Annotated in this window: 62 protein-coding genes, 1 other RNA gene and 1 riboswitch; of the genes, 27 read left to right on the forward strand and 36 right to left on the reverse strand. The window is 34.8% G+C overall.

What is annotated here, in order from left to right; genetic code table 11:
* Positions 1–848 precede the first annotated feature (848 nt).
* Positions 849–1,718 (reverse strand): DMT family transporter, encoded by an 870-nt coding sequence (locus CRO45_RS14615; RefSeq protein ID WP_097150370.1) that lies wholly within the window; start codon positions 1,716–1,718, stop codon positions 849–851.
* A gap of 207 nt (positions 1,719–1,925) precedes the next feature.
* On the opposite strand from CRO45_RS14615, the gene CRO45_RS14620 reads away from it, so the two are divergent.
* Positions 1,926–2,156: a MerR family transcriptional regulator gene (locus CRO45_RS14620; RefSeq protein WP_097150371.1), complete on the forward strand. Its 231-nt coding sequence runs from the start codon at positions 1,926–1,928 to the stop codon at positions 2,154–2,156.
* Between the two features lie 107 nt (positions 2,157–2,263).
* Here the strand turns inward: CRO45_RS14620 and CRO45_RS14625 are convergent, their stop codons facing one another.
* Together CRO45_RS14625 and CRO45_RS14630 are read right to left on the reverse strand one after the other, a co-directional pair.
* On the reverse strand, positions 2,264–3,250 hold the full coding sequence (locus CRO45_RS14625) for a homoserine dehydrogenase (protein ID WP_097150372.1): 987 nt from the start codon (positions 3,248–3,250) through the stop codon (positions 2,264–2,266).
* Between the two features lie 415 nt (positions 3,251–3,665).
* Positions 3,666–4,967 carry an O-acetylhomoserine aminocarboxypropyltransferase/cysteine synthase family protein gene (locus tag CRO45_RS14630; RefSeq protein WP_097150373.1) on the reverse strand — a complete coding sequence of 434 codons (1,302 nt, stop codon included), beginning with the start codon at positions 4,965–4,967 and terminating at the stop codon, positions 3,666–3,668.
* Between the two features lie 176 nt (positions 4,968–5,143).
* Positions 5,144–5,252: riboswitch (SAM riboswitch) on the reverse strand.
* A gap of 170 nt (positions 5,253–5,422) precedes the next feature.
* Here CRO45_RS14630 and CRO45_RS14635 point away from each other — a divergent pair.
* The 6 genes from CRO45_RS14635 (at position 5,423) to CRO45_RS14660 (ending at position 10,585) form a co-directional block, all read left to right on the forward strand.
* A complete protein-coding gene (locus tag CRO45_RS14635) occupies positions 5,423–6,046 on the forward strand; it encodes a glycerol-3-phosphate acyltransferase (RefSeq protein ID WP_097150374.1) in 624 nt (207 codons plus the stop codon).
* 164 nt (positions 6,047–6,210) lie between these two features.
* On the forward strand, positions 6,211–6,948 hold the full coding sequence (nfsA, locus tag CRO45_RS14640; RefSeq protein WP_097150375.1) for an oxygen-insensitive NADPH nitroreductase: 738 nt from the start codon (positions 6,211–6,213) through the stop codon (positions 6,946–6,948).
* Between the two features lie 139 nt (positions 6,949–7,087).
* Positions 7,088–7,522 (forward strand): hypothetical protein, encoded by a 435-nt coding sequence (locus CRO45_RS14645; RefSeq protein WP_097150376.1) that lies wholly within the window; start codon positions 7,088–7,090, stop codon positions 7,520–7,522.
* Between the two features lie 87 nt (positions 7,523–7,609).
* Positions 7,610–8,248, forward strand: coding sequence for a lysoplasmalogenase (locus CRO45_RS14650; protein ID WP_235864614.1), 639 nt, complete (start codon positions 7,610–7,612; stop codon positions 8,246–8,248).
* Positions 8,249–8,284: 36 nt separating this feature from the next.
* Positions 8,285–9,511 carry a peptidase T gene (pepT, locus tag CRO45_RS14655; protein WP_097150377.1) on the forward strand — a complete coding sequence of 409 codons (1,227 nt, stop codon included), beginning with the start codon at positions 8,285–8,287 and terminating at the stop codon, positions 9,509–9,511.
* Positions 9,512–9,637: 126 nt separating this feature from the next.
* Positions 9,638–10,585: a DMT family transporter gene (locus tag CRO45_RS14660; protein ID WP_097150378.1), complete on the forward strand. Its 948-nt coding sequence runs from the start codon at positions 9,638–9,640 to the stop codon at positions 10,583–10,585.
* An 86-nt stretch (positions 10,586–10,671) separates the two neighbouring features.
* On the opposite strand, the gene CRO45_RS14665 is transcribed toward CRO45_RS14660, so the two are convergent.
* Entirely contained in the window at positions 10,672–10,992 is a 321-nt protein-coding gene (locus tag CRO45_RS14665) for a hypothetical protein (RefSeq protein WP_097150379.1), read from the reverse strand.
* Between the two features lie 292 nt (positions 10,993–11,284).
* On the opposite strand from CRO45_RS14665, the gene CRO45_RS14670 reads away from it, so the two are divergent.
* Complete coding sequence (locus tag CRO45_RS14670) at positions 11,285–12,142, forward strand: cation diffusion facilitator family transporter (RefSeq protein WP_097150380.1); 858 nt, start codon at positions 11,285–11,287, stop codon at positions 12,140–12,142.
* A gap of 49 nt (positions 12,143–12,191) precedes the next feature.
* Here CRO45_RS14670 and CRO45_RS14675 read toward each other — a convergent pair whose 3' ends face one another.
* The gene (locus tag CRO45_RS14675; protein WP_097150381.1) at positions 12,192–12,617 is read right to left on the reverse strand and encodes a DUF4395 domain-containing protein; all 426 of its coding nucleotides are present in this window, start codon (positions 12,615–12,617) and stop codon (positions 12,192–12,194) included.
* 120 nt (positions 12,618–12,737) lie between these two features.
* On the opposite strand from CRO45_RS14675, the gene CRO45_RS14680 reads away from it, so the two are divergent.
* Positions 12,738–13,445: a Fe-S oxidoreductase gene (locus CRO45_RS14680; RefSeq protein WP_097150382.1), complete on the forward strand. Its 708-nt coding sequence runs from the start codon at positions 12,738–12,740 to the stop codon at positions 13,443–13,445.
* A 47-nt stretch (positions 13,446–13,492) separates the two neighbouring features.
* Here the strand turns inward: CRO45_RS14680 and CRO45_RS14685 are convergent, their stop codons facing one another.
* The 9 genes from CRO45_RS14685 to CRO45_RS14725 all read right to left on the reverse strand — a co-directional run bounded on the left by CRO45_RS14685 (position 13,493) and on the right by CRO45_RS14725 (position 23,034).
* A complete protein-coding gene (locus tag CRO45_RS14685; protein WP_097150383.1) occupies positions 13,493–14,245 on the reverse strand; it encodes an alpha/beta fold hydrolase in 753 nt (250 codons plus the stop codon).
* A gap of 124 nt (positions 14,246–14,369) precedes the next feature.
* Positions 14,370–15,068, reverse strand: a complete 699-nt coding sequence (locus CRO45_RS14690) for an N-acetyltransferase (RefSeq protein ID WP_097150384.1) — start codon at positions 15,066–15,068, stop codon at positions 14,370–14,372.
* A gap of 9 nt (positions 15,069–15,077) precedes the next feature.
* The gene (locus CRO45_RS14695) at positions 15,078–16,193 is read right to left on the reverse strand and encodes a mandelate racemase/muconate lactonizing enzyme family protein (RefSeq protein WP_097150385.1); all 1,116 of its coding nucleotides are present in this window, start codon (positions 16,191–16,193) and stop codon (positions 15,078–15,080) included.
* A gap of 43 nt (positions 16,194–16,236) precedes the next feature.
* A complete protein-coding gene (locus tag CRO45_RS14700) occupies positions 16,237–17,349 on the reverse strand; it encodes an amidohydrolase (RefSeq protein WP_097150386.1) in 1,113 nt (370 codons plus the stop codon).
* 316 nt (positions 17,350–17,665) lie between these two features.
* Entirely contained in the window at positions 17,666–18,205 is a 540-nt protein-coding gene (locus CRO45_RS14705) for a 5' nucleotidase, NT5C type (RefSeq protein WP_097150387.1), read from the reverse strand.
* A 169-nt stretch (positions 18,206–18,374) separates the two neighbouring features.
* On the reverse strand, positions 18,375–20,399 hold the full coding sequence (locus tag CRO45_RS14710) for a TRAP transporter permease (RefSeq protein WP_097150388.1): 2,025 nt from the start codon (positions 20,397–20,399) through the stop codon (positions 18,375–18,377).
* Positions 20,389–20,913, reverse strand: a complete 525-nt coding sequence (locus CRO45_RS14715; protein ID WP_097150389.1) for a DUF1850 domain-containing protein — start codon at positions 20,911–20,913, stop codon at positions 20,389–20,391. Before CRO45_RS14715 ends, CRO45_RS14710 begins: the two co-directional genes overlap by 11 nt.
* Before the next feature lie 145 nt (positions 20,914–21,058).
* Positions 21,059–22,081, reverse strand: a complete 1,023-nt coding sequence (locus CRO45_RS14720; RefSeq protein ID WP_097150390.1) for a TAXI family TRAP transporter solute-binding subunit — start codon at positions 22,079–22,081, stop codon at positions 21,059–21,061.
* A gap of 389 nt (positions 22,082–22,470) precedes the next feature.
* A complete protein-coding gene (locus CRO45_RS14725) occupies positions 22,471–23,034 on the reverse strand; it encodes a superoxide dismutase family protein (RefSeq protein WP_097150391.1) in 564 nt (187 codons plus the stop codon).
* Positions 23,035–23,175: 141 nt separating this feature from the next.
* Here CRO45_RS14725 and CRO45_RS14730 point away from each other — a divergent pair, with 141 nt between their 5' ends.
* Positions 23,176–23,358 carry a putative motility protein gene (locus CRO45_RS14730; protein ID WP_097150392.1) on the forward strand — a complete coding sequence of 61 codons (183 nt, stop codon included), beginning with the start codon at positions 23,176–23,178 and terminating at the stop codon, positions 23,356–23,358.
* A 51-nt stretch (positions 23,359–23,409) separates the two neighbouring features.
* Here the strand turns inward: CRO45_RS14730 and CRO45_RS14735 are convergent, their stop codons facing one another.
* Positions 23,410–23,853, reverse strand: coding sequence for a hypothetical protein (locus CRO45_RS14735; protein WP_170949502.1), 444 nt, complete (start codon positions 23,851–23,853; stop codon positions 23,410–23,412).
* Positions 23,854–24,077: 224 nt separating this feature from the next.
* Here CRO45_RS14735 and CRO45_RS14740 point away from each other — a divergent pair, with 224 nt between their 5' ends.
* A complete protein-coding gene (locus CRO45_RS14740; protein WP_170949503.1) occupies positions 24,078–24,719 on the forward strand; it encodes a YfbR-like 5'-deoxynucleotidase in 642 nt (213 codons plus the stop codon).
* A gap of 151 nt (positions 24,720–24,870) precedes the next feature.
* Positions 24,871–25,064, forward strand: a non-coding RNA gene (gene ssrS / locus CRO45_RS14745) — 6S RNA.
* Between the two features lie 71 nt (positions 25,065–25,135).
* On the opposite strand, the gene CRO45_RS14750 is transcribed toward ssrS, so the two are convergent.
* From CRO45_RS14750 to CRO45_RS14790, 9 genes are all read right to left on the reverse strand, one after another.
* Positions 25,136–25,786 carry a DUF4825 domain-containing protein gene (locus tag CRO45_RS14750; RefSeq protein ID WP_097150394.1) on the reverse strand — a complete coding sequence of 217 codons (651 nt, stop codon included), beginning with the start codon at positions 25,784–25,786 and terminating at the stop codon, positions 25,136–25,138.
* Positions 25,758–26,288 (reverse strand): sigma-70 family RNA polymerase sigma factor, encoded by a 531-nt coding sequence (locus tag CRO45_RS14755; protein WP_235864612.1) that lies wholly within the window; start codon positions 26,286–26,288, stop codon positions 25,758–25,760. Before CRO45_RS14755 ends, CRO45_RS14750 begins: the two co-directional genes overlap by 29 nt.
* 150 nt (positions 26,289–26,438) lie before the next feature.
* Positions 26,439–27,140 (reverse strand): Bax inhibitor-1 family protein, encoded by a 702-nt coding sequence (locus tag CRO45_RS14760; RefSeq protein ID WP_097150395.1) that lies wholly within the window; start codon positions 27,138–27,140, stop codon positions 26,439–26,441.
* A 267-nt stretch (positions 27,141–27,407) separates the two neighbouring features.
* On the reverse strand, positions 27,408–28,013 hold the full coding sequence (locus CRO45_RS14765; RefSeq protein WP_097150472.1) for an alpha/beta hydrolase: 606 nt from the start codon (positions 28,011–28,013) through the stop codon (positions 27,408–27,410).
* A gap of 22 nt (positions 28,014–28,035) precedes the next feature.
* The gene (locus CRO45_RS14770; protein WP_097150396.1) at positions 28,036–28,644 is read right to left on the reverse strand and encodes a flavin reductase family protein; all 609 of its coding nucleotides are present in this window, start codon (positions 28,642–28,644) and stop codon (positions 28,036–28,038) included.
* 15 nt (positions 28,645–28,659) lie between these two features.
* Positions 28,660–29,598 carry a ring-cleaving dioxygenase gene (locus CRO45_RS14775; RefSeq protein WP_097150397.1) on the reverse strand — a complete coding sequence of 313 codons (939 nt, stop codon included), beginning with the start codon at positions 29,596–29,598 and terminating at the stop codon, positions 28,660–28,662.
* A 31-nt stretch (positions 29,599–29,629) separates the two neighbouring features.
* Positions 29,630–30,613 carry a ring-cleaving dioxygenase gene (locus CRO45_RS14780; protein ID WP_097150398.1) on the reverse strand — a complete coding sequence of 328 codons (984 nt, stop codon included), beginning with the start codon at positions 30,611–30,613 and terminating at the stop codon, positions 29,630–29,632.
* 255 nt (positions 30,614–30,868) lie between these two features.
* A complete protein-coding gene (locus CRO45_RS14785) occupies positions 30,869–31,396 on the reverse strand; it encodes a YceI family protein (protein ID WP_097150399.1) in 528 nt (175 codons plus the stop codon).
* Positions 31,397–31,723: 327 nt separating this feature from the next.
* Positions 31,724–32,725, reverse strand: a complete 1,002-nt coding sequence (locus CRO45_RS14790; RefSeq protein ID WP_408057156.1) for a M23 family metallopeptidase — start codon at positions 32,723–32,725, stop codon at positions 31,724–31,726.
* Positions 32,726–32,921: 196 nt separating this feature from the next.
* On the opposite strand from CRO45_RS14790, the gene CRO45_RS14795 reads away from it, so the two are divergent.
* Positions 32,922–33,239 (forward strand): thioredoxin family protein, encoded by a 318-nt coding sequence (locus CRO45_RS14795; RefSeq protein ID WP_097150400.1) that lies wholly within the window; start codon positions 32,922–32,924, stop codon positions 33,237–33,239.
* Positions 33,240–33,290: 51 nt separating this feature from the next.
* Here the strand turns inward: CRO45_RS14795 and CRO45_RS14800 are convergent, their stop codons facing one another.
* Positions 33,291–34,679: an MATE family efflux transporter gene (locus CRO45_RS14800; protein WP_408057157.1), complete on the reverse strand. Its 1,389-nt coding sequence runs from the start codon at positions 34,677–34,679 to the stop codon at positions 33,291–33,293.
* A gap of 358 nt (positions 34,680–35,037) precedes the next feature.
* Here CRO45_RS14800 and CRO45_RS14805 point away from each other — a divergent pair, with 358 nt between their 5' ends.
* Positions 35,038–35,664 carry a DUF1643 domain-containing protein gene (locus CRO45_RS14805; RefSeq protein WP_097150402.1) on the forward strand — a complete coding sequence of 209 codons (627 nt, stop codon included), beginning with the start codon at positions 35,038–35,040 and terminating at the stop codon, positions 35,662–35,664.
* 75 nt (positions 35,665–35,739) lie between these two features.
* Here CRO45_RS14805 and CRO45_RS14810 read toward each other — a convergent pair whose 3' ends face one another.
* The 4 genes from CRO45_RS14810 to CRO45_RS14825 form a co-directional block, all read right to left on the reverse strand.
* Complete coding sequence (locus tag CRO45_RS14810; RefSeq protein ID WP_097150403.1) at positions 35,740–36,270, reverse strand: DUF2179 domain-containing protein; 531 nt, start codon at positions 36,268–36,270, stop codon at positions 35,740–35,742.
* A gap of 82 nt (positions 36,271–36,352) precedes the next feature.
* A complete protein-coding gene (locus CRO45_RS14815) occupies positions 36,353–37,027 on the reverse strand; it encodes an SOS response-associated peptidase (RefSeq protein WP_097150404.1) in 675 nt (224 codons plus the stop codon).
* 117 nt (positions 37,028–37,144) lie between these two features.
* On the reverse strand, positions 37,145–37,633 hold the full coding sequence (locus CRO45_RS14820; RefSeq protein WP_170949504.1) for a DinB family protein: 489 nt from the start codon (positions 37,631–37,633) through the stop codon (positions 37,145–37,147).
* A gap of 137 nt (positions 37,634–37,770) precedes the next feature.
* Positions 37,771–38,247 (reverse strand): hypothetical protein, encoded by a 477-nt coding sequence (locus CRO45_RS14825; protein WP_212613434.1) that lies wholly within the window; start codon positions 38,245–38,247, stop codon positions 37,771–37,773.
* A 249-nt stretch (positions 38,248–38,496) separates the two neighbouring features.
* Between CRO45_RS14825 and CRO45_RS14830 the strand changes: the two genes are divergently transcribed.
* The 5 genes from CRO45_RS14830 (at position 38,497) to CRO45_RS14850 (ending at position 43,122) form a co-directional block, all read left to right on the forward strand.
* On the forward strand, positions 38,497–39,204 hold the full coding sequence (locus CRO45_RS14830) for a hypothetical protein (protein ID WP_097150406.1): 708 nt from the start codon (positions 38,497–38,499) through the stop codon (positions 39,202–39,204).
* Positions 39,205–39,499: 295 nt separating this feature from the next.
* Entirely contained in the window at positions 39,500–39,676 is a 177-nt protein-coding gene (locus tag CRO45_RS20115; RefSeq protein ID WP_170949505.1) for a hypothetical protein, read from the forward strand.
* Positions 39,677–39,918: 242 nt separating this feature from the next.
* Positions 39,919–40,221 (forward strand): DUF4212 domain-containing protein, encoded by a 303-nt coding sequence (locus tag CRO45_RS14835; RefSeq protein WP_097150407.1) that lies wholly within the window; start codon positions 39,919–39,921, stop codon positions 40,219–40,221.
* A 30-nt stretch (positions 40,222–40,251) separates the two neighbouring features.
* On the forward strand, positions 40,252–41,904 hold the full coding sequence (locus tag CRO45_RS14840) for a sodium:solute symporter family protein (RefSeq protein ID WP_097150408.1): 1,653 nt from the start codon (positions 40,252–40,254) through the stop codon (positions 41,902–41,904).
* A 432-nt stretch (positions 41,905–42,336) separates the two neighbouring features.
* Positions 42,337–43,122, forward strand: coding sequence for a protein kinase domain-containing protein (locus CRO45_RS14850; RefSeq protein ID WP_097150410.1), 786 nt, complete (start codon positions 42,337–42,339; stop codon positions 43,120–43,122).
* Positions 43,123–43,132: 10 nt separating this feature from the next.
* Here CRO45_RS14850 and CRO45_RS14855 read toward each other — a convergent pair whose 3' ends face one another.
* Positions 43,133–43,690: a recombinase family protein gene (locus CRO45_RS14855; RefSeq protein ID WP_097150411.1), complete on the reverse strand. Its 558-nt coding sequence runs from the start codon at positions 43,688–43,690 to the stop codon at positions 43,133–43,135.
* Between the two features lie 142 nt (positions 43,691–43,832).
* Between CRO45_RS14855 and CRO45_RS14860 the strand changes: the two genes are divergently transcribed.
* Both CRO45_RS14860 and CRO45_RS14865 read left to right on the forward strand, forming a co-directional pair.
* Entirely contained in the window at positions 43,833–45,266 is a 1,434-nt protein-coding gene (locus CRO45_RS14860; RefSeq protein WP_097150412.1) for a SulP family inorganic anion transporter, read from the forward strand.
* A 10-nt stretch (positions 45,267–45,276) separates the two neighbouring features.
* Positions 45,277–45,696 carry a universal stress protein gene (locus tag CRO45_RS14865; RefSeq protein WP_097150413.1) on the forward strand — a complete coding sequence of 140 codons (420 nt, stop codon included), beginning with the start codon at positions 45,277–45,279 and terminating at the stop codon, positions 45,694–45,696.
* A gap of 83 nt (positions 45,697–45,779) precedes the next feature.
* Here CRO45_RS14865 and CRO45_RS14870 read toward each other — a convergent pair whose 3' ends face one another.
* The 4 genes from CRO45_RS14870 to menC all read right to left on the reverse strand — a co-directional run bounded on the left by CRO45_RS14870 (position 45,780) and on the right by menC (position 50,004).
* Positions 45,780–46,799: a S66 family peptidase gene (locus CRO45_RS14870; protein WP_097150414.1), complete on the reverse strand. Its 1,020-nt coding sequence runs from the start codon at positions 46,797–46,799 to the stop codon at positions 45,780–45,782.
* Positions 46,800–46,905: 106 nt separating this feature from the next.
* Positions 46,906–47,673: an FG-GAP-like repeat-containing protein gene (locus tag CRO45_RS14875; RefSeq protein WP_235864613.1), complete on the reverse strand. Its 768-nt coding sequence runs from the start codon at positions 47,671–47,673 to the stop codon at positions 46,906–46,908.
* 119 nt (positions 47,674–47,792) lie between these two features.
* Positions 47,793–48,836, reverse strand: coding sequence for a YkvI family membrane protein (locus CRO45_RS14880; protein WP_097150415.1), 1,044 nt, complete (start codon positions 48,834–48,836; stop codon positions 47,793–47,795).
* A 64-nt stretch (positions 48,837–48,900) separates the two neighbouring features.
* Complete coding sequence (gene menC, locus CRO45_RS14885) at positions 48,901–50,004, reverse strand: o-succinylbenzoate synthase (RefSeq protein WP_097150416.1); 1,104 nt, start codon at positions 50,002–50,004, stop codon at positions 48,901–48,903.
* 211 nt (positions 50,005–50,215) lie between these two features.
* Between menC and CRO45_RS14890 the strand changes: the two genes are divergently transcribed.
* From CRO45_RS14890 to CRO45_RS20120, 3 genes are all read left to right on the forward strand, one after another.
* Complete coding sequence (locus CRO45_RS14890) at positions 50,216–51,403, forward strand: YbfB/YjiJ family MFS transporter (RefSeq protein WP_097150417.1); 1,188 nt, start codon at positions 50,216–50,218, stop codon at positions 51,401–51,403.
* 212 nt (positions 51,404–51,615) lie between these two features.
* Positions 51,616–52,611 (forward strand): hypothetical protein, encoded by a 996-nt coding sequence (locus CRO45_RS14895; protein WP_097150418.1) that lies wholly within the window; start codon positions 51,616–51,618, stop codon positions 52,609–52,611.
* 150 nt (positions 52,612–52,761) lie between these two features.
* The gene (locus CRO45_RS20120) at positions 52,762–52,977 is read left to right on the forward strand and encodes a TetR-like C-terminal domain-containing protein (protein ID WP_268878135.1); all 216 of its coding nucleotides are present in this window, start codon (positions 52,762–52,764) and stop codon (positions 52,975–52,977) included.
* Between the two features lie 36 nt (positions 52,978–53,013).
* Here the strand turns inward: CRO45_RS20120 and CRO45_RS14900 are convergent, their stop codons facing one another.
* Together CRO45_RS14900 and CRO45_RS14905 are read right to left on the reverse strand one after the other, a co-directional pair.
* Complete coding sequence (locus CRO45_RS14900; protein ID WP_097150419.1) at positions 53,014–54,033, reverse strand: ABC transporter permease; 1,020 nt, start codon at positions 54,031–54,033, stop codon at positions 53,014–53,016.
* Positions 54,033–54,752, reverse strand: coding sequence for an ABC transporter ATP-binding protein (locus CRO45_RS14905; protein ID WP_097150420.1), 720 nt, complete (start codon positions 54,750–54,752; stop codon positions 54,033–54,035). The genes CRO45_RS14900 and CRO45_RS14905 overlap by 1 nt, the downstream gene beginning before the upstream one ends.
* Before the next feature lie 126 nt (positions 54,753–54,878).
* Here CRO45_RS14905 and CRO45_RS14910 point away from each other — a divergent pair, with 126 nt between their 5' ends.
* The 3 genes from CRO45_RS14910 (at position 54,879) to CRO45_RS14920 (ending at position 57,546) form a co-directional block, all read left to right on the forward strand.
* Positions 54,879–55,496 carry a TetR/AcrR family transcriptional regulator gene (locus CRO45_RS14910; RefSeq protein ID WP_170949507.1) on the forward strand — a complete coding sequence of 206 codons (618 nt, stop codon included), beginning with the start codon at positions 54,879–54,881 and terminating at the stop codon, positions 55,494–55,496.
* A gap of 191 nt (positions 55,497–55,687) precedes the next feature.
* The gene (locus CRO45_RS14915; protein WP_097150422.1) at positions 55,688–56,884 is read left to right on the forward strand and encodes an ornithine--oxo-acid transaminase; all 1,197 of its coding nucleotides are present in this window, start codon (positions 55,688–55,690) and stop codon (positions 56,882–56,884) included.
* Between the two features lie 107 nt (positions 56,885–56,991).
* On the forward strand, positions 56,992–57,546 hold the full coding sequence (locus tag CRO45_RS14920; RefSeq protein ID WP_097150423.1) for a DUF1273 domain-containing protein: 555 nt from the start codon (positions 56,992–56,994) through the stop codon (positions 57,544–57,546).
* Positions 57,547–57,671: the final 125 nt, after the last annotated feature.

Genomic DNA, 57,671 nt, shown 5'->3' on the forward strand with positions numbered 1-57,671 from the left:
AAAGACACTTCTCCTGGATTTCTACCACCTTTTGTCTTTTAGAGCACTTATTAAAGACACTTCTCCTGGATTTCTACCACCTTTTGTCTTTTAGAGCACTTATAAAAGACATTTCACCTGGATTTCTACCTTCTTTTGTAGTTTAGAGCCCTTATAAAAGACACTTCTCCTGGATTTTTATCACCTTTTGTCTTTTAGAGCCCTTATAAAAGACATTTCACCTGGATTTCTACCACCTTTTGTCTTTTAGAGCCCTTATAAAAGACACTTCTCCAGGATTTTTATCACCTTTTGTCTTTTAGAGCACTTATTAAAGACACTTCTCCTGGATCTCTACCACCTTTTGTCTTTTAGAGCACTTATAAAAGACACTTCTCCTGGATTTCTACCACCTTTTGTCTTTTAGAGCCCTTATAAAAGACACTTCTCCTGGATTTCTACCACCTTTTGTCTTTTAGAGCACTTATTAAAGACACTTCTCCTGGATTTCTACCACCTTTTGTCTTTTAGAGCCCTTATAAAAGACATTTCACCTGGATTTCTACCTTCTTTTGTAGTTTAGAACACATATAAAAGACACTTCTCCTGGATTTTTATCACCTTTTGTCTTTTAGAGCCCTTATAAAAGACACTTCGCCTGGATTTCTACCACCTTTTATCTTTTAGAACACTTATTAAAGACACTTCTCCTGGATTTTTATCACCTTTTGTCTTTTATAAGCCTTATAAAAGACACTTCTCCTGGATTTCTACCTTCTTTTGTCTTTTAGTCGCCCCACAAAACAAAAAGGCGCGCCTCCTCCGAAAGCTCACCCTTTCAATCTCATTCTCTATTAACTGTTGGTTCATTAACCTCCAACTGCATTCCTACGTCCTCCCAAAGTCAGCACAACAATCCCTCCAAGTAACATCGCTACGCCGATCCACGATGTTGGGCTTAGGAATTCGCCAACTAAGAAGACTCCTAATAAGGAAGCTGTTAGAGGTTCTGCCAGCGACAGGGTCACAGCGGAAGAAGAGCTTATCTTTTCTAGGCCTCCTAAATAGAATATGTAGGCTAAGCTAGTTGCGGCAAAGCCCATAAATAGCATTGGGAGTAGATTTTGCTCTGTAAATACCCACGTTACACCATCCTGTGAAAATGGAAGTAATAAAATTGCACATAACGTAAAAGTCATGGCAACAGCAGGTAACGTGTCTTCATTTTCCGTTAATTGCTTACTACAATTTGTATAGAGGGCAAACATAATGCCTGCGCATAAAGCTAGTAATATACCAAATGGATCCACCGTTGCTTCGCCCTTATTTACAAATAATAAAATACAGCCAACGATTGCAAGGGATGTTGCAATACCCCACACTTTACTCGGCTTCCTCTTCCAAAAGAGCCATTCTATGATTCCAGAAAAAACAGGTGAACTACCTATTGTTACAACTGTACCAACTGCCACTCCAGTAAATCGGATTGAAGTAAAAAAGAAACATTGGAATAACGCAATCGTTATTGCGGCTAAAATTGTCCACTTCCAACTCCAAGTTTTAAAGCTAATCTTACGCATCGCAAGAACGGCAATTAATAACACCCCTCCCCCTATGAGAGATCGTGTTGCTGCAACTGCGATTGGGGATATTCCCTCTTCCAAAAATGTTTGTATCGTCCCCGTTGTTCCCCATAAAATTGCAGCGAATAAAACAAATGCATATGGTAATAAATTCAACAAAGTTCATCCCCTAAACTTGTAAATTTCTTCTATTAAAGTAATGCTACCACACTAATTTAAGTTAGCAATATCTAAATTTATGATGATGTTCGCTAGTGATAGAAGTGATAATAAAATATAATTAATAAAGATAGGCAACATGCCCAATAAACTGGTAATTTGATGGACAACATATATTCAACACGGAAAAGGAGGTCATCATCGATGTATAAAACTGTAGAGGAAACCGCAAAGGACATTTCAATGCCTGCGGAACAAGTATTACGCTACATTTATGAAGGCCGCATAAAAGCTGTTCACGACGGTGAGCAATTTCTCATAAATAGTACACAATTTGACACCTATCATGAACAATTAGATCGTATAAAAGAGGAAATTGAAATTTGGCGCAACACACCGATTCCCGAAGACCCTGATGTGAAGGATGAAGATTAGAGGGTAGGCAAAGTTCAATCCCAAGTACTTTCACAAAACATCCGCAACGCGCCATTCCTACCATTAAAAAAACTTCTTGAAGCAAGCTAATCTCGCTTCAAGAAGTCTTAAATGGAAACGACAAATCCAGCTCGTTTTCCTATAATTTCTGCGTAATCTTCTACCATTACACTTGCAGTTGGGTACATCCCTGCACCAGGACCGACCAGCGTAAGTGTACCAATATAATTTGTTTCCATTGTTACGGCGTTAAACACATCATCAATTGGGTACAGCGGATGTTCTTTATCAACTAACATAGGTCCAACTTTAGCTAAAATTGTGCCATCAGGGAATTTTTCAACTTCAGCAACATGGCGATAACGAAGGCCTTGCTCCGTTGCTTCCTTCACTTGTTCTGATGAAATTTCATCGATTCCAATCACTTCAACATCTGCCCAATTTGGTTGCTCACCGAATGCCAATGCTGATAAGACCATTAGCTTTTTGAAAGCATCTTGACCTGAAACATCATTAAATGGATCTGCCTCTGCATAACCTAATCTTTGTGCCTCAGTCAATGCTTCTTCGAAAGACCAACCTTCTGCACGCATCTTCGTTAAAATATAATTAGATGTGCCATTTAAAATCCCTTGGATACGGCTTACATCATTAACAAGTAGAATATTTTTCATCGTTTTAATTACCGGTACTCCACCAGCAGTCGTCGCTTCATATCCTACAAAAACGCCATTACGTTTCGCTAGCTCTTGTAACTCAAGACCACGCCTTGCAAACATCACTTTGTTTGCCGTTACAACATGACATTTATGCTCAACCGCACGTTTTAAATATGTAAATGCCGGTTCTTCATTGACGATTGCTTCAAATACAACTTGCAATCCTTTTACCGACAGAACATCATCAATACTATCTGTCAATAAATGCGCCGTACCTGGCACTCTTTCTCTAGAAGTGTCACGTACTAAAATTTTTGCAACTTCTAATTCTAATCCTAATTTGTTTTTAAGTTCTTCGCGTTTTTCATTTAAAATATGGTAAATTCCTTGACCTACTGTGCCAAACCCTAAGATGGCCGCCTTAATTGTTGCCACTATTCAATCGCCTCCATCTTTTTGTAAATTCTATTTATATACGAAATTTCAGAAAGTTCAATATACAAATTTTATCTTACTTATTCGAGGAACTCAAGGGAAATCTTCTCAAGAAGGACATTTGTTTACCTAAGAAGGTCATTAACTATTCAATCCTAGGTATGGAAAAGTGCAAATGCCTATTCTATCATTAAATAAAAAATGTAGCAGCCAAGGGGAGCTGGCCGCTACGATAAAAATATATATACAAAAGTAGAAAAACTAATGAGCCATACGTAAGCTCCATCAAATAAAAAGTTCTAGCCCAATGAATGGCGATCAATAAATTTTGTAATATCCTGGCTCAAACGAAATGATGATTGAAACAAGGTTATTATTTACTTATTGAATACTTTTTATTTATAGATAGAAAAATTTATGCATTTGTTACGCTTTGCTCTGCAACAGCTTTTGTTAAAGCTTGGTCTAAATCTGCAATGATATCATCTACTGATTCTAAACCAACTGATAAACGAATCAACTCTTCGCCAACACCCGCAATTTTTAACTCTTCTGCAGTTAATTGTTGGTGAGTTGTTGAAGCTGGGTGGATAATTAATGATTTCGCATCCCCAACGTTCGCAACGTGAGAGAATAATTGAACGTTGTCAATTAGTTGACTACCTGCTTCGCGTCCACCTTTAATACCGAATGTAAGAATTGAGCCAAAGCCGTTTTTCAAATATTTCTTCGCTAAATCATGTGTTGGGAAATCTTCTTTTCCAGGGTAATTTACATATTCCACGAATGGGTGGTTTTCTAAAAATTCAGCTACTTTTAATGTATTTTCTCCGTGTTTTGTATAACGCAAATGAAGCGTTTCTAAACCTTGTAAGAAATTAAATGCTGCATCGGCACTTAGTGTTGGACCGAAGTCACGTAATAATTGAACTCGGAATTTCGTTGCAAATGCTGCAGCAGCAGTATCAATACCATAACGTAAGCCGTGATAAGTTTCGTCTGGCTCAGTAAATCCAGGGAAACGACCTTGTGTCCAATCAAATTTACCTGCATCAACAATGATTCCACCAATTGTAGTACCATGTCCGCCAATCCATTTAGTTGCTGAATGGATTACTACATCTGCACCAAATTCAATTGGGTTAGAACCGTATGGAGATGGGAATGTGTTATCAATTAGTAAAGGTAGTCCATTTTCATGGGCAATAGTTGCTACTGCTTCAATATCTAATACATTTAAACTTGGATTTCCGATTGTTTCTGCAAAGATCGCTTTTGTATTTTCTGTAATTGCAGCACGGAAGTTTTCTGGATCTCTTTCATCAACAAACACTGTTTTAATACCATATCGAGGTAATGTGTTTGCAAATAGATTATAAGTTCCTCCATATAATGAGCCAGCTGCTACGATTTCGTCGCCTGCTCCTGCAATATTTAAAATAGAGAATGCGATTGCTGCCATACCTGAAGATACTGCAACTGCTGCAGTACCGCCTTCTAGTAGAGCAACGCGTTTTTCAAATACATCAACAGTTGGATTCATAATACGAGAGTAAATATTTCCTGATGCTTGTAATGCGAATAATGAACGAGCGTGATCAGTGTTATCAAATGCATATGCTGTAGTACGGTAAATAGGTACCGCAATGGCATTTGTAACTGGGTCTGGTTTTTGACCACCGTGTAGTAATATTGTTTCCGGACGTAATTCTGACATGTTTCTTCCTCCTAATATGTTTTCGATGGATAATCGGTATTTACGAGGAGGTCTTGGAAAAATTAGTAAGTCACAGTTCGACCCAAAATAGGTCGAGCTGATGTACTTACTTATGCGTTATTCGCCAAAAAACCCTCTTCGTTAAGAAGAGGGTTGCAAATGAGCAATTTTTCCTCCCCTTATCTCTCAGATCCCGATGAATCTGTAGGAATTAGCACCTTTGCGATAAATTCGCCGGTTGCCGGGCATCATAGGGCCTAGTCCCTCCGCCTCTCTGGATAAGAGTATTTGATTCATGTTCCATCGTTGAATTAACTATAAAGCATAGTAAGTCACTATGTCAACTATAAATTTTAAAATATTTTAAATCTTTCAACCATTTATATTTTGAAACTTTCATATTGGATTTTAAGTATAATATATTAGCAAATATATGAACGAAGGGAGATTAGTGTATGGTATTCGCATCATTAACAGTATTAATCGCCGGTTACTTAATTGGATGTTTTCTCGGATCGAATATTGTGCATTTTTTAACTGGCGTCAATTTAAAAAATACAGGCTCTAAGAACGCAGGAGCTACAAATGCTGTCATATCTTTAGGTTGGAAGTATGGGATATTGGTAGTCATTATTGATATTGGAAAAGCGATTTTAGCTATATTATTAGTTAAAAATATTTTTAGTAATTTCTATTTCACACCAGATGAGATTGTGATTTTATCATACATTACAGGTGCAGCAGTTATACTTGGGCATAACTTCCCTTTCCATATGAACTTTAATGGAGGAAAAGGAACAGCTTCACTTGTTGGATTGCTCATTGCTATGGGATGGAAAGTTGGTCTATTAGCAATCATATCATTCTTTGCATTTGCTTTTATATTTAACTACCTAATTGTCGGCGTTTTTCAACTTTATATTATTTTAATCATTCAAGCATTTAATGAATCGACCATTATACCAGCGTTTATTTCTATCATTCTTTTTATAGTTGCTATATTCCTTCATATAGAAAATATTACTCGTATTCGTGAAGGGAAAGAACCTAAAATGTCTTTAATATATAAGCGAACATAAAACTAGTAAACCAATTAAAGAAACCTCGTTTTCTCTTGTTTTAAAGCTTATTGATTATTTTGTAAATAATATAAAAGTATACTAAAATTACCTTAGGAGTTATATTTCCTAAGGTTTTTTATTTATCTATAAATTAATTTAATAAGGTAAGGGGAGAAATTACAATGTCTGAAGTTAGAGATTTGCTACGAAGTCACACTTCCGTAAGAAAATATACAGGGGAACAACTATCAAAAGAAACAGTTATTGACCTAATAGAAACAGCCCAAATGGCAGCTAGCTCACATTTTGTACAAGCGTACAGTGTAATTTGGGTAACAGATGAAGAAAAGAAAAAGAAACTTGGAGAACTATCAAAAAATGAGTTCCAATTTACAACTGCTGGGGCATCATTTTTATTCTGTGTAGATTATAAACGTCTTCAAATTGCAGGGAAGAAACACGGTGTTGACATCGTTGCAGATTCTGCAGAAAACGTTCTTGTTGGAACTGCTGACGTTGCTATATTTGCCCAAAATTTTGTTATTGCTGCTGAATCACTTGGTTACGGCATTTGTTATATCGGTGGCGCTCGTAATAACCCAGCAGAAATTAGCGAATTATTTGGCTTACCAGATTACGTATTCCCACTTTTCGCTATGACTATTGGAACACCAACGAAACGTAATGAAACAAAACCAAGACTTCCAGTAGAAGCTGTTTTACATGAAAACACTTATAATGTCGACAAATATGATGAGCTCTTAGATCAATACGATTCGATTATGGAAGATTACTATGCAAGTCGTAGTTCAAATCAAAAAATGGCAAACTGGACGAAACAAATGGCTGATTTTTTAATTGATCAAAGAAGACCACATATAAAAGAATTCCTTGCAACAAAAGGATTCAACTGGAAATAAACTATTCAATACGTACTTTTCTCCCGTTTTATTATGAACTTCCCTTCAATTGTCCTATTTTTCAATTTAGTGCTAAAGAATAGTCCATCTTTCGTTACAATTAAGGATAGCAGCTACGCAATTGAAGGGATGTATAGTAATGAATACGGAAAAGTATGTAGCCAGATCTATAGAACAATTTCATATTAAACATGTTCGTCATTTATATCGCTCTATTGCTGGTATTAATTTAGCACTTGCTAAAATCCATAAAAGCATAGAACGTAAAATAGATAAACAAAAATATCGAGTTGTCACTGATTATATGAATCAATTCATTTCTTATACTTCCGTTTGGAATGTTAAATTTGTATCTAATTTAGAAAGTCCTGAGGTCGCGATGCTTCAAATTTTCCACTTAGATTATATATTTCAACATGAACAAAATGAAAAATTTATAAGCGAAAGGACTTCTTTGGAGGAACTAAAAGATAAGTTCTATCAACTTAATACCTATAAATTAGACCATATCAAACGAAGAAAACAAAAAATGCTTGAATATATAGCGACACATAAGAACCAGACAGACCATTAATATGGACTCGTCCGGTTCTTTTTTTCTGTTCGAATAGGTCTACCTAAAAATTCATATTTTTATATAGGAGGGGTTTCATTGAGAAATGTGTTGATTATCCTATTTATTATTAGTAGTTTTTACTATGTGTTCTTTTACTCCGTCATTTCAGATCCATTAAAAATGGTTTTTAAATTAATACCTATGCTTCTCATCCTGTTTATAGCGATTTTCTCTAAAGCAAATCAAGTACAATCATATAAACTATTTGTACTCATTGCTCTTATTTTCTGTGCAATTGGTGACTATACGATACAATGGTTCATCATTGGTTTAATTAGCTTTTTAATCGGGCATCTATTTTATATTAGAGCTTTTTTCTCAACGAATGAGCAGAAAGTTCCATCAATAGCTAAGACTCTATTAATTATTTACGGAATTGTCATGGCAGGTATTATACTAAGTGCAGTCATTCAAGCAGGCAATTTCGTTATGGCCATAGCGGTTTTCTGTTATATTACTGTTATATTAACGATGGGTTGGACTTCATTTCGAACAAAGTCCAAACTAGCCATAATCGGGGCTTGCCTATTTATCATTTCAGATTCAGTTCTAGCGATTAATAAATTTGTCGTTCCCGTAGAGTATTCACACCAACTAATTATGTCCACCTACTACTGCGCCCAAATATTTATTGCTTTAAGTATAGATAAATATTCTGCATTGTTTAGTAAAGGTGTACAATAGAACTATTCATAATTCCATTTCAAGGAGGATTTACTAATGAAAGAAAAAGTAATCGAACGTTTAATACGTTATGCAAAAGTTGATACACAATCCAATGCGGAAAGTACAACTATACCTTCTACTCAAAAACAATTTGATTTGTTAAACATATTAAAAGCTGAACTTGAAACAATTGGATTAACAGAAATAACATTAGATGAAAATGGTTATTTATTTGCAACATTACCAGCAAATACAGATAAACAAGTGCCAACATTAGGATTCTTAGCTCATGTCGATACTGCAACTGACTTTTCTGGTACAAATGTAAATCCACAAAGAATAGACAATTATGACGGCGGAGACATCCAACTGAAAAACGGATTAGTTATGTCGCCAAGTTATTTCCCTAATTTAAAAAATTACGTTGGGCAAACATTAATTACAACTGACGGAACTACTCTTTTAGGTGCAGACGATAAAGCAGGAATTGCTGAAATTATGACTGCAATGGAATACTTAGTTCAACACCCTGAAATTAAACACGGAAAAATCCGTGTTGCTTTCACTCCAGACGAAGAAATTGGACGTGGACCACATAAATTTGATGTAGAAAAATTTGGTGCAGACTTTGCCTATACAATGGATGGCGGACCACTTGGAGAATTACAATACGAAAGCTTTAACGCTGCAGGTGCAAAGGTAACGACTCGTGGGACGAGCGTACACCCTGGTTCTGCTAAAGATAAAATGGTTAACGCAATTACAATGGCAATCCAATTCCAAAACGAAATGCCTAAAGACGATGTACCAGAAAAAACAGAAGGCTATGAAGGATTTATTCATTTAATGAGCTTTAACGGACATATTGAGGAGGCAAAACTTTCTTATATTATCCGTGATCATGATCGTGATAAATTTGAAGCAAAAAAAGCTCACATGCTAGCTGTTGAAAAGAAAATAAAAGAACAGTATGGCGAAGGTGCGATTACCGTTGAAATCGAAGACCAATATTACAACATGCGTGAGAAAATTGAACCTGTATTTGAAATTGTTGAAATTGCCAAAAAGGCGATGGAAAACTTAAATATTACACCTGTTATTGAACCGGTTCGTGGTGGTACGGATGGGTCTCAATTATCATACATGGGTCTACCAACACCTAACATTTTTGCTGGTGGAGAAAACATGCATGGTAAGTTTGAATACGTAGCAGCTGAAACAATGGAACAAGCAACTAAAGTAATTTTAGAAATTGTCCAATTGTTTGAAGCTCAAAACTAACATTTTAGCGAAGTAAGCCTTATAAGCCTACTTCGCTTCATTTTTAAAATATTCTATCTGAATATTCAAATTCCATTGGTAGAAATATAACTAATTACTATCTTTCTAAGAAAGTAGGTTACTAGATTGAGAGAAATTATGCTTGGTATATTAGCAGCACTTTTTTTTGCTGTTACATTTATCCTGAATCGTTCAATGGATCTTGAAGGAGGTAGCTGGTTATGGAGTGCATCGTTAAGATACTTCTTTATGCTCCCCTTCCTGATTGTTCTGGTCCATTTTCGAAAAGGTTGGAAACCACTCGTACGTGAAATGAAAACTCAACCTTCAAAGTGGTTGCTTTGGAGTTTTGTAGGATTCGTATTGTTTTATGCACCACTTACCTTTGCAGCATCCTTTGGACCAGGGTGGCTCATTTCAGGGACGTGGCAACTGACGATTGTTGCAGGTGTCTTACTTGCTCCCCTATTCGTTTTGAAGATCGGCGATAAGACGATTCGGCATAAGATCCCTGTCATTTCGCTTTTCATTTCTTGCATTATCTTAATCGGTATTGTACTCATCCAAGTACCGCAAGCTCAATCTGTATCCTTTGAAATATTAATTTTAGGAATAGTACCTGTGTTTATAGCCGCTTTTGCATATCCTCTTGGAAACAGAAAGATGATGGAGGTTGTTGATGGAAGGCTCGATTCGTATCAGCGGGTATTAGGAATGACTATTGCGTCCCTTCCTGCATGGATTTTGCTAGCAGTGATTGCACTATTTACTGTTGGACTTCCATCGATGAGTCAGACAATCCAATCACTAATTGTAGCACTTAGTTCCGGAGTAATTGCTACAGTATTATTTTTTATAGCAACTGATCGCGTTCGAGGAAATCAGGGGAAGCTTGCAGCTGTAGAAGCAACTCAATCAACCGAAGTTTTATTTGCTATTATGGGAGAAATGATATTACTAAGTATCCCACTTCCTGAGACAATCTCGTTAATTGGTATAGTAATCATTGTGGTCGGAATGCTTTTGCACAGTTATCATGTAGCTCATACCAACAAGAAACTATCATCTTCTTAGTATTAAAAAAGGCACTAATAAACTAGTAGATTTTCGCTTGAATTTATTAGTGCTTTTTATTGTCTTTCATTATCATTCTCCACATCCTAAAGCCCGGCTAAATTTGCTTCTTCATATTCCTTCGCTTTTTTATTAATCAATTTAACAACTTCTTTTACGTCTTTCCCCTTAGACTCAATTTTAAATACTTTCGATAAAAATTGGATTAAAGAATAGATGGCCATTTCCCTTTCGATCATGATTGAATAATACGCCTGATGAAGTAATTTTGCTTCATATTCGTTCTCTACAGTTTTGACAATCTCATTTAATGTAATATTCCCTTTGTTATAAACAAGATATAACGTGACAGACCCCTCATTGTACTTACTAAAAACCGAAAATCTTTCTATCAATTTTGTCTTCATCAAATCTAGCTCCTTCTTTGTTATTTTCACTATCACTATAAAATGAGTATTTCCTAAATTCGTATCTATTAATCTAATTTTTTTATAAAAAAGTTCCGTTCAAATTAAAGACTTAAACTATTTATAATCATTTTAAATAATAACCATTCTCAATTAGACGCCGAACCTTTGATTTAAGCAAATGATTACAATTATCATTCTCAATTAGATATGAAATTTCTCATTTATTAATTGTAATTATTCTAAATAACGTGTATAGTGTATATAACAATTCTAAATTGGAGCTGATTCCATGAGTACGAATACAACGAATTCACAAAATAATAATAAAAAGCTATTAATCATTGCTGCTTCTTTAACACTTTTCTTTGCGCTATTAGAAATTATCTACGGGTTTATTTCCGGTTCATTAATGATTATTGGCGATGGAATTCATATGAGCTCAGATGCAATTTCATTAATTCTTTCACTAATTGCTGCTGTCGTTGCAACGAGAGCTTCAACGAATAAAAAGACATTTGGATACAAACGTTTTGAGCCAATTGCAGCGTTTATCAATGGATTGACTCTCATGTTAGTTCCTCTTTACATTATTTTTGAAGCATTCAATCGGATGATTACACCTATTGAGATTAACCCAACACAAATGTTAGTCGTTGGGATTATAGGATTAGTGATTAATGCGATTGTTGGCTTTGTTCTTTCGAAAGGTCAGTCCAACTTAAACATGAGAAGTGCAATTTTACACGTTGTAGCTGATTTAATCACAAGTTTAAGTGCAGTAATTGTTGCCCTTGCGATCATTTTTTACGGCTTATACTGGTTAGACCCAGTTGGAAGTATCATTACTTCCATCATCATTATTCGTGGTGGAATTAAAATTACAAAAGAGGCATTTAACATTCTTATGGAAGGTACACCAAAAGGTTACTCTGTGGAGAATATAAAGGAAGTCATTCAAAATCATGAGAATGAAGTTGAAGTGAAAGATATAAAACTATGGTGTGTGAATGAAGAAGAAATTTACACAATGATACGAATTAAATCGAGACAAAATTTCGTGAATGATATACATGTGGCAATAAAACAAATTGTAGCAAAAAATACGAACATTCCTGTCGAACATATTTATGTGGATGTGCAGCCTTAGCTAACTTATAAAGTCAAACAAAAAGGGACTTCGATGTGAAGTCCTTTTTTTATGTTTGTTTCAACGTTCTTCTATATTGATATTGTTTAAATTGGTAAAAAATAAAGCAACCGATACAAAAACCTAAAATTGCAATGAAAGATGCTACCGCAACCATGATCGTAAAAACATAACCTACAATAGTCCAACCTAAACTAAAGCTAATAAGGCCACCTGCTAAACAGAAAGAAGCAATACATGCATTAAACTTTTGTTGGGTTACATCTTCAGGGATATAGTTTTTTACCTCTTTTATTATAAAAACTCTTGCAATTTTCATAATCGGATTAAAGTTAAATAGAATTCCAGACAAGTTTGCAACTAATGGAATAAGTAACAGCCAGTGTAATCCCGTTAACCATGCTAAAACAACTGTAAGAAAAATAGTCCACTGATTCACTCTAACTAAAGGACGCGGTATTGATTCTATTTGCATAACGCTAAAACCAACCTTTCTTATATGTTTTATATATTTTATTACACTCCATTAAATTTGTATACTTAAATTACTTAGTGATTTAAAAATGATATAGTAGTACTGAAAGGAATGGTGAGCATGCCTGCATTAACTTACGATCAATTACGGATGCTTAATTCATACAGTGTTTTTACGGAAAATACAGATAAACCACTGTTTACACTTGAAAATTTACATAAAGACTTTTTTATAAAAGACTTCCGCAACTTAATGATGGGAATTACACAAGCTGGAACAGAAGCTGCCGCTATTTCCCACTTTGGAAGACGTTACGGAATGTTTATGGCCATGCAATTTTATATGCTCGCTGCATACGATGAAATCTGGGATGGCAATAAAAGAGATGTACGTTTTAGCCTCGTAAATGAATATGGGGTTAATACACTAGGAACTTTCATTACCCCAACAGATTTTCGTTACGTTGAAGACGATGAGAGAGAACGAGTGATTGCAGGGCTTCTCTATCAAATTCATACTGTCATTATTCAGCTAAGAAAAACTACTTCCATTTCCCCACTTACTTTATGGGAAAATATTTTTGGATACATGCTTTGGAATTATTATGAATTGCTTGAAAATCCCCTACTTGCAGACCGTGCCTATGAAGATATAGAAATCTTAGAAGGTACGAAAGTGTGGGCAGGCTTTTCAAATAAATCTTGGTTTTACCAATATACAGATGGAAAAAATCCGGTAGATCTTGTCGGGAAACCTGTTCGTAAAAGCTGCTGTTTTTCAAAAGATATCCCTGGGCTAATAGCCTGCGAGTTTTGTCCAATGAAATAAAAAAAAGCTATCTACAATGAGGTGTAGATAGCTTTTTTTGTTGCACTTTATAATATAATTCGTTTTAATTCGGCTACACAGTGTTTTGGATATTTAGTGATTAATTCCCCATGGCCGTACCGATCAAATGCTCGGATTCTTAAGTTTGGTAAAACCTTTTTTAAATTTCGAGCAGACTTCGCAGCGTATGTCTCGTTGCTACCATACCAATAGGTCACATCTGCATTAATGGAGCATAAATTTCTCGGGATTTTATATTCAAATAATTGGCTAAAGCAGTTCAGGATCGTATTGTAAGAGATACTTGAATAAAACGCCTTTCTTAAAGCCTCTTCGTCAAACTTCCCAATTTCCATTACTTTCCTTAAGGCGAAATGAAAAGGTTTATTTTCTTTCACTTTCGCAATTTGTGTTGATAAAAACTTTGTACATAGTTTTGAAAAAATACCTAATGGTGCACAATAGGCAGCATCTAATACAACACGATGAATTTGCAATACTTGGTTCGCTAAAATTTGGATTAGAATTGTACCACCCATTGAAAAGCCACTAGCTGCATGCAATTTCCCGTCATGTCGCTCAAGAACGTATTGCTCAATTTTTCTTGCTGCTTCATGAATTGAACAAAATTCTGATTGTTCCTCAGGGTTATGTCCATCTAGTAATGGGACAATTATAAAAAAATCATCCTTTAATTCATTAATTGTTGCTTTATAACATGTATCCCACGTAGTTGCCATTCCATGTATTAACAAGATTTTGGGGTTTCTGATATCTCCAAACTCTTTAAACTCCATCATCGTATCACCGCCTTTGTCTGTTTTATAAAGTATTGTTAGGATTTGTGCTTACGTGAAAAACATGCATTTTCTTAACATTTTTCAAAGAAAAAAACGATACCTCTTTTGGAAGGTATCGCCTCATTTACATTCTTTTTAATTTTTTATATTGAACGACCCAATCATCGTTCACTTGTTTCATAAAGACTCCAACATAGCCTTGTTTAATTAAACATTCTTGTTCTTCTATATCCCCCATTGAAACTTCAACAAAATCTTCTTCATATTGAGGGTCATTTCTTAAATTTAATGCAAATACATATCGAAGTTTTCCACCGTAAATATGCTTAACGGAAACTATGTAAAACCCTTGTACAAATTTATCCTTTAAACTGGCGATATTAAATGGCATAACAGTCGAACATATATAATCATACTTAGATGTATCAATTTGATCCATAATGACCTGTGCTAATGTTTTTTGTAAACCAAATCCACGAAATTGCGGATGAACATTAGAAATTTCTTGATACATAATTCGGTTTAAATCAGATTCATCAACAAGTCCCAAATCATAGCCTAAATGTTCTTCGTCGATTTTTGGTTCAACTACTCCACGAAATGCGATTAATTGATTATCGACAAATGCACCGATTAGCAATCCTTTTCCATTTAATATATACAAAAATTCCTCAGTAGATAGAGGTTGTAATATATCTTTATCTGGCAGAGCTTGGACTACAACTTCCTGTAGATCTAAAACTTCTTGTAAATGCTCTGTTGTTAGTTTAATTACTTCAAAAGGGTTTGTTCCTAATTGACCATTATAAATTACACTATGCACTGTACTCACCTACTCTATTATGTCTGATTGTTGTGTTAGTTCAGCAAGTACTGATTCATCAACAGTAACACCAAGACCCGGACGTTCGTTTAATTGGATAAATGGAATGATGTAACTTTCCTTTAAATCGCCAATATCTTTAGAAAATTTTACTGGACCGGTTAATTCAACACTTTTAATAATTTTTTTCGAAAATGCAACGTGGAATCCAGCAGCAGAACCGATAGAAGATTCAACCATTGAACCAACTTGACATTCAATCCCAGCCATTTCTGCCATATTCGCTAATTTCATCGCAGGGTAGATTCCACCGCATTTCATAAGCTTAATATTTACTTTATCTGCCGCGCGTTTTGCAATAATTTCGCGCATATCTCTCATATCTTTTAAGCCTTCATCGATCATTTGAGGAATAGACGTTTTGGACTTAATTTCCACCATACCATCAATATCATTCTGCTCTACTGGCTGTTCTAACCAATCAAGTCCTAGATGTTCTAGTTGACGCAGTGCCTTTAACGTATTCGCACTATTTTCCCATCCTTGGTTTACATCTACACGAATTGCAATTTCTTCACCAACTCGTTCACGTACTGCTTGAATGCGCTTTACATCATCTATCACATTCACGCCAACCTTCATTTTAAATGAAGTATAACCTTCTTTTGCTTTTTCTTCCGCTTCATCTGCCATCTTTTCAGGATCGCCTATACTTAAAACATGTGTTACTGGGAATTTTTCATGGTAACGTCCACCAAGCAATTGATAAACTGGAACACCTAATTTCTTTCCAGTTACATCAAAGCATGCAATGTCAATTGCTGCTTTTGCAGCGGGTGCACGCTTTACTGCTCTGTCCAGTAAGTCATGGATTTTTTCAAATTCCATTGGATTTTGTCCAATCATTAATGGAGCAAAAGTATTTTTAATTAATGCATATGTTGATTCTGGTGTCTCACCAGTAATATGTTCATCGGGAACACTTTCACCCCATCCAACAAGGCCACATTCTGTCGTTATTTTTACAATGATTGATGAAATATGTGGATATGATGCATAACTAATAATAAATGGTTTAATTAATGGTAAATGTATTGCAAAAACTTCAATTTGTTTAATTTTCATATTGTTAATTACTTCCTTCTCATTATCTACGATGTTGTTTAATTTATCGATTTGCTGCTTTTCGAAGTGTAGCGACTAGAGCATTTGCTCCAACGATGATTGCATCTTTCTTAAATGTCATTTTCGGATGGTGTAGACCTGGTGATAAATCTGCACCAATACCAAGCATCGCTGCTTTTAAGTTTGGTCTAAGTACTGTATAAAAGTGGAAATCATCACTACCAGGAGTCGAGATTGGTTTTGCAAGATACTGATCACCTAATTGTTCTTTAATCGCATCCAAAGCAATTTTTGTAGCTTCTTCTGAGACTTCTGCTCCTGGAGTTTTATCGTTCCAAGTCCATTTGACTTCTGTATTGAACATACTGCTAATTTGTTTCAGACCTTCATCAATTCGCACATGAAGTTCATCTAAAACAGAATTTTTTTGTGCTCTGACATCAATTGAGAATGTTGCATTCCCCGGAATGATGTTCATACTTCCACCATCTGCAACAATCTTTGTTAGTTTTGCACTGTATACTTCAAATGGATCAATATATAGATTTTTTAACATCTGTTGAATAGCAAACGCGATATCAATTGCATTTCTTCCTTGATGTGGTCTAGCACCATGTGCATCAGTTCCATGAATTGAACCACTTAAAAACATAGCGGCACCATGGTGAATGGCAGGAGTAACCTTTCCGTACGGAAGTTCTTCAATAGGTCTTAAATGAACACCGAACAAATGAGTCACATCATCAATCACACCTTTTTTCACCATTTCTATGGCTCCCCCACCAGTTTCTTCAGCGGGCTGGAATATAAAACGTATGCGTTTTTTTAATTTTTCGTCTTTTAACTTTAATAAGGCACCTAGCACCATCGAAATATTCGCGTCATGTCCACATGAGTGATTTGCTTTCATCACCCCATCGACTTCTTGCCATAATGCGTCAATGTCTGCACGAACAGCTATCACTTCTTCTCCTTGACCAATTTCAGCAACCAACCCAGTGATATCAGAAAATGTTTTATAAGGTATTTTCATTTCACTTAAAATTGTAGCGATTTTTTTAGTTGTTTCTACCTCTCTCCAGCTCACTTCTGGATTTGCATGAAAATGATCGAACCAACCAAAAATGACATCTTCGTGAGTTTGCACTTGACTCATAATTTAGCACCTCGTATTATATTTTTGCTTATTCTATTATACATATAAATAAAACAATTATTAACTGCATATGCCTATTCGCCTATATACCAAAAAACAACAGTTGTCCGTTGAGGGAATTTTGCGATAACGGTTAATAAATTTAAACTATTTTACACAATGATAATTCCCATAACAAGTGGGTACGAATAATAAAAAGGATTCTTTTATTGCCTAAACAGACAATACAAGAATCCTAACACTAAACGATCATTTCACCCAATATTTCTGGTAATAAACCTTTAGTTTGAATTTTTCCCATTACACTTAACACTTATTATTTAGTTTGAACTGGTAAAAATAACTCTTTTACTTCCTTCCAATTATTCACTCTCTTGAATTCAGTACAGTCTTCATTGTACTTTTGAGAATATAAAATACCCTCACCTGTAAATGAACGGAGCTGTCTAACATTGTCATCAATTAAGAAATCAGCTTTTACAACCTTTTTGTCACCACAGAAGATGAAGTGGTTAGGATTTAAAAATGGGAAGTGCTCTAATAACCACTCATATTTTGCAGTGAAACACCCTGGGACATCCATTGCTGCAGTAGCAATGTAAATTTCGTAATGCTCACTTAACTCTTTTAACACTGGAACTGCATCAGGGTCTAACAATTCAAAGTCACGGAAGAAATCTGGCTCATTAATCATGGAATAAAAATCTTTCGCCAAATGTGGATAGTCGATTTCCAATCTGGCAGTCTCAAATTCCTCTTTTGTCATATCTAACTTAAAACGTTCTTTAGCTGACTTATATGCTTTCCCTAAAAAGTCCGCAATTACTTGATCCATATCCACCGCTATACTCTTCATAGTAACCTCCCAAAATTTCTTATTCACTATTAGTCTAAGAAACACCAACAACAAAAACAAATAAATACGAACAGATTTACAGAATCTTAATATCACCTACACAAGTAACAAAAAATAATTAAAAAAAGCTACCTTGAAAGTATTCCTTTCAAGATAGCCTTTGACCAATTTAATTGGCTGGCGTTACATTTGGTGTATTTGGTTTGTTCCCTTTATTTTTCGTCATTAATTGGAAAACAAATAGTAATCCAAATACAACTAATCCGGAAACATCCGAAATTCTTTCTGGATAGATCATGGCAAGCCCAGCTGCAAGTAATATTATACGTTCAACCCAATTAATTTTGCGATACCAGAAGCCGATAACCCCTGCACCTATTGCAATCATACCCAATACCGCTGTAAGTAGTACCCAAACAACTTGCATTATTGTGACATCAATCATTAACAATTCTGGAGAAAATACAACCATATAAGGAATAATGAATGCCGCAATTGCAAGTTTCGCTGAGTTTACACCTGTTTTAATCGGATCGCCTCCGGAAATACCAGATGCAGCAAATGCTGCCAATGCAACTGGTGGTGTAATATCAGCAATAATACCAAAGTAGAACACAAAGAAGTGCGCTGATAATAATACTGTTATAGGAATCAATGCTTGAGACACATCAGGTGCTAATAAAGTGACAATTGCAGGAGCTGCAATTGTAGAAGTAATAACGTAGTTAGCTGTTGTTGGTGAACCCATTCCTAAAACAAGGGATGCAATCATTACAAATACTAACGTTAATAAGATACTTCCACCAGCTAAGTCTACTAATGTATTCGCTAGACTTAAACCTAAACCTGTTTTTACCACAACTCCAACAATGATACCCGCACATGCAGTAGCCGCAACAACACCTAATGCAGTACGTGCACCGTCAACTAAAGCATCAATAAATTCCTTAATACCAAATTTCACATCTCTATTAATAATTCCTACTACGATACATGATAAAATACCATATAACGCTGCGTGAATAACAGGTACTCCAGAAACCATTAATACGATGATTAAAACAATCGGAGTTAGTAGGTAAATCTTTTTAAATACTTCTTTTCGGTTTGGCATATCCTCATCTTTCAAACCTTCGAGACCTAAACGCTTCGCTTCAAAGTGAGTCATGATCCAAATACCTGTAAAATACAAGATTGCTGGAATGATCGCAGCTTTAGCGATATCCCAATAAGTAATTCCACGTCCGATAAACTCGACCATTAGGAAAGCAGCTGCACCCATGATTGGAGGCATTAATTGACCGCCTGTTGAAGCAGCAGCCTCAACACCACCAGCAAATTCCTTTTTGTACCCTAATTTTTTCATCATCGGAATTGTGTAAGAACCCGAAGTTACTACGTTCGCAACAGAACTACCCGAAATTGTTCCTTGCAATGCGGAAGAAAAAATTGCAACCTTTGCAGGTCCACCAGTTAACTTACCTGCTACAGAAACGGCCAAGTCATTAAAATATTGACCTACGCCAGTTTTCACTAAGAAGGCTCCGAATAGTAAAAACGCAAAGATATATGTTGCGGATACACTAATTGGTGTACCTAAAATCCCGTCTGTTGAGTAGTACATCAAGTTTACAATACTCTCTAAAGACTGTCCTCGGTGAGATAGAAAGTCAGGCATCTGTCTACCAAAGAATGCGTACAACAAGAATAGAACTGCAATTATCGCAATCGGTAACCCAACTGCACGTCTCGCTGCTTCAATAACTAAGACAATTACAATTAACCCTATAATAAAGTCTGTTTGATTAATCGTCCCTAAACTTGTCATTAGTCGTTCATAGTTAAACGTCCAATAGAGAGAGGTAATTGTAGCTAATATAGCTAAAATATAATCATAGAATGCTATTTTAGTTTTAGAACCCTTTTTTCGAGCTGGAAATAGTAAAAAGATAAACGTTAATCCAAAACCAAGGTGAATTGAACGTTGAATTACTGCTGTAAATTGACCAAATATAGCAGTATATAATTGGAATAATGAGAATGATAGCAATCCAATGAAAATTACCCACTTCATAATCCCCGTTATTCTACGTACATTAGATTCAGCATCATACTTTTCTAGCAATGCCTGTTGTTGTTCTTCTGTTAACGTCTCAGTATGATCCGTTGCTAGCTGGTTTTCCTTATTTTTCATCTCTTAATAACACTCCTTTCAGTTTGTCATATAAAGAAACAGATTTTACTTCAAAAAGGTAAGAGCTGCCCCTATTTAAAGTTTGTTTAAGATTATATTCATTTCCGTCATAGTGAACATATAAATCATAGTCAACATCCCCTACATAAAGCGTGAAGTTATCTATAATTTTATCATCAAAATATAGTGTATATTTTCCATTTTCATAGGTTAAGGATTGACCTTCTTCTGCATAAGCAGGCATTCCTATGGATACATCCTCATATTCCATAGAATTAAGCTTCAGTTTATTTAAATTAGTAATTTCGTAATTCTCTAAAACATCTGTTCTATGAATAGAGTGTGTAAAACGGAATTGAAAAGATGTTTCTTTGGAAACATTTATGTAAAATAACTGTGGATTATGCATTCTAGTTTCAGTAAAGGAAAAAACCTTAAAGATTGGAATGAATAAAAAAAAAGTAATGACGGCAATAACTAATACAGTAGAAATAAGGAGGGATACTCGTTTCATTTCATCGCCTCATTTTTGATATTAAGCGACTGTCAAGCTTTTTTATGTACAGTCTAGTTGCAAATACGTATCTATGAAGGGTTAAAATTACTATAAAAAAGGGCTTGAAGAACCAGTTGTCTTCAAGCCCTTCGTTACACATTAATTATTGTTCGTCAAAGAATTTTTGTGCACCTGGGTGAACAGGAATTCCAATACCATCTAAAGCTGTTTCCGTTTTAATAAACGCACCTTTAGCGTGGCTGATTTTTTCTGCATTAGCATAAATCGCTTTTGTAATACCATAAGCAACATCTTCTGGAAGATCCGCTGTTGTAGCGATCATAGCTAATACTGAAACTGCTGGTACTTCAGACTCTAAACCATAAGTACCCGCTGGAATTGTATCCACTGCATAATATGGATATTTCGCAATTAATTCTTCTGCTTTATCAGCAGTTACAGGAACAATTACTACATCTGCAGTAGCACCTAAAGCTTCTACAGCAGCTGTTGGATATCCAGCAGTGATGAATGCAGCATCAATTTGACCTGTTTGTAAACCGTCAGTTGATTCACCAAAGTCTAAGTTTTGTGCTTGGATATCATCTTTAATTGATAATCCATGAATTTCAAGCAATTGCTCAGCATTTGCATATGTTCCTGAACCAGGAGCACCTACAGATACTTTTTTACCTTTTAAATCTTCATAAGATTTAATTCCAGAGTTTGCAGTTGTTACTAATTGAACTGTTTCTGGATATAAACCACCGATTGCAACAAGGTTATCCATAGCATCGCCTTCGAACATTAACTCACCATTTTTTGCATAGTAAGCAATGTCAGTTTGGATAAATACGATTTCAGCATCACCTGCTTTTAATGCGTTTACGTTAGCAGCAGAAGCTTGAGATACTTCAGCAGTTGTTTTAATACCAGTTTCATCAGTAATTAAATCAGCAAATGTCCCACCAAGTGCATAGTAAGTACCTTGTGTTCCACCTGTAGCTAAACTTAGAAACTCAATATCAGATGAAGTAGATGTAGATCCACTATCTGTTGAAGTTTCTTCACTATTTGTATTTTCTTTTTCAGTATCCCCTGTAGCAGACTCTCCACCACATGCAGCTAAAACCATAATTAGCATTAAGCTCAATACTGTAAGTAACCAATATTTTGTGTTTTTCATAATAAAACCTCCCCCTCAAACTTGTTACAGTACAGTTTATATTTAACAATTAATTTAGAACTATGTCAATCTTTTTATATTTCGGTTAATAGATTAAAAGTGCATTTTCTAGCTAAATTCGCATGGATTTTAGCATATATTTATTATATATAAATAGTTTTAATTATCAGTTAATTAAACACCCTTAAAAACTATCATTCTATATTAATTAAGTAATATTCCACATTTAACAGTTTATGTATGTTTATTCCATAAAATCCAAAGTTATTTCGCAATAATTTTTAACATAGGTGGAATTGTTATACAACACTATACTAAAAAAATAAAAAAGTAATTCAGTACGCCCATAATTTTAGGGTATAATGAATTACTTTTGATTTAGATTTAATTTACTCAGCTATTGTAATGACTCCACACGCAATACGTGCTCCAGAGTTACCTGCAGGATCTGTTACATAATCATCTGCTTTTTCGTGTAATACAATAGCACTTCCATCGTCATCAAATAATGAATTTGCCATTCCTTTTTCCAATGTAATGTTTTTGGCAACAAATTCGGCAACCACTTCACCATTTTCTGAACTTACATTTGGTAAATCTCCAGCGTGTGGTCCTTCTGGGTTATCAATTCCATGTTTTTTATTCGTCGGATTGAAATGCGCACCAGCTGACTCAAACGTTGGCTGTTCACATTTACCTACAGTATGAATATGGATACCATGTTGACCTTCTGGAACATTTTTTAAATTAAGTGAAATAAGTACTCCGTCTTGACCCTCTGAAAATTTCACATCTCCTACATCATTTCCTTCTGAATCAACCATTTTTGCAGCTGCCTGTAGCGCCTCTTCTGCAACTACTGGTATTGTAGCCTCTGGTTCACTAGTTCCAAAAAAGCTACAGCCACTTAATAAGACTACACAAATTCCTAGAAATAATAGATTTTTCTTCATTACTATCCCTCCTACATGGGAAGTATTACCTTTCACCGTGTAGAGTATTCACTGTTGTCGAAAATTGTTTTTATATCTATAATTTGGATAAATTAATTAATTCGGCCATATTGTCGATATAAATATAAAGGAGGGGTTCAAATGGAACTAAGTTCTTTTATGTCAGCTCAAGTTGCATCTCTACAACAAACATTGAAAATGACTATTTTAGATAAAACCCTAAACTTAGGTGCACAAGGTACAGTAGATTTACTTAAGAGCATGCCTACTCAACCTGTAGCAACACACCCCCACAAAGGTACAGTAATTGATGTATCCGTATGAAGTAAAAATGAGCTTTGAACAATTTCGTCAAAGCTCATTTTAATAATTTGGTTACCAAATGGTCGGCTTTGCCACCATTAACCAAAGCATAATTAATAACAAGAAAATATAAATGATTGTTGATTTGCGTAGTTTCGCTATGAATTTTTCCTTATGGAAATCTGGTGTTCCGAATGTTTTTAAAGTTGGCTTAAAAGCTTTTGCTAAAAAGACAATAGATCCAACCATAATTGCAATCGTCATGACAATCCAGGAAGTAGTCCAAGTCCATGCACTTAATCCGATTAAGATTACACCTGAAAGAACTAATACATGACCTGCATGTTTAACAACTGTAATCGATGTTTGAAAGGCTTGTACAAACCCACCAAGGTTCGCTACATCTGATTTTTCCATTTTAGTAAGGATTGGGATCAATGCAACAAGTGGACCAATCGAAATTACAGCACTTAGCACATGGATATATATAAAAATTGTTAATAACAATTTAGTCACGTCCTTTTACACTTCTAAAATCATTATAACATTTGAAAATTGTACAATTTTTGATAATCCAATGACTGTTTCCCTAAATTTTAACTATTTAAGGTAATTGAAAAATCAAAAGTTTTATTAAGTAGGTATTAAGTAATTGTTAAAAGCCGTAAACTGCATACAATAGGTAAATGAAAAAATGTATTATTCAGTTAGAACACTAATTTCAGTAAAAGAATGAAGGAGTGATTACTATAGGAATCCATAAATTTTTCACAAGTTTAAATGACTTAGAACGGATTTTCCGCGCACCTGGTCGTTTTAAATTTGAAGAACATAATGTTGCAGCCCATTCCTGGAAAGTATCTCAATATGCAATGTTTTTTGGCACTTTAGAAGAAATGAACGGTGCAAAGGTTGATTGGAAGGCACTTTATGAAAAAACGATCAATCACGATTTTGCTGAGGTGTTTATCGGAGATATTAAAACTCCTGTAAAACATGCAAGTGTTGAACTAAAACAAATGATTGCACATGTAGAAGAAAAAATGATGGAGAAGTTTATTATGGAGGAAATCCCATCAGAGTTTCAGGAAATTTTCCTTGAGCGAATGAAAGAAGGTAAAGATGCCACTTTAGAAGGTCGCCTACTAGAGTTTTCTGACAAACTTGATCAGTTTTACGAATCATTTGCGGAATTAAAAAGAGGGAACACCGATAAGGAATTTTTAATTATGTATCAACATGCATTAACGAAGCTTTTACAAATGCCCCTTCCTGTCAGTGTACAATACTTCCGTACAGAAATATTAAAGGATGTTATGCAAGAAGATACACAAATTAACATCGTTGACTTAACAAATGAAGTACTAAACAAAACCAAGTAAAGTTTTCCGATATCCGTATTGGAAAACTTTTTTATTTATAAATATTGGTTTTTTATAGGAATAAAAAATATTACTTTTCAGTATTAAATGATTGACTTTTTTCTTTAAAGGTACTTACTTGCACATCTAATTATTATCATTTAATATAACATTAAAGCTGCGTTGTTCGTACTAATAATAAGTTTTAACCTTTGAACTGTAATAGGGAGTTTTAATTGAAGTTGGAATGGCGAGCGTCACACTGCGGTGAATGACGATATACAGGAAAGCTTCTGCGAACACCCACTTTGAGGAGTGGTGGTTTAAAACTTTTTATTAAACAAAATACGGCAAGGCGGCTTTGCCATACATAATGTATCGCAAGGCTCATGAGCACCTTTACTTAAATCGTAAAGGTGCTTTTTTATTGTAGCCATCTATTCAATTGGGGCAGCTGTAATTAATTGTTGAATAAATTTTTTTGATGATTCGCTTTTTAACAAGTCTGAAATAACGGAGCGCAATTCATTTTCATCTTCAATGGAATAATAATCTACATTAAATGTTAACTCTACATCAGATTTTGTAATCATATACACTTGATCTTTATATTCAAACTCGACAAATTCAATATTCCGAATAAGTGTAAATAAATATGAGGCAGTTGTGAAAATGGTTTCGTAATCTTTAGATGGAACCATTGTAGTTTCCATAAAAGTACGGACTCCAAATGGCTCATTCGAAGTAAAAAGTTGAATCCCTTTAGCTTTTCGATTCTCTAAAGAATATGAAATAATTTTGCCTACTGATAAGTGATCACCAATATATGCCCCTTTATAATCGAAAATTTCTGATTGTGACATTTGAGTTTCTACTGGATCACTTCCCTGACTTACATTTAACGGCTGATCCACTATGTATGGAAGGAATACCATAGCCGCAATAAGCACAACTGACAACGAGACAATGATTGGTTTTAGGGTATATCGTTTAAATGTTTTTCTGTTTTTGTTCAAAGTGAACTCACTTTCATGTAAATTTTCATTTTTATAGATGAAATCAAGGCTGCTCTTTATATCGTTCTGCATTTAGATTCACTCCTTTTACATCCAATACTTGTCTTATCTGTTCTCTTGCACGTTTCAATCGAGTCTTTACCGTATTTTCTGAGACTTCCAATACGTCTGCAATTTCATGTATCTTTAACTCTTCGTAATAATACAAAACTAACACTTCTCGATACTTCGGTTTTAGATTCAATACTTGATTACCTAATTGGGCCCGCTCGTCCCTTTTCAATAATTGTTGTTCTAAGGACTCACTACCAAAAAGTTGATGGATAAAGGTTGTAATAGACTTTTGTCGGAAATTCCAACTTCTTAAATAATCGTAACTTCGATTTATCGTCATTTTCATTAAATAAGTTTTATAGGAAGAATCACCACGAAATCGATTTTTATTTTCTATAGCTTTCACACACACATCTTGCACGATATCTTCAGCCATTTCCTTATTTTTCACATAAGTAAATGCTAGTTTAATTAGCGTTAAATAATGTAGTCGTAACTCCTGCTCTATATCTATACTCACTTAACGCCCTCCTTTGCAATTTTTAAATAGACGGACAGCCAATTAAAATAGTTTCAAAAATTTACTTAGAAATAATATTTCTTAATATTTATGTCGTTTTTCTATTTGCACAAAAAAACTGGCCAACTAATTAGCCAGTGTTTCAATATATTATTTACTAAAAGCAGATAACAAATCTAATAAATACAAGAACAAATTAATAATATCTAGATAAATATTAATAGCAATATTCATGGCTTCGTGCCAATTATTATCCGCTCTTGTAATTCGATTAAAGTCAAAAATTAAATAGAGAGTAAATAAAGCTACTCCAAAGATTGTAATAAGCTTTCTCATCGTTCCCTTAATATTTATAAATATCCGAATTACATTAATCACCACTAAAATAATGAGAGCAATGAGTAAAAATTTGCCCAAAAACGAAAAATCAATACCGGAATATAATCCAATTAGAGCAGTAATAAAGGTAACGGATGCCGTAATTGCGAGTACCTTTGTTCCTAAGTTTTCATCTACCGATATAAGTGCAAGGGCTACTTGAAATCCTGTTAATATGGACCAAATTGTAAATAAGATCATCGCAAAACCTAATTGATGTTGAATAAATAATAACACGATAAATACTACAATATTTAAGATAAACAACATCCAAAAGTATTTCGAGATCGCCCTAAAGTCAATATGTAAATCCACTTTTCCCTTTTCAATATACGTAGCACTTATCCAATGGACTTTTTTCACATTATACAAATATCGGATATATTGGATTAAACCTACGCAAGCAACCGTTGTCACGATTAATTGGATTGATAAAATGAAAAACACCTTTGAAAATAGTGTCTCAAATAGCATTCATTCACTCCTCTTTAAATCTCGTAATGAATTATTAGATATATGTATTGAATAGTACAATTTCAAACTAGACGGAATCGGGATACGACATATTAATAATTAAGTGCAAATGCACATAATTCTGGATAAGTCGTATGTCATTATTGGGTATTGGACACAAAAACAAATTAAAAACTTCCATATGTATTTTATATTGTGTAATCACGAAAATGATGACAAGTAAAAAGGAATACCCCATAGATATGGACGTATTCCTTTAGTTACTTATTAAAATTTACTTTCATACCAAGCTTTTGCTGCTTGCACTTCACTCATCGTTAATTGGTGGCCACGATTTTCCCACTGAATTTCTACAGATGCCCCTGCACCTTCTAGTAATTCTTTTAGTTCTACAGATTCTTGTTGTGGGCAAATTGGATCGTTTACACCTGCTGCGATAAATACGTTTTTACCATCTAAATTAGGCAACTCGATTCCTCGTCTTGGTACCATTGGGTGATGAAGAATCGCACCTTTTAAAGCATCAGCATAATGGAATAGCAAACTTGCTGCGATATTTGCACCGTTTGAATAACCAATTGCTACCATATTATTACGGTCAAATTGATATTCCTTCGCTGCATTATCTAAAAACTGATTTAATTCCTCTGTGCGGAAAATTAAATCTTCGATATCAAATACGCCCTCAGCCAGACGTTTGAAAAATCTTGGCATGCCGTTTTCTAAAACATTTCCTCTTACACTTAGTACTGAAGCAGTAGGATCTACAATGTCAGCTAAAGGTAATAAGTCATTTTCATTCCCACCAGTTCCGTGTAATAGTAATAGAACTGGCTTATTTTTATCTGTTCCTTCTTTAAATATATGTTGCACTTCGTCTCGCTCCCTTTCATCCCTATTCAGGTCTTTCAATTGAAAATAATTCACCTATTTTTGCGTATTCTGCACCAGCTAAACGACTAACTGCGTTTAGAGCTTCTGCATTTATTCGACCGTTTTCCTCATAAACCGCTTCATCTAAATGAAACTGAACAACTTCACCTATTATTAAATCACACACAGGGTCCTCGTCACCTAAAGCTATGACTTTAACAAGTTTACATTCCATACGAACCTTAGATTCCTTTACTCCCGGAACGCTAACTTTTTCACTTTTCACTTGAGTTAACTTCGCTAATTCTAGTTCACTTTGATTATATGGAAGGGTAGCTGCAGTTTCATTGATTTTTTCAACGTTATCACGATCTACAATATGAACGACGAATTCATTTGTTTGATAGATATTTTTTGCAGTATCTTTTAATTCTCCATTTACTCTTTGAACCGATAAAGAAATCATCGGTGGGTTCGGTGCTACTATGTTGAAATAGCTAAATGGTGCACCGTTTACAACGTTTTCCTTAGATATCGTTGTAACAAAAGCAATTGGACGTGGTATGACTGTACCTTTTAAAATTTTAAAAACATCGTACTCGCTAATTTCCTTCGGATTGATGGATAACATTATTGTTCTCTCCCTTTAATCAAGCCGGCGTACTTCGATTGGAATTAAAGCCATCTCCAGCTGATCACGTAAATGTTCATACTGTGATGGTAACATTAATTGTTGACCCATAGTATCATGAGATTCGTCATGAGCAAATCCTGGTGGATCTGTTGCGATTTCAAATAGTATTTCACCATGTTCACGGAAGTAGATCGCATTGAAATAATTACGGTCTTTTACATTGGTTACGTGCATTCCAAGATTATGAGCATGTTGTTGCCACTCTAGATGATCTTCGTTATCTTTTGCACGCCATGCGATATGGTGAACTGTACCAACACCCATTGTTCCTCTTTCGCCAGGTGTCATCTTCAAGTCGATAATATTACCAATATCACCAGACGCTTTAAAACGTGTATAGTCACCTTCTGTACCGACAACTTCAAGCCCCATAACATCAACTAACGCTTTTGTTGTTTCCTCTGGTCGACTGGAGAAAAGAACTGCTCCACCAAATCCTTTAATAGCAACCTCTTTCTTTACATCGCCAAACTCCCAAGGGTTTAACTCCCCTTCTTCACGTTCAACAATTTCTAAATGAAGTCCGTGTGGATCATCGAATTGTAAAGATGTTTCACCAAAACGTTCAATTACTTCATATTCCACATCAAATTTTTCTAATCGTTTCTTCCAGAAATCAAGTGATCCAACCGGAATAGCATAAGAAGTAATACCTACTTGTCCGTCGCCTATACGTCCACGATATGCATTCGGCCAAGGGAAAAATGTAATGATTGAACCAGGTTTGCCACCTTCAGTTCCAAAATATAAATGATATGTTCCCGGATCATCGAAGTTAATCGTTTTTTTCACTAATCGTAATCCTAATACGCCTGCATAAAAATCAACATTCTCTTGTGGGTGTCCAACAATGGCAGTAATATGGTGAATCCCAGCTGTATGTTTTTCCATGTTATTCCCTCCAAATTATTACGAATTCGGTTTATTCGTATTCTTTTTCAAACACTTTCGTGCTGCGAACTGTATCGAAGTGTCTTACTAATTTTTCAATTTCTTCACGATTTGGTTCAAAGAAAGGTGGTAACGATAATTTTTCACCTAATGTTTCGTAAGGTTCATCACCCATGAATCCTGGGCCATCAGTTGCAAGTTCGAATAAGATTTGCGGTGCTACATTTGAATATAGTGAACCAAAGTAGTATCTTTCCACATAGCCTGAGTTTGGTAACCGGAAGCTTGCTAAACGTTGTTGCCATTCTTCTAATTCTGCACGGTCTTCCACTCGGAATGCCGTATGGTGAACTGTACCGTAACCTTGTCTAGCTTGAGGAAGTACCGTATTATACTCAACGATTACTTGTGCTCCGTTTCCTCCTTCACCCATTTCAAATAAGTAAAATGAACCTTCTTGAGCAACTTCTCTCATTTCAAATACTTTTGTAAGTACTTCTTTAAAATAGTCTAAGTAAGATGTACGAATGAAGATTGGTCCTAGTCCTGTAATAGCGAACTCAGTTGGGATTGGTCCTTTCTCCCAAGGGATACCTGCTGCTACGCCAACATTCTTTTCATCTGAAATTAGTTGATATTGTTGATCATCAAAGTCTGCAAACGGTAATACTTTTTTACCGAACTGTTCTTTAATTCCTGAATTTTTTACACCAAGACGGTTAAAACGTTTTAACCAATATTCTAATGCTGCATCATCCGGTACACGGAAAGATGTTCTAGAAATTTCATTTGTCCCGTGAATTCCTTTAGGGATACCAGGGAAATCAAAGAATGTCATGTCTGTTCCCGGACTACCAACATCATCTGTAAAATATAAATGGTACGTTTGGATATCATCTTGATTTACTGTTTTCTTTACAAGACGAAGACCTAGTGTATAAGTAAAAAATTCATATATTTTCTCTGCACTACTTGTGATTGCAGTTACGTGGTGTAAACCTTTTAATTCGTTCATTATTAATTCCTCCAAATTAGTTATTGTCTCGAATTCGAGATATATACTCAAAAAATAAAGATAGTAAGACTATCCATAGTATTGTTTTATTTAACGTAAATTATGAAATTCATTCAACTTCGAATATCTTCAATTCGAGATAATAATATCACGGAATTTTCATCATGTCAATAAAATAAGCGATGCACAATCAAACTGTGCACCGCTTTTAAATTGTAGCAAATTGTCAGAATTGTTTGTGTACCAGGTACATAATTATGCTGCTGGGTTTACTTCTAGTTCAACTTTGATTTTAATATCTTTACCAACAAGAACTCCACCAGTTTCAAGAGCAGCGTTCCAAGTTAAACCGAAATCTTCACGGTTGATTTTTGCTTCAGCTTCAAAACCATAAACTTCTACGCCCCAAGGGTTTTTACCTTTACCTCCAAATTCAACTTCAAAAGTTACAGGTTTTGTTACATCTTTAATTGTTAAATCGCCTGTTACTTTGTAGTCGTCTCCATCTTTAGTGATGTTAGTTGATTTGAAAGTAATATTTGGATATTTTTCAATATCAAAGAAGTCAGCTGATTTTAAGTGATTGTCGCGATCTTCGCTACGAGTGTTGATAGACCCTACGTCAAAAGTAAATGCGATTTGTGCAGTTGTTAAATCTTCTAAGTTTTCAGCTTCTACATCTGCAGTATAAGCATCGAATTGACCTTTCACTTTTGATACCATCATATGTTTTACTTCAAAGCCCACTTGTGAGTGTGATTGATCCACTGTAAATTTTGCCATTTTAACATTCCCCCATAAGTTTTATTTTTTAATCTCGAATTCGAGATATTTACTAAAAAATTTTGAAAGCAGTAAAACTACTTTCGTTTGAATTTACAAAAATAATACAGATTCTGTACATTCAATTTACAATTAGTTCGAAGTACAGTATCTTTAATTCGAGATAAATTTAACATACATTAAACCACTTTGTCAATATCCTTTATGAAAATTTATCTAAATTATTCAATAACACCCATAAAATAGTGGGATATTAAACAAAACAACATGTTTTCAAAAATAAAAAGACTGTTCCAAGTCCGACGGAACAGCCTAATAATACAGTGGTTACTTTTTCTTCTTTCTTGTTTCTTTTTCCCATTGGGTTAACGATGGATATGGGTCAAACGCCCACTCAGTGCGCCCATTAAATTTATACATACCGTAATGTAAATGTGGTGGGAATTTTCCAGAAGTACCTTCTTTACCGTAACCTGTACTTCCTACCCCTCCGATAAGTGTTCCTGGTTCAACAATGTCTCCCACTTTAAGATCCTTGTTGAAATACGCTAAATGTGCATAGTAATGGTAAGTATTATGATTATCGCGGATTCCTATTCGCCATCCACCAAACTCATTCCACCCCATTACCTCAACAACTCCATATGATGTTGAAACTACAGGCGTGCCATAACCTGCAAATATATCTGTACCTTCATGTATACGTCTTCCGCCCCAACCCCTGCTTGCCCCCCAAGTACCGCGGTAACTATAGTTGAATCCACGTACTGGAACCGGGAAAACATGAGTATCTAAATCGATTGTATCGTAGTGTTTATAAAGCTTTGCAATGGTTATAATTTGATTAACTACTTTCTCATTTTTGTAATATTCCCATAAGGCAAGTTTGAAATCATCTTCACTTGGTCCATACTGGCTTAGATATTGTTTCATCGTAAACATAACGTCATCATCGTTTTTCAAGTCCGCTTTACCGTCGCCATCACCATCTAGACCACTTCCACCAAAATACTGAATAGTCGCTAGGGATGTATCATTTAAATCCGGATTAAATGCACCTGCCCAGTATTCTTGTGAAAATTGCAAAGCAATAACACCTTCTCTTTTTGGGATATCTTTTCGAACCGCTTGAATATTCCGCTCATATTGGTCAATAGCCGCTAGATGATGCCACGGAACAAACGGATCATTATATTTTACATAGTAATCCATACGCTGACTAAGTATTTCTTCCCTGGAAGGTTGTTGTGCATTTGCAGCTACTTCTATTGTGAAAATCATACTCCACAACATCGTAAAGACGATTACGGGAATAAAAATTCGATTCAAAACGTAACCTCCTTTCGCTCTAATTTAGAATAACCGAATTTTAATAAACCATGTGTAGCGTTACATATTGGAAATGAAATTGGTGAAGCTAATATTAGTTGAATTATTTTTGCTTAAAATTCGGACAAGCTTTTTTCATCATTTCTTTTATGTTAGGATGTATTAAATGGAAGTTACATAGAATGGAGGAATTGCTGTGGAAATTTTACAATCAGTAGAACAATTTGAACAATATAAAAAAGAAGAACGTGTCGTATTTATGTTCTCTGCCGATTGGTGTGGAGATTGCCGTTTTATCGACCCTGTATTACCATCAATTGAAGCAGATTATCCTGAATTTACCTTTGTGAAAATTGACAGAGACCAGTTTATTGATTTATGTGCTGAGTTAGATGTATATGGTATCCCAAGTTTTGTTGCTTATGACCAAGGAAATGAAACAGGTCGTTTCGTAAGTAAAGATCGTAAAACGAAAGAAGAGATTGAAGCATTTCTTGATGGACTAGCTAAATAAATTTTCCCATTAAAAAAATCCTCACCACTTCATTGTTGGTGAGGATTCTATTTATTTACTAGCTGTTGGAACAAGAGCTGTAATCGTCTTTTTCTTCCAAACAAATCGATAATAACAATATTGTATTATTAAATTTATACCAAACGAAATTGGATATGCAAGCCAAATTCCGTTAATACCAAGTGGTGTAAATTTTGATAAAAGGAATGCTGCAGGAACTTCAATGAGCCAAATCGTTGCAATTAAAATCACAGTTGGCCAAAATACCGTACCGGTTGCACGCATTGTCGCAGAAATTGCTTGAACATGAGCTAACAATAAATAACTCCAGAATGATATATAGATTAGTCCTTTCGCCATTGAAATTGTTTCAGGACTTGTTAAGAACACTCTTAGGATAGGCTCTGCAAACAAGTAAACAAGAATTACTAAGATACCACCAAACGCGTAGCTTAACTTTAAACCTAAAGCTGTAATTCTTTTTAAATCTTCCTGTCTACCTGCTCCAATTGCTTGTGCGACAAATACTGAAATCGCAATAGCTACTGACATTCCTGGGATTTGAACGTAACTTGCAATTTGGTTTACAATCCCGTATGACGCAGTTGCAGTTGACCCATAACTATTAACGAAGAAAATAACCGCAATCCCTGCCAAAGAAATTGCAACCATACTAATACTTGAAGGAATGGCAAGTTTAAGTAAACTCTTCACCAGGTCCCCTTTAATTTTAATATTTTTAATCGTTTCTTTGTCTAATTTAATGACGTGATCCTTTTTGTGCAAATAAAGAAGGAGCCATATAAATGTAATTAAGAAGGATAGAACATTTGCATAGGCAGCACCGTTCAAACCAAATGCAGGAAGTCCAAGCCAACCAAACATAAATACTGGTAAAAATGCGATATTTAAAACAATACTTATAATTAAGAAGATTAATGGTGTCTTAGAATCACCTGAGCCACGAATGAAAGTTGTATAACACATATATAAAAACATAACAGGTAAAGTTACAAATAAAATTTGAGCATAGCTAGCACTTTCTTCTAAAATATTTTCAGGTGTACCCATCAACTTCAAAATACCTTCTGAAAAAAGACCTCCAACTAAGGCAACTACAACAGAAATAATTAAAGTGACCGCAATTGTCACACCTACAATTTCTTTTAACTTTTCAATATTCTTTGCTCCGAAAGCCTGACCGATTAAGATTGAACTTCCCGACCCCACGCCAATAGCAAAAGATACTAATAAGAAGAATAATGGAAAGAAAGCCGCAATTGCTGCTAAGGCATCTTCACCTAATGTTTGACCTACGACAATTGTTGAAACAATTTGTCCCGCCGATTGCAAAACACTAGAAAGTGCAACTGGGATTAAAAAGAAAATCATTGATTTAGTTAAAGACATTTGATCATTTAGCATATCGTTTTTCTCCATCTTTTTATATTAAATTAAACATTTTTAATGATTTAAGCACTTTTCACCTACTTAAAACTGATTTATCTACAAATCCATATAATACTAGATATCATCTAAGAAATACATAAATTTATTGCATTTTTATCAAAAAATGTTAATTATGAATTGTCTAATATTAATTACCTATTAAATTGTGTACATTTTTCTCATTCGATGAGGAAAGATACAAGTTCACTGATATTATACGGAACTTACCTACAGCAATAGACTAACTGTTATTTAGAGTGTAATTAAAAAAGCATCTTAACTGAACTAATATTTCCCAAACCAGTGGAATAAATATATACGACAACACAGATAAATTGGGGGTAATTGGTTGGGAAGTGTTAAAGCAATCGCGACGTTTCAATTAGTAGGCGACGAAGTTTACAGAACAAACACATTTCTTCAGTTCGGTTCAGAAAGAAAGTCCCTAGGTGCAGTTGTCATGCTAAATCCTGGTTCCTCAGAGTTACAAGGAGAAGCAAGAAAGAAGCTATTTATGAATGGCTCTCATACAGATGAAACATCCATCGATGAAACGATGCGACAGCTCATTCAATTTATGAAAAAAACCCATACTAGTTTGGATGGAAGGCTACACATATACAACTTGTTTTATGTAAAGAAAACAAAAAGTCGAGATGCCATTGAACTTTTTGAACATCTAAAAATATCAGGCAAATACCCTACAATCATTCCACCTAATTTATATGAAATGCAACAACATCCTTGGATACTGATTGGTTGGGGTGTAGATAAGAAAAATAGTTGGACGTACTTTGAGCAAGAAAAGGAAAAATGGCTCGAATTAATTAAAGATTCCGAAGTACCTTATTTCGGTGTTTTATCTAAGAATAATGAATATTATCATCCCTGTCCGAATGGACCCGATAAATCGTTACGTTTACAACAATTAGTAAGCGCCTACAATCTCAAATTTAAACAAGGTATACAGGTATAAAAGAAAAGGAGTGTCCTGAAAGGAAATCTTTCAAGACACTCTCTTTATAATCTCTAGTAATAATTATCTTTTGAATCATTGAGTATTTTTTTTATTTTTCTTCATTCGATCTAGCATAAATCCACCCTTAAATGATTTCGGCTCATATGAGATGATAAATGCCTTCGGTTCAATAAATTCTACCAATTGGAACAATTCCTTTTCACGATTACGTTTTGCTAAAATTTCATACTTATATCGTTCACTATCTCTACCTTCTCCAACATAAGTTGTTAAAGCAAATCCATGCGCTCGAATTGTATCGATTAATTCTTGGTTTTTATTTTGTGTATTAATGGTAATATACACGAATCCAATGGCCAATTTATTTTCAATTCTTGTTCCTAAAAATATCCCTAAACCAAATCCCACAGCATATACAATCATTGCTAATAAGCTTTGATCACCACCGAATACTAGCGAAAGACCAAATACATAAATTAGCATCTCTAGAATGCCTATCAAAGCTGCTAAAAACGTAATATTTTTAACTAAGAAGATTGTACGAAGAGTTAATAATGGTACATAAACTAATTGCAACAATAATATTAATAAGATGTTATACATTGAATAGCCTCGCTAAAAATTTAATTTACTATAGTTAATGCTACTTGCTATACCTAAAAATTGTTTTCTATTCTATATATTTTTAACTAATTCTTGCGATTAATTCTTCAGAATTGTTTTTCGGTGAATTTACTAACTCACTTACTTGATATGCTATCATTTTTTCCGCATCAAATGGAACCAATAAGGACTTTAACTGATCCTTATCGTGAATTCGAGGATCTAGCCAAGTTAATTGTTGTTCTTTAGATAAAATAACAGGCATCCGATCATGAATTCCCCTCATTAAATCGTTTGGTTCTGTCGTTAAAATTGTGCAAGTATAAATGGCTTCACCTGTAGGCGACTTCCATGTATCCCATAGACCTGCTACACCAAATAGTGAATTGTCTTTCATTGTAATCCTCATAGGTGTTTTTGAATTTCCGTCTTTCTTCCACTCAAAAAATGAATCCATTGGAATCAAGCAACGTCTTTGATAAAATGATTTTCGAAAACTAGGCTTCTCGTCTACCGTTTCTGAACGTGCATTAATCATTTTTGAAGCCATCTTCTCATCCTTTGACCATGCTGGAACTAAGCCCCACTTCAAAAATCCCATCCTATTTTTCTGACCATCATTAATAATGGACAGTATCTGTTGTGATGGAGCTATATTGTAACTAGCTTCATAAAATACTTCTTCAATCGCTTGTTGTATATCAAACTCTTCTAATATTTTTTCAAACGAAGCAAATAGTGTAAAGCGTCCACACATAGACTTAACCTCCATTGTTTATTCTCATGTTGGTTACATTATATATGAAATTCAATTAAAGTCTTATTGCTTACATAATAAAAATAGAAAGGAGTTATATCTCCTTTCTACCTATTATTATATCATAATGGCTTCTTTTAATTCTTCAATTTGAGCTATATGCCTTTTTTCATGATAGGCGAGAAACTCAACCCACTGAGTCAATGTTAACTTCTCGAAGAATGGATGTGGCATATACTTACCATTCAAGTGATCTTCACTAGTATCTTTCATAAAATTCTCAAGATTTTCTCTTGATTGTTTCAACTTTTCTTTCAGTTGTTCTAATGTTTGTTGTCTGCTAGATGGCACAAGAAATTTTGGTGCATTAACTCTTTGAGTGCGATCAGTTGTTAAATGTACTTTTCTCAACTTTACTGGGTTTTCTTCCGTAATCTGCTTTGCTTCCGAAAAACTTTGAACTACGTTTTTTTCTGTTAAGTAAAGATGTTCTAACACTTGTCCTATCGTCCATTTTCCTTCTTCTACAACTCTATTGATTTGGTCGTCGGTAAGGCCCTCAATAACTCCCCATAACTCTTCCCTAACTTTTCTATTGTACTCCAAACAAACACCCCCTAATATTTTTATTCTATATAGAAGAATATTAGAAGGGAAGAATTTTCCGCCATAAAGAAAGAGTGAGAATGATCTCACCCTTAGAAGGAACTTTGTTTTTTTTGATGCGGGCTTTGTAATTAAGACTAGTAACATTGGAAGAAAATAATACTGTTGCGATTTAATGAATCAAATACCCAACCTCTTCTGCCTCGCCAGCGGAAACCAACGATTGTATTCCCCACAATTAGCATCGGGAAGAACCAGAAGCTATTTCCGTTTCTCAACCAAATAAATGTGTTACGGAACATACAACGTCGAATACCACCTACACCACCGCGGCGTGAGAAATCTTGTTGTTGTATTGTTGTAAATGTTTGTGGTGTGAAACTTGGTGGTGGAGCCGTTGGTGGTGTTAACTGATTGCCACCTCCAGGAAACCCTCCGCCTGGGAATCCCCCCGGAGCCCCACCTGGGAATCCGCCTGGGAATCCGCCACCTGGAAAACCACCTCGGAATGATGGTGAATCATCATCGCGACCACGACCACGCCCTCTTCCACGACCTTGGTTATCATCATCAAATTGAGCTAAATAATCATCATCGTAATCAAAAGGATACAAGCATTTATCCTCCTTTCCATATGAACTACCTACAATGTATGTGGAAAGTATTAGCCTATTAAGGTTAAATGCCCTTTTGTTAATGCCTATTTTACTTTGGAGTTAAAAAAATGTTCAATTTAAATTTAATAATTTCATTTGAATTACGAATATTGTCCTCAAACTTGAATATGTATTTAGAGTCAGTTATTTTCATATGTCCACATTCCTTTATGCTTACATAGCTTCAAAAAATCATCGTAAGGAGTGATGAAGATACTTCAATTCGTAATACCTAAAAACAATCATAGTCTTTGCTTAGCAAACCCTGAAAAGAAAGACATTTTTAATCTTTATATTCGTTACTCTCCTCTTATGGATGAAGGTTCAGACTTAAAAAGCTATGAACCCGTGATACTGAAGACAGATCAATTGTATGGGGAAAGTTATGCTATCTTAGAGGAAGATCATCAATACGGTATTGGAACAGCCTATATTTATGAGGTACTCTATGTATCGAATGATGGTGTCATATTACAAAGCTTCTATCGAAACAAATTACAAAATGTAGACACCGTCCGAACTCATTCTTTATTTAGGTACCCTATATGGTCAATTGAGGAAACGGATTATGAAGTCATTGATCCTGAAGAAATAATTCACATTGTATTTAAGGACATCTACGCAAAGGAAGCACCCATTGATTCAAGTCGATATCGTACACTTCTTGAAAAAAGTGACCTTTTTGAGTATTTTTTTGAGGATCTCTATTATGAGATGGGACGTTTTCATAGAGGCGATAAGTCTTATTCCAGAGAGAAATGGGAGTTCGCTCAAATACTTCAATCTAACTATCATGTACAATTAGTACAGTCAGAAGGATCGGATATTATCCTTTCAAATTGTTCAGGTATTATGAAAAAGTTAAATTTATCGAAAAAACAAATGGCAGAATACTTTATTAAATTTCTAGATTAACACTGATTTAATATTATATATAGCCCCTTCAATATAACTTGAAGGGGCTTTTCTAATTGTATTAATTGCTAACCCCTTGACAGGACTATAGCTCCATCAATTTTCTTGATATGATACAAATCTTTTACAACTACAAAAAATATGATTAACTTATCAGATTTATAAAACGAAAAAATGATTATTATTTCTTATATTTTTATGACATTTTTTTCTACTCATTGATTATATTCTCCCTTTTTGTATCATAAAGTTTAAAAAACAATTTACACCTAGCAACTATAAAAGGAGGAACACAGTGTTTATTGCATTTATTATTCTAGCTGGTCTAAGTTTATTTTTCGCATTTAAAACTAAAAGAATGTCCCTGTTAACTATTCCTGTAATCGCCTTCACCGTCTACTTTATCGTTCAAATTGCTTTAGTCCCCCTACCACTGATGGATACTATTAAATTTATCTTTAGCCTACAATAATTAACCAAATATAATACTGGCTGATAATAAAACATATGAAAATACTACTTTTCCCGCTTGTTTTACTATGCCATATCAATGTGAATTCCTTTGTCAAAATTAAAGACAAAGTGAATATAAAATCTCTCTTAATTTAAGGAGAAATTCTTAAGTTAATGGAGGAAAGGAGGTATTTCGGACTTAGCAATCACTTCTGATACTCGTATGGATAATGGGGAAATTTCTAAATAGGGGTGAAACTTGTGAAGAAAATCGATAAGAGCATTGCTGATGCTTACTTTCGCGAGAAAGTCAAGTATATGATTATCTACTTTATTATTTGGGCAGTTGTTTCATATGGTTGTGTTCTCTTTGCAGAGCAGTTAAGTAAATTTACATTTAATGGATTCCCATTCCATTACTTTATGGGTGCTCAAGGTGCATTGGCTACATTCATTATCTTATTATTTGTTAATGCCATTGTTGGGGATAAAATTGATAAAAAATACGGCATTGATGAAAGTAAAAATGAAGAAATTGGAAGTAAAACTACAAATAATCACTAAGAGGGAAATTCTTAAAAAGGGGGATCGCTTTTGGATACACAATTTATAGTGTCGCTTGCAATTATTTTAGCAACATTCGCACTGTATATTTGGATTGCCGTTTATAACAATGCGAAGGGAACTTCAGACTTCTACGTTGCTAGCCGCGGAGTTCCACCACTATATAATGGTATGGCAATTGCCGCTGACTGGATGAGTGCTGCATCTTTTATCGGTATGGCTGGTACTATTATGGTTCTTGGGTATGATGGTTTAGCCTATATTATGGGTTGGACTGGGGGCTACTTATTCTTAGCCTTTTTACTTGCTCCACAACTAAGGAAATCTGGAAGTTATACTGTTCCTGAATTTATCGGAGACCGCTTCCAAAGTAAAACTGCACTTATTATAGCGGCAATATGTACAATGATCATTAGTTTCACATATTCAATTGGACAATTATCAGGGTCCGGGGTTGTTATTGGACGTTTGTTCCAAATTGATGCTGAATTCGGTACGATGATTGGGGTAGTATTAATTGCAGTCTATGCTGCATTCGGTGGTATGAAAGGAATTACATGGACTCAAGTTGCACAATACGTCGTATTAATTGTTGCTTACCTAGTTCCTATTATCTTCATATCATTGCAAATTACAGGTAACCCTATTCCTTGGTTATCTTATGGCCATATCGTTAGTGAATTAGGAGCGCTCGATCAAGCACTTGGATTATCCGAGTACTTTGCTCCATTTGAGAATGGTACGAAGTGGCAATTCCTTGCACTTATGTTTACATTAATGTGTGGTACGGCTGGACTTCCTCACGTAATTGCAAGGTTCTATACAGTTAAAACGATGAAGGCTGCTCGTTGGTCAGCGGCATGGGCGTTATTATTCATTGCATTATTGTACTTCTCTGCACCTGCTTATGCTGCATTCTCTCGTTTCATCCTAATGACACAAGTTGCAGGGAGAAAAATCTCAGAACTTCCAGCATGGACAACATCATGGGTAGAAACAGGGTTGTTAAAAGTAGCCGATCAAAATGCGGATGGAATTTTACAATGGAAGGAATTAGTCATTGCAAATGACATCGTCGTTATGGCGACGCCAGAAATTGCTAACCTCGGTGTATTTGTAATCGGTTTAGTAGCAGCTGGTGCGATGGCTGCTGCATTATCAACAGCTGGTGGTTTATTAATTGCAATTTCTTCTGCATTTGCACACGATATTTACTACCGAATTTTAAAACCTACTGCTACAGAAAAACAACGATTAAACGTAGGACGTATTACAATCGTTGTTGCAACAGTTCTTGCAGGTATTGTTGCACTTAACCCACCAGGTGCCATTACACAAATCGTTGCTTGGGCATTTGCTATTGCAACAGGTACGTTCTTCCCTGCATTAGTTCTTGGTGTATGGTGGCGACGAGGAAATGCAAAAGGAACGATTGCAGGTATGTTAGTTGGTCTTTCGGTCACTTTAGGATATATATTCGCTGCTAAATATGGTGGGTTTACAATTTTAGGAATTATCGATACGGGAGCTGGAGTATTTGGTGCTACTGCTGCAATTGCTGCAAACATCATTGTTTCATTAGCTACTAAACCACCTTCACAAGAAACGAAGAATTATGTCACTAACTTACGATACCCAGAACAAATGACTTACAAAGATGGCGAAGTTTATATGAACGAATAAAGCCTTATCCTTTGATAAAAATAACCAGTTTCCGACTGCGGTATCGGAAACTGGTTTTATTATTGTACAAAACTCGTTACTACATAAATTAGTTTCAAATTATAATTTTTAAATTTTCAGAAACTTGTGTACATTAGGAAAAAATTTATTTATATTATTATTAGATAATGAAACATCTTCGGATTATTATCGTATATATATTATAAATATCATTAATTAAACTCTTTGGAGGGAAACCGTTTTTATGTTTGATAAATTTAAGAAATCACTATTTGGAAAAAGTCATCGTCGTTATTCATACTCCTCTTCAAGTCATAGAGGTTATTCCCATAAAGATAAATATTATGGCCACAAGCACTACAAAAGAAGACGCAGAAGCTTTAGTTCAGGATTCTTTGGATCAAGAAGTGGAAGTTTCTTCAGTAGTTAAATATGTTAAAGTTCATTAGTGACACTAAAATTAAGCGCCTCGTAAAAAATTACATTGAAAATGAAACACCTTTTCAAATTCAAAGATTTATTGGGAGAGGGGCTTACGGTCTTGCGTATTTATTAGTTCATAAAGAGACTAAGAAACAATACGTCCTTAAAAGGATGCGGACTAAATATAGAGGTAGAAGTCAAACAAAGTCAAAGTTTAAACAAGAGATTGAAATGTTAAAACAATTGAATCTTCCTAATGTTCCAAAAGTCTTTCTCGAAGGAGAGTTAGAAAACGTACCATTCTATATAATGGACTTGATAGATGGTAATACTTTTGAACAAGAAATTTTTCGAGAAGGAAAAACATTTTCCTTGGAAGAATGTTTTGTTATATTAGAAAAGTTATTAAATGTCATAATTCGTATTCATGATCAAAAAATAGTTCATCGTGATTTAAGAATTCCTAACATATTAATAAAAAATGATGACATCTATATAATAGATTTTGGTCTAGCTTCATATATAAAAAACAATGTTCTTATAAAGCAATTCGATAATCCCAAAAAATTGGAAGACCATCGAAGTGATTTATATTATATTGGGCATTTCCTTTTATACTTAATTTACTCAAATTATTCACCAACAAGTCGAAAAGAACGAAGTTGGCAAGAGGAATTACAGCTACCTAAGGAAATAGAAAATTATATTGAACGATTGCTACTTATCGGCCCTGCTTTTTCAAGTGCCGAAGAAGCATTACACTCAATTCCGATTCAAAGGGCACAGTCCAAATGACTGTGCCTTTTTACTTGCCCATTAAATCTTCATTCTCTAAATAACGGTATAGGGTTGATTTACTAATTCCTGTTTCATTTTTTATATCTATTAATGTATATTTTCCTGAATGATACATTGCAATTGCTTGATTGATTTGATCATTAGATTTCTTAGGCCGACCTATAGGTTTTCCTTGTGCCTTAGCATTTGCAATACCAATCATCGTCGATTGTTTTACGATATCTGTTTGAAATTTTGTTATTTTTTCAACCATCTCATGAAGGGACAAAGAGAAAACGCCTTTACTATCTAAACCTTCGTTAAGAAATTTAATATTCACTTCATCTTTTTCACACAGTTTCAATAGCTCTAATAAGTGTCTTGTTGTATCGGCTAGCACAAACATTCTTTCAACTATAATGGTGTCATTCTTATTGAGATTCATAAGCATTTTTTCAAGTTCAATTCGTTTTTTCGGCGTTCCATGTAACTCTTTGTATATAAAATCACATTGTTCCTCTAACTTCTCTAGTTGTTCTTTACAATTTTCATCATTATATAGCGGTCTTATGTACCCATAGTTCATTCATATCTCTCCTGAAAACTTTCCCAAAAGTGTTCCCTTATAGGAAAATAGGTGTTATGATTATCAAAGAATTTTCATTGGATAATTGCTAATACTTATCTTACTAAAAAATACAGTTAAATTCATAGTAAAGGAGTTACTCATGCAGAGTTTAAAACAACAATGGTTTGGCAACGTGCGTGGTGATATTCTATCAGGAATTGTAGTTGCACTAGCACTTATACCAGAAGCCATAGCCTTTTCAATTATTGCTGGCGTAGATCCTATGGTCGGATTATATGCATCATTTACTATAGCAGTTTTGATTGCATTCGTTGGTGGTAGACCCGGGATGATTTCTGCTGCGACCGGAGCAATGGCCTTAGTAATGGTCCCACTTGTACGTGATTATGGGATAGAATACTTATTCGCAGCAACGATTCTTACAGGAATTATACAAATTCTATTTGGCGTTTTTAAAATCGCCAAACTAATGAAGTTTATTCCAAACGCTGTAATGATTGGGTTCGTTAATTCATTAGCTATATTAATTTTTATGGCTCAAGTACCTCATTTTATCGGCATATCAACAATGACTTATGTTTTTGTAGCAATTACTTTAGTACTTGTTTACACATTGCCAAGATTTATTAAAGTAATTCCAGCCCCTTTAATCGCAATTGTACTATTAACAGCAGTTGCTCTTTTTAGTGGTATTGAATTAAGAACAATTGGTGATTTAGGGAGTATTACACAAACTTTACCGTCATTCATCATTCCAGATGTACCTTTTACATTTGAGACTTTACAAATCATTCTTCCATTTTCGATTTCTCTTGCTATTGTTGGGCTAGTCGAATCTTTACTAACATCACGTATTGTAGATGATATGACTGGTACTGATAGTAACAAAAACCAAGAAGCAAGAGGACAAGGAATTGCGAACTTTGTAAATGGCTTCTTTGGTGGTATGGCTGGATGTGCAATGATCGGTCAATCCGTTATTAACGTGAAATCTGGTGGTCGTGGTCGCCTATCGACTTTAGTTGCAGGATTATTTTTAATGTTTTTAATCCTTGTTTTGGGCGATTTAGTTGTTAAAATTCCGATGCCTGTTCTTGTAGGAATTATGATTATGGTTTGTATTGGTACATTTGATTGGAGTTCTTTTAAATATTTAGTAAAAGCACCTCGAACAGATGCACTTGTTATGCTCGTTACTGTCATTATTGTCGTTTGGACACATGATTTATCCAAAGGTGTCATTGCCGGTGTTATACTAAGTGCAATCTTCTTCGTTGTAAAAATTTCAACAGTAAAAATCGTTCAAGAGGACAATCGATTTATCGTCAATGGACAGTTATTCTTTGCTTCAACAGATGGGTTTATTAACTACTTTAAAAATAAAAACATCGACGCTAAACATATTCAAATCGATTTCTCCAATAGCCGTATATGGGATGATTCAGGTGTAGCGTCATTAATGAAAGTTGAGGAACTACTACAAGAAAGAGGAATTACCGTTGATGTAATAGACCTTGATACTCCAAGTAGGAAAATTCTTTCAAAATTAGAAAGTATGTCTTCATCTCATTAGGAGGAATTTTATGTACAAACATATTTTACTTGCTTCCGATGGATCTGAAAATGCCGTTCGTGCAGCCAAAGAGGCTGTAAAGATTGCATCTTGTAATGAGGAATCTATTATTGAAGTAGTTTATGTTGTTGATTTTGATAAAGCAAAATCAGACGTTCTCCACTCAAATTCTAGTGAAGCATTAGAGATTGAACGTCGCAAGAAAAATTCGAAAGTATTACAATATCTTAATGATACAAAAATACGTTATAAAACTACGATTCTCCGTGGAAATCCAGGACCTGAAATCGTAAAATATGCAAATGAACAAAAGGTAGATTTAGTTGTTATTGGTAGCCGTGGTCTTAATGGTCTACAAGAAATGATGCTTGGCAGTGTCAGCCATAAAGTAATGAAACGAGTAAACTGCCCCGCTCTAATCGTAAAATAATTGCTGGATTCACTAATAAAAAACCTAATTTCCCATAGAACCATGAGGAAATTAGGTTTTTCTATATGATTAAACATATTCCATCACTCTATAAATCTCTGCGTAACCATACCACCATTAGTATAGATCCTTACCTCAGCATATGCTCCATTAACAAATGTAATTTGAGGTGGCATATGACCACAATCAATATCATATCCAATCGGTACTCCCAATTCCTCTGCCAATTCCATGTATACATCAACCACATGATAATCTTCTTTCGGCTGATTTGCTGGACTTCTTCCAAAAAGAATTGCACTACAATTATCGAACCAACCAGCTAACTTCATTTGAACTAAAGTTCTTCTTAAATCTGTTGTTTGTAGTTCACAGTTTTCAAGATACCAGATAATTGGTTCATTATTTATGAATTGTTTTTGAAACGCTCGAACATCGCCATATGGGGTTCCGATTAAATGTCTAATAACATCAATACATCCCCCTAGTAATCTACCTTTTACGTACATCGGGTCATTTTTAACCGTTTTCCATTTAGTAGGCTCTGTTAGATGAAATACATAATCAGTCTCATTGTTATGCTGCCATTCTAATTGGAACTTTTCCGATGAATACTGTATTACTTCCTCGCCCTTTTTTGTAAATAATACTTTCTCCCACATTGCAGTTGTTGGATCAGTTAGTCTACCGCGCAGATCGATGATGTTATTTCCATGGGCAGTTGCGATTCCTGTTTTTAATGTAATTGCTAGTAAAAGTACACTTGTATCTGAATAGCCTAGAAGCCATTTAGGTTTTATTTTCTCAAATTGAATATGCTCCAAAATCTCAATTAGTAATTCTCCTCCCCATGGTGGGAATATGAAGTCAATTGTGTCATCTTGAAGCATGCTATTTAATTCTGCAGCGCGTGTTGTAGCCGGTGCGGATTTGGCCTTATACTGCATCCATGCTGTATCCCCTACTTTTACCGTGAATCCCTTACTTTCCATTTTTTCAATCGCTCGTTCAAGGAGTGAATACTGTTCTTTGTATAATCCTGATGACGGGGCCGTTACTCCTATTGTTACTGGACTATTAAATTCTGGATAAATAATTGCCATAAAAATCGCCCTCACTTCATTTGATAGATTTACATTATCTTACGATTCATAGAGTAAAAATAAAACCGATTTCTATTTGAAATCGATTTTACTATTGTCATATTATTTAATTCGATTGTCTTACATCCATATCCTGCCCGTATATACCAACGGATTGACGAACAATAGCAAATGATTGACCATCCCAGCTTAATAAGTTTTCTACATCACCTAAACCATCTGCATGATATCTCCCTGCAATTCGTTGTATTGCAAGTAAATTGTAATTGCCGTTTCTTGCTAGATCGACAGGATATAAACCGCTAATTGGGTCTACCCAACCTTCTATTGGCTGTTTTAAAACGCCATTCGTATAATAAATTTCACTTAAATACTCATTCCCCTTATATTGAAGGTCAAGGGTATACTTTTTAGATGGATCTTTACTAAAAACATTCGCTTTATATTGATTTGCATATTGTACCTTGTAAGGATGTTGTTCATTAAATTGAATAGAGTCAAAAATATTAGTCATTCGTCCGTTTTCCATTGAAAATATATACGAAAATATAATAGCCCCACTACCACCTGAATCAATGGTTACCATTATATCATTGATACCATCTCTAGTTACATCACCTAACCATATAGTCGGATTGTAACCTGCATTTTCAGGTAATTGGAACTCTTCTGTTTGATAGGTTCTACCATATCTTACAAATAACGTGATGTTTCTTAAAAATGGACCGTCTGATTGTTTTTCTGCTGTGATATAAATAATGTCAGGAAACCCGTCTCCAGTTACATCACCAATTTTATAAGAAACAATAAACTGTCCCCTGGGAATTTGTAAATAGAAATGTGGCATAACATTCGATTGCCAGTGCTGATTCATCCCATATCTCCCTTTTTATTCATTTCGATCTCTTCTATATTATTTAATGATTCCTGTTTTTGAAATGTGCCTAAATAAGAGTAAAATAAAAAACCCCGAAAGCATATTAGCTAACGGGATTAATTTCTTTTTGATGCCCACGTTATAGTGATTGCCGCTATAATCGCGAATCCAAGGTAGCCCATTAAGGAATAGACTTGTCCTACTAATGTTGTAAAACCGACAAAACTTGCTATAAAACCAATGATTCCAAAGAACACTACAGTTGGACGATACACTTTATCCTTTGGAGGGATTAAACGTACGATAAATGAATACATCATACCAACAGCTGTACTATATATCATTGCAAGTAAGGCTATTGCCATTAAAACTCCGATTATAGGGTGAATATTAAAAGCAATTTCTACAATTGGCATATCCACCCCAACAACTACATCCATTTTTGCAAACAAGGCAATATTAACTAATAATATTAATGCCCCAAGTATGAGTCCACCAAAAATACCGCCTAAACCAGCTACCCTTTTACTTGATGCAGTACTTCCAATCACTGTCATCATAGCTACACCAGATGCAATATTATAAGAGACATAAAGTAATGCACCTAACAACCAGTTTGGAGCAGCAGAACGCTGTTGTTGTGCTAAAATCGTCTGCTCCGCTAAGGATAAATCTGTTGTAAGAATTGAAAAAACAGAAATTATTAACATTAGCCCTAGCAAATAAGGAATTGCTATAGCAATGACATTAATAATACTTTTAATATTTAACATTAATGTGAGCACAGTTAAAACAACCATAAATGCGCTTCCGATAACGGGGTCAAATCCTAATACTTGCCTAAAGGCAGATGCGGTACCAGCAAACATGGCGACCGTAACACAAAATAAAAACACTGTAATAAGAATATCTAAAATGGATCCTAACGTACGACCTGCTAGAAAATATACAACCTCTTTATGAGAAGAAGTATTTAACCGATAACCTATCTGTGCAATATTCATCCCTAAAAAGGCAAAACCAATTGTCGCTACGATTGTTCCAAAAATACTATAGATTCCAAAACTCGTAAAAAACTGCATCATTTCCTGCCCTGATGCAAATCCCCCTCCGACGACTAAACCAACAAATGCTAGTCCAATTCGCAAACTACTTTTCATTGATTCCCTCATTTCAATAAATAGAAAAGGACCACAAAATAAGCGGAATCTATAAAGGGTTTTATTAATATTGTTTCATTGAAATTGTAAGTTTATCGATTGCTTCGAAATTTGGTGAATAGCCTATTCCACTATCTCGAGGTACCATTATGTAACCATCTTGAGCTATTACCTCTGGAAGAATGATATCTTCTTCCCAATAATGACTCGACCCAGCAGTATCTCCAGGTAGAACAAAATTTGATAATGTAGTTAAGGCGATGTTGTGCGCCCTACCAATTCCAGCTTCAAGCATGCCACCACACCATACGGGAATACCTGCCGATTCACATAAATCGTGAATTTTTTTCGCTTCTGTTAGACCACCAACTCGTCCAATTTTCAAATTAATAACTCCACAACTTCCAAGTTCAATAGCCTTACGTGCATCCTCATAGGAAGTAATACTTTCATCTAAACAAATAGGGGTTTTCAATTGTTTTTGTAATGTTGCATGGTCAATAATGTCATCTGCAGCTAGTGGTTGTTCAATCATCAGTAAATTATATTGATCTAACTGTTTTAATAGGTCGATATCATCCAATGAATATGCGGAATTGGCATCTGCCATTAAGGGTACATCAGGGAAATGTTCTCTTAATAATTTAATAAGTTCTATATCATATCCGGGCTTAATTTTAACCTTAATCCGTTTATAGCCATCTTGAATAGCTTGCTCAACTACTGCTATTTGTTTTTCAATTGTCTCTTGTATACCAATGCTAATTCCCACTTCAATTTTTTCCTTAGTTCCACCTAGCGCTTGTGCTAATGATTGGTTTGTTTGCTGTGCGTAAATGTCCCAGAGAGCAGCTTCTATTGTTGCTTTTGCCATATTATTTTTACGTATAGGTTTTAATATCTCGCTAATTTGATTAGGGTGCAAAATCTCTTTATGTAAAACAAGCGGAATTAGGAAATCCTCTAACATATGCCAGCACGTTTTTACAGTTTCTTCTGTATACCATGGTGTATCAAAAGCAACACACTCGCCAAAGCCGATGGTTCCATCCTCATCTTTAGCTTGTAGTAATAGAAACTCCTTATCTTTAAAAGAACCAAAACTCGTTGTAAATGGGTTGTTCAAATGCATTTTTAAATGTCGGATTGTAATATCTGTTACCTTCATAGTGATAGCCCCTTCTATATAGATATGTTTTCTTTTATAACAAATTCATATTATGTGTGTTTTTAACGTTTTTATCATTGTATAGTACATTTTCTATCTATTATACATTGGCTAATTCAATTCCTTGCCTCATCTTAATATAGTGATAAAATTATAGAATAATTGGAAAATTTTTAAATTTGATTCATTCACATTATAAAGGGGTTGTTTTATGACACGGCAACATGTGGGGGTTTTGTTTGGCGGAATTTTATTTATGATTGTTGCTATGGGTATAAGTCGATTTGCATTTACACCAATTCTACCTTTTATGCGAATTGATGAAGGATTGTCCTTTGAACAAGGGGGTTTCTTAGCATCTAGTAACTATGTTGGCTACTTTGTAGGTGCATTAGGTGCTGGATTTATTTATCGAAATAAAAAAAACTTTTTACTTTTAAACGTGTTACTGAATGTAATATCCATTGTCATTATGGGGATTACTCATTCCTACATATTATGGATTATTCTTCGTTTCATCGCCGGAATAACGGGAGGATTTATTTTCGTTTTAACATCTAGTATCGTTATGGATTACTTAGCTTCCCATAATTTAAGTCGATGGTCTGGGTTGCTGTTTTCAGGGATTGGACTTGGTATTGCCTTATCGGGTTTACTTGTTCCATTAATTGAATCATTCTATTCTTGGGAAGGTTCATGGATAGGTCTAGGAATTTTATCTGCACTATTTTTATTATCAACTCTGACAATGTGGAGAAAAATCGTTATACGTGATGGAGAGAAAGTTGAAAAAACAAAGGAAACTAAAATATTTCAAGGATTTATGCCTTGGCTAATAATAGCTTATGGACTTGAAGGGTTAGGTTACATTATTACTGGTACTTTTTTAGTTGATATTATATACAATATTGAAAGTTTACGACCCTTTGCTAGTTTCAGTTGGGTCATTGCTGGGATAGCCGCTGCACCTGCAGCACCACTGTGGATGGCAATGATATCTAAAATGTCTACTGTAAAAGTATTATCCATTGCTTACATACTACAAATCATTGGTATACTTCTACCTGTTTTCTCACAAACGGCTTGGGGTGTCTTGCTTTCTGCCTTTCTGTTTGGCTTTACTTTTGTTGGAATCGTTACTTTATCAACCGCTTATGCAAGGCAACTTTTCCCGAAACAAAGTGGAGCGGTTGTTTCTGTGTTAACGACAGCCTACGCATTAGGTCAAATAGTTGGACCTATCTTAGCAAGTGGTGCTGAATCGATATTTAATAGCTTTAAAGCTCCATTAACACTTGCGGGTATCGTTGTTATCTTGGCACTTGCTACTTTATTATTTGGAAAAACATTTAGCGATAGAAAACAAGCGGTCTTAATATCTGAACTTCAAAAGGAATAATTCTGACCACTTTACAGTTGCTCTTATGCAACTGTATTTTTTTACCCGCCTAAATAACCTTCACAACCACTAATCTTTCAAACTTGAAAACAAAAATAGACTATTTCCTCATTTCCTCTATCTAGTCAATAGCACATTTTACTAACGTTGGCTAACCGTCCATTCATAAACTCTATTATCGAATATGATGTTAACGAAAAGGAGGTGAAGAAATGAGTTCTAGTTACAATCCACAGCACCATGATCCTACATTTTGCCCTTCTTGCGGTAAAAGTAAAAACAATTTTTTTAATAACACAGAGGAGAATAACAACTTCCAAGATATGAATACAGATAGTTTTAAATTAGATCATCATTCTATTAAACGTTTAGTCATGTTGTTAATGACACTATTAAATAAATTTGAATTTGATAAGGAACCAAAAAAACCACACCATGAGTGTAAATGTAACCATAAACACCATCATGATAAAGATGATTGGTGGAAACATGACAAAAAGAACGATGAACACCATGACAAACATGATTGCAAATGTAAAACACATAAAGATCATGACTATTATGATTGGTTGAAACATTTCAACAAGCACAACGGCAAACATGAATGCGGTTGTAAAAATCATGAACATTATGACTGGTGGACTGATGAAGAAAAACACGACAAACATCATGACAAACATGAATGCGAATGTAAAATGAAAGATAAGAAACCCGAAAAGAACTATCATCATTTTGAGTTAAAACCTAATTCTTTAGAATCTACAGAAGATGAAGAAATGATGGCAGTGGATTCATCAAGCTACGAATTTGAATATAAACCTCCTACAAAAGAGGAAAGCTCAAAAAACCACAGATGCAAATGTCAAGATCATAAACCATTCCATGAAGAATACGAATCTTCTTCAGAAGAAATGCAAAAACAACCTCATGACAAGAAACATCATGAAATGCCAGATAAAATTTGGTTAACAGACATACTTTCACTACTTTATAATCACAAATTATTAAATCTTGATCATCTTTTTGACCAATTGCACAAAGGGAAACAACCTCACAAAAAACCTACTTGCGATTGCCATAAAGAGAAACATTGGGGAAAAGATGACGACCATAAAAATGATCACCATGAATATACAAAGGAATACTACTATAATGGAATTCCTTTAAAGAAGATTAAAAGAAAAGCACCATATAAAAAAGATATGTAGACCTTCTTCAAAACCTATTAATGGGTAATGCTACCACATTAACCCTTAAAAAATTCACCTCCAATAAGGATACTTATTAGACCACCTCCGCTAATAGGTATCCTTTGTCCTTTTCCAAAAAAGAAACGACCCTAGGGGAGCATTCCTATTATAGGTCCTGTTGTATTTGAATTCGGAGAAAAATTACAGGCACCAAAGGATTATATGTCATTTCTAACTCATTTTTTCACGGTTTCTCTTGCATCACTTGTGGAAAGTTGGGTATTAAGGGAAATGGATGAAACACCAGAGAAAATGATCGAAATGATTGACTTATTCATTCAAGATCAACTTCGAGGTGCTAAGCTGCGGATTAAAAAAGGCTAAGCCGGCATACAAACAATTGCATAGCCGCCTTAGCTTTTATATGGATCTATATTTCTTCAAACTAACGATATTTAACGTAATAAAGACAATAGCAAATCCAAGTAACACTAGTAAATTTCCGGCAATCTCGTATATGGTGAATCCTTTATACATTACACCATTGAGTGCATCTGAAGCATAATATAGTGGCATGATTTTCCCTAATTGTTGAAGCCATTCTGCCATCCCTTCGATTGGGAAGATACCTGAAAAGAATACTTGAGGTACGATCACTAACGGAATAAATTGCACCATTTGAAATTCGGAAGAAGCAAAGCTTGATAACAATGTTCCAAGTGACAATGCAACAAATGCTACTAATATATTGATAAGTAAAACAAGCCAAATAGAACCTTCTAAAACGATATCTAAAACCTTTACTGAATAGAGTACGACTATAATCGTTTGAATTAAAGCAAACAAACCGTATCCTACTACATAACCAAAGACAATTTCATAACGTTTTATAGGCGTGGCCAATAACCTTTCTAAAGTTCCACTTGTTCTTTCGTTAAGTAGCGCAATACCCGCTATTAAAAATACAAAGAAAAAGACAAAAAATCCGACTAACATTGGGCTAAATATATCGAAAATTTTTGTTTCTTCATCACCATAAACATACTCAGTTTCAATGGAAGAATTCGCAACTGAATCGTTAACATTAAGAGTCTTTGCTAATAACATTTTTACAGAGCTCGAGCGTGATGGTTGTTCATTTAATAGTGTAAGAGCTAGCTTCTCTTCCTCCATATGTAACCATCCATCCAATTCTTCTTCTGCCATTCGCTCTATTGAGTAACTATCTTCTTTAAATAATTCAAACTCAGATTCTTCTAGTAGTTCAATCACTCTTTCATTTACATCTGTAACGACTAGTTTTAAATCGCTTGTTTCTGAATCAAATATAAAATACATAAGCGTCAAAACTAATAACGGTGCAACAAATAACAATGCTAATGTCCGCTTATCTTTTCGGATTTGCTGAATGATGCGACTGACTAGAGCTAGTATTCGCATTACAGTCCACCCCCGATTTTCAGGAACACATCATCAAAGTTCTGTGCGTTGTAATGTGCTTTTAACTCAGTTGGTTTTCCTGTTGCAATAATTTCTCCATCCCGCATCATTGCTAGATAATCACATTTTTCTGCTTCATCCATAATATGAGTCGTTATAATAATCGTCTTATCCTCTTCATCCTTTAATCGTTCCAACTCATTCCATATTGACCTTTTTAACAAAGGATCGATACCTACAGTTGGTTCATCTAAGATTAGTATTTTCGGGTTTTGAATAAGTGCGATTGCTAATGATAGTCTACGTTTCATACCACCTGAGTAAGATGAAACAGATACTTTCAAATCTTCCGTAAGTTGTACTATATTTGCTGCGTATTGAATACGTTCTTTTCTTTCACTTTTTGAAAAACCAAATAACTTTGCAAAAAACTCTAAGTTTTGTTCTCCTGTTAACGCAGTATAAAGGGCATCAGATTGTGCCATGTAGCCAATTTCCCTAAGTAACGAAGCATTTGGAACTTGTTTTCCTAACACCGTAATGTCACCAGAATCGGCTTTTAACATGCCAACAATTAGTTTTATTAAAGTCGTTTTTCCACAACCTGATGGACCTAGTAAGCCAAAAATTTTCTTTTCTTCAATGGCAAATGTAGTCGGTTTAATAACATTCTTTCTTTTAAACGTTTTCGAAACATCTTGAAGGTTGATTACATTCATTATTCACATCACATCCTTATCAAGAATCAATGAACAACGCGTTGATTATAAGTTCATTTTAGAGTAGCATATTGGCAAATACAATAAACACATTTACAATAAATGTTAAGTGAATGGAGTGAACTTATGGGAACAGTTCATGAGCAAATGGCACAGAAAACAAAGTTTGAAATTGAAAGGTGCTTTATTGACCTAGTACAAGAAGAAGGATTTCAAAATGTATCAGTGAAAAAAATTGCAGAACGTGCAGGCATTAATCGGGGTACTTTCTATTTACATTATGTCGATAAATTCGATTGTATGGAAAAAATACAAAACCGACTATTAGATGAATTACAAGAAAAAATGAGAAATATTGCACCCCCTGAAATATTCATCTCCATACAACAACGTAAAATCTATTCACCTTTCTTAGGAATCTATGAATTTGTACTAGACAATGCCGTTGCAATAAGAGCGATTCTTGGTAATCAGGGCGATCCTTCCTTTTCAAATAAAGTGAAGGAGATTTTTAAAAACACCATTGTTGCACGTTTAGCTGAATACTCCCCTCTTCTTGCTGATAAAGAATTCCATAAATATTTTTCAGCATTTTTCACCTCTGCCATTTTAGGTTTATTTCAAGAGTGGTTGGAGGGCTATGAGGGCAAAACTGTACAAGATTTAGCGGAAGTCCATTTCCAAATATTAAGCTTGGTCGGTAATATTTCTAACCTTGTAACAAGGAAGCCGAACTTGGAGTAATCCGTTAAATGTGTAACCGAATATTATAGTAAAGATGTATTTATTGAATTTCCTTTCGTAATTTAAAGGGTTTTTTAGTCCGTGTTTAGAAATAAATGAATGATGAGTATTTTAACGTTCTTTTCTGTGTTGATCCCATTTGGTTCTACACATTATCAGATATAAGACATTAGTTATAGGGAGGAATTACTTTGACAAACACAACATCTGCTAACCTAATTGAAAAAACTGAAAAATTCGGTGCACACAATTATCATCCACTTCCAATTGTCGTATCAGAAGCTGAAGGTGTCTGGGTAAAAGACCCTGAAGGCAATAAATATATGGATATGCTATCTGCTTATTCAGCAGTTAACCAAGGCCACCGCCATCCAAAAATTATTCAAGCATTAAAAGATCAAGCAGACCGTGTAACTTTGACTTCACGTGCGTTCCACAACGACCAACTTGGTCCATGGTATGAAAAGTTAACTAAATTAACGGGTAAAAATATGATTTTACCAATGAACACTGGTGCAGAAGCTGTGGAATCAGCACTTAAAGTGGCTCGTCGTTGGGCTTATGAAGTAAAAGGTGTTGAACCGAATAAAGCTGAAATTATCGGCTGTAACGGGAACTTCCATGGTCGTACAATGGCAGCGGTATCGTTATCATCGGAAGCTGAATATAAACGCGGATTTGGTCCAATGCTTGAAGGAATCAAATTAATCCCATATGGGGATATTGAAGCTCTAAAAGCTGCAATTACTCCAAATACAGCAGCTTTTCTAGTAGAGCCAATCCAAGGTGAAGCAGGAATTGTCATTCCACCAGAAGGTTTCTTAAAACAAGCTGAACAACTTTGTAAAGAAAACAATGTGCTGTTCATGACTGATGAAATCCAAACTGGTCTTTCTCGAACAGGTAAAATGTTCGCTCACCAATGGGATGATGCTACTCCTGATGTCATTATCCTTGGAAAAGCACTTGGTGGCGGAGTAATGCCAATCTCTGCAGTTTGCGCAAATGACGATATCCTTGGTGTACTTAACCCAGGATCACACGGTTCCACTTTTGGTGGGAACCCACTTGCTTGTGCGGTATCTATTGCCTCTTTAGAAGTTCTAGAAGAAGAAAATTTAACAGAGCGTTCTTTAGAGTTAGGGAACTACTTCCAAACACAATTAAGTACAATTAGTAACCCTGTTATTAAAGACGTTCGTGGAAAAGGATTATTTATTGGTGTCGAGTTAACTGTACCCGCTCGTAAATATTGTGAAGAGTTAAAAGATCTTGGCTTACTATGTAAAGAAACGCATGATTATGTGATTCGCTTTGCTCCGCCATTAATTATTAGTAAAGAAGAACTTGACTGGGCACTTGAAAGAATTAAAAAAGTATTTGCTTAAAATTTAACTAGAGGCTATTCGAACTAATTTCGAATGGCTTCTTTTTTCTTTTTCATTCAAAAATCATTTATAGTTATAGTAAACATTTAGGTAAAGGAGTTTATAAAATGATTAAAAGTCTCTACGTATCAGGTTACCGCGCTCACGAACTAGGGATATTTAATGACAAGCATCCAGGTATACCGATTATTAAAAAGGCAATTGAAAATACATTAAGGGAATTATTAGACGATGGGCTAGAATGGGTTGTGATTAGCGGTGGCCAGGGTGTAGAAACATGGGCAGCAGAAGTTGTCATTGAACTGCGAAAAGAATTTCCTCAGTTAAAATACTCCATCATTACCCCTTTCTTAGAACAAGAGAAAAATTGGAATGAAGTGAAACAGCAAAAATATAATTATATAGTAAGCCAAGCAGATTTTGTAACTAGTGTTACTAAAAGGCCCTATGAGGCACCTTGGCAATTTTCTGAAAAGGATAAGTTCATCATTCAAAATACGGATGCACTTTTATTAATCTATGATGAAGAAAATGAAGGTTCTCCTAAATATTTGAAAAGGTTAGTAGATAAGTATATAGAGAAGCACGATTATGAATTGATTATCATTAACGCTTATGACCTACAAATTATAGCGGAGGAAATGCAACAGTCTGAGTGGTAGCTATTAAGTGAGTAAATAGTTCATAATACCTCATGATTACTTGGCTATTTTTAGTTTAATACTTAAATGCTATTCGAAAAATTTATGGGTACTTCTCAGAATTTATTTGACACTCCAATTGATAA

This window comes from Ureibacillus acetophenoni (assembly GCF_900220965.1).
Classification (GTDB): Bacteria; Bacillota; Bacilli; order Bacillales_A; family Planococcaceae; genus Ureibacillus; species Ureibacillus acetophenoni.

Coding starts and splice junctions, on each gene's coding strand:
- CRO45_RS14785 (WP_097150399.1), bottom strand. CDS start 31,396: ATGGCAAAATTTACAGTGGATCAATCACACTCACAAGTGGGCTTTGAA.
- nfsA (WP_097150375.1), top strand. CDS start 6,211: ATGTCTGAAGTTAGAGATTTGCTACGAAGTCACACTTCCGTAAGAAAA.
- CRO45_RS14645 (WP_097150376.1), top strand. CDS start 7,088: ATGAATACGGAAAAGTATGTAGCCAGATCTATAGAACAATTTCATATT.
- CRO45_RS14920 (WP_097150423.1), top strand. CDS start 56,992: ATGATTAAAAGTCTCTACGTATCAGGTTACCGCGCTCACGAACTAGGG.
- CRO45_RS14710 (WP_097150388.1), bottom strand. CDS start 20,399: ATGAAAAATAAGGAAAACCAGCTAGCAACGGATCATACTGAGACGTTA.
- menC (WP_097150416.1), bottom strand. CDS start 50,004: ATGAAGGTAACAGATATTACAATCCGACATTTAAAAATGCATTTGAAC.
- CRO45_RS14905 (WP_097150420.1), bottom strand. CDS start 54,752: ATGAATGTAATCAACCTTCAAGATGTTTCGAAAACGTTTAAAAGAAAG.
- CRO45_RS14900 (WP_097150419.1), bottom strand. CDS start 54,033: ATGCGAATACTAGCTCTAGTCAGTCGCATCATTCAGCAAATCCGAAAA.
- CRO45_RS14890 (WP_097150417.1), top strand. CDS start 50,216: ATGACACGGCAACATGTGGGGGTTTTGTTTGGCGGAATTTTATTTATG.
- CRO45_RS14870 (WP_097150414.1), bottom strand. CDS start 46,799: ATGGCAATTATTTATCCAGAATTTAATAGTCCAGTAACAATAGGAGTA.
- CRO45_RS14670 (WP_097150380.1), top strand. CDS start 11,285: ATGAGTACGAATACAACGAATTCACAAAATAATAATAAAAAGCTATTA.
- CRO45_RS14760 (WP_097150395.1), bottom strand. CDS start 27,140: ATGCTATTTGAGACACTATTTTCAAAGGTGTTTTTCATTTTATCAATC.
- CRO45_RS14855 (WP_097150411.1), bottom strand. CDS start 43,690: ATGAACTATGGGTACATAAGACCGCTATATAATGATGAAAATTGTAAA.
- CRO45_RS14665 (WP_097150379.1), bottom strand. CDS start 10,992: ATGAAGACAAAATTGATAGAAAGATTTTCGGTTTTTAGTAAGTACAAT.
- CRO45_RS14620 (WP_097150371.1), top strand. CDS start 1,926: ATGTATAAAACTGTAGAGGAAACCGCAAAGGACATTTCAATGCCTGCG.
- CRO45_RS14860 (WP_097150412.1), top strand. CDS start 43,833: ATGCAGAGTTTAAAACAACAATGGTTTGGCAACGTGCGTGGTGATATT.
- CRO45_RS14635 (WP_097150374.1), top strand. CDS start 5,423: ATGGTATTCGCATCATTAACAGTATTAATCGCCGGTTACTTAATTGGA.
- CRO45_RS14875 (WP_235864613.1), bottom strand. CDS start 47,673: ATGAATCAGCACTGGCAATCGAATGTTATGCCACATTTCTATTTACAA.
- CRO45_RS14815 (WP_097150404.1), bottom strand. CDS start 37,027: ATGTGTGGACGCTTTACACTATTTGCTTCGTTTGAAAAAATATTAGAA.
- CRO45_RS14800 (WP_408057157.1), bottom strand. CDS start 34,679: ATGGAGAAAAACGATATGCTAAATGATCAAATGTCTTTAACTAAATCA.
- CRO45_RS14630 (WP_097150373.1), bottom strand. CDS start 4,967: ATGTCAGAATTACGTCCGGAAACAATATTACTACACGGTGGTCAAAAA.
- CRO45_RS14770 (WP_097150396.1), bottom strand. CDS start 28,644: ATGTTATCCATCAATCCGAAGGAAATTAGCGAGTACGATGTTTTTAAA.
- CRO45_RS14910 (WP_170949507.1), top strand. CDS start 54,879: ATGGGAACAGTTCATGAGCAAATGGCACAGAAAACAAAGTTTGAAATT.
- CRO45_RS14720 (WP_097150390.1), bottom strand. CDS start 22,081: ATGAAAAACACAAAATATTGGTTACTTACAGTATTGAGCTTAATGCTA.
- CRO45_RS14675 (WP_097150381.1), bottom strand. CDS start 12,617: ATGCAAATAGAATCAATACCGCGTCCTTTAGTTAGAGTGAATCAGTGG.
- CRO45_RS14895 (WP_097150418.1), top strand. CDS start 51,616: ATGAGTTCTAGTTACAATCCACAGCACCATGATCCTACATTTTGCCCT.
- CRO45_RS14705 (WP_097150387.1), bottom strand. CDS start 18,205: ATGAAGAGTATAGCGGTGGATATGGATCAAGTAATTGCGGACTTTTTA.
- CRO45_RS14830 (WP_097150406.1), top strand. CDS start 38,497: ATGAAGATACTTCAATTCGTAATACCTAAAAACAATCATAGTCTTTGC.
- CRO45_RS14685 (WP_097150383.1), bottom strand. CDS start 14,245: ATGATGGAGTTTAAAGAGTTTGGAGATATCAGAAACCCCAAAATCTTG.
- CRO45_RS14715 (WP_097150389.1), bottom strand. CDS start 20,913: ATGAAACGAGTATCCCTCCTTATTTCTACTGTATTAGTTATTGCCGTC.
- pepT (WP_097150377.1), top strand. CDS start 8,285: ATGAAAGAAAAAGTAATCGAACGTTTAATACGTTATGCAAAAGTTGAT.
- CRO45_RS14750 (WP_097150394.1), bottom strand. CDS start 25,786: ATGCAGAACGATATAAAGAGCAGCCTTGATTTCATCTATAAAAATGAA.
- CRO45_RS14810 (WP_097150403.1), bottom strand. CDS start 36,270: ATGTATAACATCTTATTAATATTATTGTTGCAATTAGTTTATGTACCA.
- CRO45_RS14695 (WP_097150385.1), bottom strand. CDS start 16,193: ATGAAAATTAAACAAATTGAAGTTTTTGCAATACATTTACCATTAATT.
- CRO45_RS14865 (WP_097150413.1), top strand. CDS start 45,277: ATGTACAAACATATTTTACTTGCTTCCGATGGATCTGAAAATGCCGTT.
- CRO45_RS14700 (WP_097150386.1), bottom strand. CDS start 17,349: ATGAGTCAAGTGCAAACTCACGAAGATGTCATTTTTGGTTGGTTCGAT.
- CRO45_RS14680 (WP_097150382.1), top strand. CDS start 12,738: ATGCCTGCATTAACTTACGATCAATTACGGATGCTTAATTCATACAGT.
- CRO45_RS14775 (WP_097150397.1), bottom strand. CDS start 29,598: ATGGAAAAACATACAGCTGGGATTCACCATATTACTGCCATTGTTGGA.
- CRO45_RS14730 (WP_097150392.1), top strand. CDS start 23,176: ATGGAACTAAGTTCTTTTATGTCAGCTCAAGTTGCATCTCTACAACAA.
- CRO45_RS14780 (WP_097150398.1), bottom strand. CDS start 30,613: ATGAACGAATTAAAAGGTTTACACCACGTAACTGCAATCACAAGTAGT.
- CRO45_RS14725 (WP_097150391.1), bottom strand. CDS start 23,034: ATGAAGAAAAATCTATTATTTCTAGGAATTTGTGTAGTCTTATTAAGT.
- CRO45_RS14850 (WP_097150410.1), top strand. CDS start 42,337: ATGTTAAAGTTCATTAGTGACACTAAAATTAAGCGCCTCGTAAAAAAT.
- CRO45_RS14880 (WP_097150415.1), bottom strand. CDS start 48,836: ATGAAAAGTAGTTTGCGAATTGGACTAGCATTTGTTGGTTTAGTCGTC.